Source organism: Kribbella hippodromi, from assembly GCF_039531045.1.
GTDB lineage: Bacteria > Actinomycetota > Actinomycetes > Propionibacteriales > Kribbellaceae > Kribbella > Kribbella hippodromi.
Genome location: NZ_BAAAPH010000013.1, coordinates 135,225 through 190,038, shown reverse-complemented (window position 1 = coordinate 190,038; position 54,814 = coordinate 135,225). Strand labels below are relative to the sequence as shown.

At 68.1% G+C, this 54,814-nt stretch carries 61 protein-coding genes and 2 tRNA genes (2 of these 63 only partly in view); 35 read left to right on the top strand and 28 right to left on the bottom strand.

The window, feature by feature from the left end; genetic code table 11:
* Positions 1–2,751, top strand: partial view of a methionine synthase gene (metH, locus tag ABD260_RS21320; protein WP_344235510.1) — the 3' portion only. It extends 867 nt beyond the left edge of the window; only the last 2,751 of its 3,618 coding nucleotides appear in the window; the start codon falls outside the window, past its left edge; its stop codon occupies positions 2,749–2,751.
* A gap of 4 nt (positions 2,752–2,755) precedes the next feature.
* On the opposite strand, the gene ABD260_RS21315 is transcribed toward metH, so the two are convergent.
* A complete protein-coding gene (locus ABD260_RS21315; RefSeq protein ID WP_344235508.1) occupies positions 2,756–3,649 on the bottom strand; it encodes a hypothetical protein in 894 nt (297 codons plus the stop codon).
* An 82-nt stretch (positions 3,650–3,731) separates the two neighbouring features.
* Here ABD260_RS21315 and ABD260_RS21310 point away from each other — a divergent pair, with 82 nt between their 5' ends.
* Positions 3,732–4,244: a GNAT family N-acetyltransferase gene (locus tag ABD260_RS21310; RefSeq protein ID WP_344235506.1), complete on the top strand. Its 513-nt coding sequence runs from the start codon at positions 3,732–3,734 to the stop codon at positions 4,242–4,244.
* Positions 4,245–4,292: 48 nt separating this feature from the next.
* On the opposite strand, the gene ABD260_RS21305 is transcribed toward ABD260_RS21310, so the two are convergent.
* Positions 4,293–4,967 (bottom strand): TetR/AcrR family transcriptional regulator, encoded by a 675-nt coding sequence (locus ABD260_RS21305; protein ID WP_344235504.1) that lies wholly within the window; start codon positions 4,965–4,967, stop codon positions 4,293–4,295.
* Positions 4,968–5,065: 98 nt separating this feature from the next.
* Here ABD260_RS21305 and ABD260_RS21300 point away from each other — a divergent pair, with 98 nt between their 5' ends.
* The 3 genes from ABD260_RS21300 (at position 5,066) to ABD260_RS21290 (ending at position 7,118) form a co-directional block, all read left to right on the top strand.
* Positions 5,066–5,992 carry an SDR family oxidoreductase gene (locus tag ABD260_RS21300; protein ID WP_344235502.1) on the top strand — a complete coding sequence of 309 codons (927 nt, stop codon included), beginning with the start codon at positions 5,066–5,068 and terminating at the stop codon, positions 5,990–5,992.
* Positions 5,989–6,750 (top strand): class I SAM-dependent methyltransferase, encoded by a 762-nt coding sequence (locus tag ABD260_RS21295; protein WP_344235500.1) that lies wholly within the window; start codon positions 5,989–5,991, stop codon positions 6,748–6,750. Before ABD260_RS21300 ends, ABD260_RS21295 begins: the two co-directional genes overlap by 4 nt.
* A 74-nt stretch (positions 6,751–6,824) precedes the next feature.
* A complete protein-coding gene (locus ABD260_RS21290; protein WP_344235498.1) occupies positions 6,825–7,118 on the top strand; it encodes a YciI family protein in 294 nt (97 codons plus the stop codon).
* On the opposite strand, the gene ABD260_RS21285 is transcribed toward ABD260_RS21290, so the two are convergent.
* On the bottom strand, positions 7,115–7,654 hold the full coding sequence (locus tag ABD260_RS21285) for a dihydrofolate reductase family protein (RefSeq protein ID WP_344235496.1): 540 nt from the start codon (positions 7,652–7,654) through the stop codon (positions 7,115–7,117). The two genes, ABD260_RS21290 and ABD260_RS21285, sit on opposite strands and share 4 nt — an antisense overlap.
* A 147-nt stretch (positions 7,655–7,801) precedes the next feature.
* Between ABD260_RS21285 and ABD260_RS21280 the strand changes: the two genes are divergently transcribed.
* Both ABD260_RS21280 and ABD260_RS21275 read left to right on the top strand, forming a co-directional pair.
* Positions 7,802–8,608 carry an SAM-dependent methyltransferase gene (locus tag ABD260_RS21280; protein WP_344235494.1) on the top strand — a complete coding sequence of 269 codons (807 nt, stop codon included), beginning with the start codon at positions 7,802–7,804 and terminating at the stop codon, positions 8,606–8,608.
* 163 nt (positions 8,609–8,771) lie between these two features.
* Positions 8,772–9,674 carry a DUF3800 domain-containing protein gene (locus ABD260_RS21275; protein WP_344235492.1) on the top strand — a complete coding sequence of 301 codons (903 nt, stop codon included), beginning with the start codon at positions 8,772–8,774 and terminating at the stop codon, positions 9,672–9,674.
* Here the strand turns inward: ABD260_RS21275 and ABD260_RS21270 are convergent.
* Entirely contained in the window at positions 9,638–10,393 is a 756-nt protein-coding gene (locus ABD260_RS21270) for an SDR family oxidoreductase (RefSeq protein ID WP_344235490.1), read from the bottom strand. The two genes, ABD260_RS21275 and ABD260_RS21270, sit on opposite strands and share 37 nt — an antisense overlap.
* Positions 10,394–10,560: 167 nt before the next feature.
* On the opposite strand from ABD260_RS21270, the gene ABD260_RS21265 reads away from it, so the two are divergent.
* From ABD260_RS21265 to lplAB, 3 genes are all read left to right on the top strand, one after another.
* Positions 10,561–10,938: a YciI family protein gene (locus ABD260_RS21265; protein WP_344235488.1), complete on the top strand. Its 378-nt coding sequence runs from the start codon at positions 10,561–10,563 to the stop codon at positions 10,936–10,938.
* 139 nt (positions 10,939–11,077) lie between these two features.
* Complete coding sequence (locus ABD260_RS21260) at positions 11,078–11,659, top strand: adenylate kinase (RefSeq protein WP_344235487.1); 582 nt, start codon at positions 11,078–11,080, stop codon at positions 11,657–11,659.
* Positions 11,660–11,704: 45 nt separating this feature from the next.
* A complete protein-coding gene (gene lplAB / locus ABD260_RS21255; protein WP_344235485.1) occupies positions 11,705–12,754 on the top strand; it encodes a lipoate-protein ligase LplAB in 1,050 nt (349 codons plus the stop codon).
* Positions 12,755–12,772: 18 nt separating this feature from the next.
* Here lplAB and ABD260_RS21250 read toward each other — a convergent pair whose 3' ends face one another.
* Genes ABD260_RS21250 through ABD260_RS21240 form a run of 3 tightly spaced genes read right to left on the bottom strand, consistent with a single transcriptional unit; the run spans position 12,773 to position 14,601 of the window.
* A complete protein-coding gene (locus ABD260_RS21250) occupies positions 12,773–13,594 on the bottom strand; it encodes a PhzF family phenazine biosynthesis protein (RefSeq protein ID WP_344235483.1) in 822 nt (273 codons plus the stop codon).
* A 12-nt stretch (positions 13,595–13,606) separates the two neighbouring features.
* Entirely contained in the window at positions 13,607–14,020 is a 414-nt protein-coding gene (locus ABD260_RS21245) for a hypothetical protein (protein ID WP_344235481.1), read from the bottom strand.
* Entirely contained in the window at positions 14,017–14,601 is a 585-nt protein-coding gene (locus ABD260_RS21240) for a helix-turn-helix domain-containing protein (protein ID WP_344235479.1), read from the bottom strand. Before ABD260_RS21240 ends, ABD260_RS21245 begins: the two co-directional genes overlap by 4 nt.
* Before the next feature lie 63 nt (positions 14,602–14,664).
* Here ABD260_RS21240 and ABD260_RS21235 point away from each other — a divergent pair, with 63 nt between their 5' ends.
* A complete protein-coding gene (locus ABD260_RS21235; protein ID WP_344235477.1) occupies positions 14,665–15,048 on the top strand; it encodes a VOC family protein in 384 nt (127 codons plus the stop codon).
* 56 nt (positions 15,049–15,104) lie between these two features.
* Here ABD260_RS21235 and ABD260_RS21230 read toward each other — a convergent pair whose 3' ends face one another.
* The 11 genes from ABD260_RS21230 to ABD260_RS21180 form a co-directional block, all read right to left on the bottom strand.
* A complete protein-coding gene (locus tag ABD260_RS21230) occupies positions 15,105–15,809 on the bottom strand; it encodes a DUF1707 SHOCT-like domain-containing protein (RefSeq protein ID WP_344235475.1) in 705 nt (234 codons plus the stop codon).
* On the bottom strand, positions 15,806–16,495 hold the full coding sequence (locus ABD260_RS21225; protein WP_344235474.1) for a PadR family transcriptional regulator: 690 nt from the start codon (positions 16,493–16,495) through the stop codon (positions 15,806–15,808). Before ABD260_RS21225 ends, ABD260_RS21230 begins: the two co-directional genes overlap by 4 nt.
* A 75-nt stretch (positions 16,496–16,570) precedes the next feature.
* A complete protein-coding gene (locus tag ABD260_RS21220) occupies positions 16,571–17,290 on the bottom strand; it encodes an LmeA family phospholipid-binding protein (protein ID WP_344235472.1) in 720 nt (239 codons plus the stop codon).
* Complete coding sequence (locus tag ABD260_RS21215; protein ID WP_344235470.1) at positions 17,280–18,188, bottom strand: NAD-dependent epimerase/dehydratase family protein; 909 nt, start codon at positions 18,186–18,188, stop codon at positions 17,280–17,282. The genes ABD260_RS21220 and ABD260_RS21215 overlap by 11 nt, the downstream gene beginning before the upstream one ends.
* A 142-nt stretch (positions 18,189–18,330) precedes the next feature.
* Positions 18,331–19,014, bottom strand: coding sequence for an acetate uptake transporter (locus tag ABD260_RS21210; protein ID WP_344235468.1), 684 nt, complete (start codon positions 19,012–19,014; stop codon positions 18,331–18,333).
* 108 nt (positions 19,015–19,122) lie between these two features.
* Entirely contained in the window at positions 19,123–19,473 is a 351-nt protein-coding gene (locus tag ABD260_RS21205; protein WP_344235466.1) for a DUF3040 domain-containing protein, read from the bottom strand.
* 78 nt (positions 19,474–19,551) lie between these two features.
* Positions 19,552–19,624: transfer RNA gene (locus ABD260_RS21200), tRNA-Arg, on the bottom strand.
* A 29-nt stretch (positions 19,625–19,653) separates the two neighbouring features.
* Positions 19,654–20,943, bottom strand: coding sequence for a S1 family peptidase (locus tag ABD260_RS21195; RefSeq protein ID WP_344235464.1), 1,290 nt, complete (start codon positions 20,941–20,943; stop codon positions 19,654–19,656).
* A gap of 92 nt (positions 20,944–21,035) precedes the next feature.
* On the bottom strand, positions 21,036–21,641 hold the full coding sequence (locus ABD260_RS21190) for an META domain-containing protein (RefSeq protein ID WP_344235462.1): 606 nt from the start codon (positions 21,639–21,641) through the stop codon (positions 21,036–21,038).
* A complete protein-coding gene (locus ABD260_RS21185) occupies positions 21,638–22,132 on the bottom strand; it encodes a SigE family RNA polymerase sigma factor (RefSeq protein ID WP_344235460.1) in 495 nt (164 codons plus the stop codon). The genes ABD260_RS21190 and ABD260_RS21185 overlap by 4 nt, the downstream gene beginning before the upstream one ends.
* 240 nt (positions 22,133–22,372) lie before the next feature.
* On the bottom strand, positions 22,373–22,969 hold the full coding sequence (locus tag ABD260_RS21180) for a hypothetical protein (protein WP_344235458.1): 597 nt from the start codon (positions 22,967–22,969) through the stop codon (positions 22,373–22,375).
* Positions 22,970–23,176: 207 nt separating this feature from the next.
* Here ABD260_RS21180 and ABD260_RS21175 point away from each other — a divergent pair, with 207 nt between their 5' ends.
* The 3 genes from ABD260_RS21175 (at position 23,177) to ABD260_RS21165 (ending at position 24,705) form a co-directional block, all read left to right on the top strand.
* Entirely contained in the window at positions 23,177–23,881 is a 705-nt protein-coding gene (locus ABD260_RS21175; RefSeq protein ID WP_344235456.1) for a hypothetical protein, read from the top strand.
* The gene (locus ABD260_RS21170) at positions 23,878–24,021 is read left to right on the top strand and encodes a hypothetical protein (protein WP_344235454.1); all 144 of its coding nucleotides are present in this window, start codon (positions 23,878–23,880) and stop codon (positions 24,019–24,021) included. Before ABD260_RS21175 ends, ABD260_RS21170 begins: the two co-directional genes overlap by 4 nt.
* 177 nt (positions 24,022–24,198) lie before the next feature.
* Positions 24,199–24,705, top strand: coding sequence for a GNAT family N-acetyltransferase (locus ABD260_RS21165; protein WP_344235452.1), 507 nt, complete (start codon positions 24,199–24,201; stop codon positions 24,703–24,705).
* 142 nt (positions 24,706–24,847) lie between these two features.
* Here the strand turns inward: ABD260_RS21165 and mscL are convergent, their stop codons facing one another.
* The 4 genes from mscL to ABD260_RS21145 all read right to left on the bottom strand — a co-directional run bounded on the left by mscL (position 24,848) and on the right by ABD260_RS21145 (position 27,018).
* Positions 24,848–25,249 carry a large conductance mechanosensitive channel protein MscL gene (gene mscL, locus ABD260_RS21160; RefSeq protein WP_344235450.1) on the bottom strand — a complete coding sequence of 134 codons (402 nt, stop codon included), beginning with the start codon at positions 25,247–25,249 and terminating at the stop codon, positions 24,848–24,850.
* Between the two features lie 148 nt (positions 25,250–25,397).
* Positions 25,398–26,036 (bottom strand): CpaB family protein, encoded by a 639-nt coding sequence (locus tag ABD260_RS21155; RefSeq protein ID WP_344235448.1) that lies wholly within the window; start codon positions 26,034–26,036, stop codon positions 25,398–25,400.
* Positions 26,037–26,113: 77 nt separating this feature from the next.
* Positions 26,114–26,476, bottom strand: a complete 363-nt coding sequence (locus ABD260_RS21150) for an FmdB family zinc ribbon protein (protein WP_344235446.1) — start codon at positions 26,474–26,476, stop codon at positions 26,114–26,116.
* A 77-nt stretch (positions 26,477–26,553) separates the two neighbouring features.
* Positions 26,554–27,018: a DUF1203 domain-containing protein gene (locus ABD260_RS21145; protein WP_344235444.1), complete on the bottom strand. Its 465-nt coding sequence runs from the start codon at positions 27,016–27,018 to the stop codon at positions 26,554–26,556.
* A gap of 79 nt (positions 27,019–27,097) precedes the next feature.
* Here ABD260_RS21145 and ABD260_RS21140 point away from each other — a divergent pair, with 79 nt between their 5' ends.
* Complete coding sequence (locus ABD260_RS21140; protein ID WP_344235442.1) at positions 27,098–29,638, top strand: penicillin acylase family protein; 2,541 nt, start codon at positions 27,098–27,100, stop codon at positions 29,636–29,638.
* A 31-nt stretch (positions 29,639–29,669) separates the two neighbouring features.
* Here the strand turns inward: ABD260_RS21140 and ABD260_RS21135 are convergent, their stop codons facing one another.
* Positions 29,670–30,233, bottom strand: a complete 564-nt coding sequence (locus ABD260_RS21135; protein WP_344235440.1) for a 5-formyltetrahydrofolate cyclo-ligase — start codon at positions 30,231–30,233, stop codon at positions 29,670–29,672.
* A gap of 65 nt (positions 30,234–30,298) precedes the next feature.
* Between ABD260_RS21135 and ABD260_RS21130 the strand changes: the two genes are divergently transcribed.
* From ABD260_RS21130 to ABD260_RS21095, 8 genes are all read left to right on the top strand, one after another.
* Positions 30,299–31,684 (top strand): UTP--glucose-1-phosphate uridylyltransferase, encoded by a 1,386-nt coding sequence (locus ABD260_RS21130; protein ID WP_344235438.1) that lies wholly within the window; start codon positions 30,299–30,301, stop codon positions 31,682–31,684.
* Positions 31,685–31,725: 41 nt separating this feature from the next.
* Positions 31,726–32,169, top strand: a complete 444-nt coding sequence (locus ABD260_RS21125) for a GNAT family N-acetyltransferase (protein ID WP_344235436.1) — start codon at positions 31,726–31,728, stop codon at positions 32,167–32,169.
* Between the two features lie 94 nt (positions 32,170–32,263).
* On the top strand, positions 32,264–33,490 hold the full coding sequence (gene glp / locus ABD260_RS21120; protein WP_344235434.1) for a molybdotransferase-like divisome protein Glp: 1,227 nt from the start codon (positions 32,264–32,266) through the stop codon (positions 33,488–33,490).
* On the top strand, positions 33,487–33,969 hold the full coding sequence (gene moaC, locus ABD260_RS21115) for a cyclic pyranopterin monophosphate synthase MoaC (RefSeq protein WP_344235431.1): 483 nt from the start codon (positions 33,487–33,489) through the stop codon (positions 33,967–33,969). The genes glp and moaC overlap by 4 nt, the downstream gene beginning before the upstream one ends.
* Positions 33,966–34,454 carry a MogA/MoaB family molybdenum cofactor biosynthesis protein gene (locus tag ABD260_RS21110; RefSeq protein WP_344235429.1) on the top strand — a complete coding sequence of 163 codons (489 nt, stop codon included), beginning with the start codon at positions 33,966–33,968 and terminating at the stop codon, positions 34,452–34,454. The genes moaC and ABD260_RS21110 overlap by 4 nt, the downstream gene beginning before the upstream one ends.
* Complete coding sequence (locus ABD260_RS21105; protein ID WP_344235427.1) at positions 34,454–35,071, top strand: GNAT family N-acetyltransferase; 618 nt, start codon at positions 34,454–34,456, stop codon at positions 35,069–35,071. Before ABD260_RS21110 ends, ABD260_RS21105 begins: the two co-directional genes overlap by 1 nt.
* Before the next feature lie 97 nt (positions 35,072–35,168).
* Positions 35,169–35,951 (top strand): divisome protein SepX/GlpR, encoded by a 783-nt coding sequence (sepX, locus tag ABD260_RS21100; RefSeq protein ID WP_344235426.1) that lies wholly within the window; start codon positions 35,169–35,171, stop codon positions 35,949–35,951.
* 73 nt (positions 35,952–36,024) lie between these two features.
* Positions 36,025–36,097, top strand: a tRNA-Ala gene (locus ABD260_RS21095).
* Between the two features lie 294 nt (positions 36,098–36,391).
* On the opposite strand, the gene ABD260_RS21090 is transcribed toward ABD260_RS21095, so the two are convergent.
* Complete coding sequence (locus ABD260_RS21090) at positions 36,392–36,970, bottom strand: TetR/AcrR family transcriptional regulator (protein WP_344235425.1); 579 nt, start codon at positions 36,968–36,970, stop codon at positions 36,392–36,394.
* A gap of 111 nt (positions 36,971–37,081) precedes the next feature.
* On the opposite strand from ABD260_RS21090, the gene ABD260_RS21085 reads away from it, so the two are divergent.
* The 5 genes from ABD260_RS21085 to ABD260_RS21065 all read left to right on the top strand — a co-directional run bounded on the left by ABD260_RS21085 (position 37,082) and on the right by ABD260_RS21065 (position 43,410).
* The gene (locus tag ABD260_RS21085) at positions 37,082–37,759 is read left to right on the top strand and encodes a hypothetical protein (protein ID WP_344235423.1); all 678 of its coding nucleotides are present in this window, start codon (positions 37,082–37,084) and stop codon (positions 37,757–37,759) included.
* Between the two features lie 73 nt (positions 37,760–37,832).
* Positions 37,833–38,258 carry a Fur family transcriptional regulator gene (locus tag ABD260_RS21080; RefSeq protein ID WP_344235421.1) on the top strand — a complete coding sequence of 142 codons (426 nt, stop codon included), beginning with the start codon at positions 37,833–37,835 and terminating at the stop codon, positions 38,256–38,258.
* A gap of 51 nt (positions 38,259–38,309) precedes the next feature.
* Positions 38,310–40,520 carry a catalase/peroxidase HPI gene (gene katG, locus ABD260_RS21075; protein ID WP_344235419.1) on the top strand — a complete coding sequence of 737 codons (2,211 nt, stop codon included), beginning with the start codon at positions 38,310–38,312 and terminating at the stop codon, positions 40,518–40,520.
* Between the two features lie 162 nt (positions 40,521–40,682).
* A complete protein-coding gene (locus ABD260_RS21070; protein ID WP_344235417.1) occupies positions 40,683–42,119 on the top strand; it encodes a GuaB1 family IMP dehydrogenase-related protein in 1,437 nt (478 codons plus the stop codon).
* A gap of 289 nt (positions 42,120–42,408) precedes the next feature.
* The gene (locus ABD260_RS21065) at positions 42,409–43,410 is read left to right on the top strand and encodes a helix-turn-helix transcriptional regulator (RefSeq protein ID WP_344235415.1); all 1,002 of its coding nucleotides are present in this window, start codon (positions 42,409–42,411) and stop codon (positions 43,408–43,410) included.
* 1 nt (position 43,411) lies between these two features.
* Here the strand turns inward: ABD260_RS21065 and proS are convergent, their stop codons facing one another.
* On the bottom strand, positions 43,412–44,824 hold the full coding sequence (proS, locus tag ABD260_RS21060) for a proline--tRNA ligase (protein ID WP_344235413.1): 1,413 nt from the start codon (positions 44,822–44,824) through the stop codon (positions 43,412–43,414).
* A gap of 274 nt (positions 44,825–45,098) precedes the next feature.
* On the opposite strand from proS, the gene ABD260_RS21055 reads away from it, so the two are divergent.
* Positions 45,099–45,848: a hypothetical protein gene (locus ABD260_RS21055; RefSeq protein WP_344235411.1), complete on the top strand. Its 750-nt coding sequence runs from the start codon at positions 45,099–45,101 to the stop codon at positions 45,846–45,848.
* A 58-nt stretch (positions 45,849–45,906) separates the two neighbouring features.
* Here ABD260_RS21055 and ABD260_RS21050 read toward each other — a convergent pair whose 3' ends face one another.
* From ABD260_RS21050 to ABD260_RS21040, 3 genes are all read right to left on the bottom strand, one after another.
* On the bottom strand, positions 45,907–48,123 hold the full coding sequence (locus ABD260_RS21050) for an NADP-dependent isocitrate dehydrogenase (protein ID WP_344235409.1): 2,217 nt from the start codon (positions 48,121–48,123) through the stop codon (positions 45,907–45,909).
* Between the two features lie 65 nt (positions 48,124–48,188).
* Positions 48,189–48,857: a pentapeptide repeat-containing protein gene (locus ABD260_RS21045; protein ID WP_344235407.1), complete on the bottom strand. Its 669-nt coding sequence runs from the start codon at positions 48,855–48,857 to the stop codon at positions 48,189–48,191.
* Between the two features lie 35 nt (positions 48,858–48,892).
* On the bottom strand, positions 48,893–49,729 hold the full coding sequence (locus ABD260_RS21040) for an ROK family protein (RefSeq protein WP_344235405.1): 837 nt from the start codon (positions 49,727–49,729) through the stop codon (positions 48,893–48,895).
* Positions 49,730–49,817: 88 nt separating this feature from the next.
* Here ABD260_RS21040 and ABD260_RS21035 point away from each other — a divergent pair, with 88 nt between their 5' ends.
* The 6 genes from ABD260_RS21035 to ABD260_RS21010 form a co-directional block, all read left to right on the top strand.
* On the top strand, positions 49,818–50,351 hold the full coding sequence (locus ABD260_RS21035; protein ID WP_344235403.1) for a hypothetical protein: 534 nt from the start codon (positions 49,818–49,820) through the stop codon (positions 50,349–50,351).
* 48 nt (positions 50,352–50,399) lie between these two features.
* Positions 50,400–51,143, top strand: coding sequence for a YcnI family copper-binding membrane protein (locus tag ABD260_RS21030; RefSeq protein WP_344235401.1), 744 nt, complete (start codon positions 50,400–50,402; stop codon positions 51,141–51,143).
* Between the two features lie 2 nt (positions 51,144–51,145).
* Positions 51,146–51,670: a copper resistance CopC family protein gene (locus ABD260_RS21025; protein WP_344235399.1), complete on the top strand. Its 525-nt coding sequence runs from the start codon at positions 51,146–51,148 to the stop codon at positions 51,668–51,670.
* Positions 51,671–51,861: 191 nt separating this feature from the next.
* Entirely contained in the window at positions 51,862–52,683 is an 822-nt protein-coding gene (locus tag ABD260_RS21020; protein ID WP_344235397.1) for a copper resistance D family protein, read from the top strand.
* A 43-nt stretch (positions 52,684–52,726) separates the two neighbouring features.
* Positions 52,727–53,227, top strand: a complete 501-nt coding sequence (locus tag ABD260_RS21015) for a MarR family winged helix-turn-helix transcriptional regulator (RefSeq protein ID WP_344235395.1) — start codon at positions 52,727–52,729, stop codon at positions 53,225–53,227.
* A 141-nt stretch (positions 53,228–53,368) separates the two neighbouring features.
* On the top strand, positions 53,369–54,814 hold the 5' portion of the coding sequence (locus ABD260_RS21010) for an ABC transporter substrate-binding protein (RefSeq protein ID WP_344235394.1). 87 nt of this gene lie beyond the right edge of the window; 1,446 of the gene's 1,533 nt are visible here — the first part of the coding sequence; the start codon lies at positions 53,369–53,371; the stop codon falls past the right edge of the window.

The window sequence follows — 54,814 nt, the reverse complement described above, 5'->3', positions numbered from 1 at the left end:
TTCGCGCAGTCCGGGCTGGTGAACATCGTCGGCGGCTGCTGCGGTACGACCCCGGCACACATCGCGCGGATCGCCGAGTCGGTGAAGGGCGTCGCGCCGCGTACGGTGGTGGCGACCGACCACACCACGCGCTTCTCCGGGCTGGAGCCGTTCAAGATCGGTGCGGACACCGGGTTCGTGATGATCGGTGAGCGCACCAACGTGACCGGATCGGCGAAGTTCCGCCGGCTGATCGAGGGCGACAACCACCAGGCCGCGGTGGACGTGGCGCTGGAGCAGGTCCGCGGCGGCGCGAACCTGCTGGACGTGAACATGGACGCCGACCTGCTGGACAGCGAGCAGGCGATGACCACGTTCCTGAACCTGATCGCGACCGAGCCCGAGGTGGCCCGGATCCCGATCATGATCGACAGCTCGAAGTGGTCGGTGCTGGAGACCGGGCTGAAATGCGTGCAGGGCAAGGGCGTGGTCAACTCGATCAGCCTGAAGGAGGGCGAGGAGCAGTTCCTCGACCACGCCCGGCGGATTCGCGACTACGGCGCCGGCGCGGTGGTGATGGCCTTCGACGAGCAGGGCCAGGCCGACACGGTCGAGCGCAAGGTGGAGATCTGCGGCCGGGCGTACGACCTGCTGACGCAGAAGATCGGCTTTCCGGCCGAGGACATCATCTTCGACCCGAACGTCCTTGCCGTCGCCACCGGGATGGCCGAGCACAACGGGTACGCGAAGAACTTCATCGACGCGTTGCCGCTGATCAAGGAGCGCTGCCCGGGCGTACACATCAGTGGTGGCATTTCGAACCTGTCGTTCTCGTTCCGCGGCAACGACATCGTCCGGGAGGCGATGCACTCGGCGTTCCTGTTCCACGCCGGCAAGGTCGGCCTGGACATGGGGATCGTGAACGCCGGCCAGCTCGCGGTGTACGAGGACATCCCGAAGGACCTGCTGGAGCTGGTCGAGGACGTCATCTTCAACCGCCGCGACGACGCCACCGACCGGCTGGTCGCGTTCGCGGAGAACGTGAAGGGCAAGGGCAAACAGCGCGAGGTCGATCTTTCCTGGCGGGAAGGAACGGTCGAAGAGCGGTTGTCGCACGCGCTCGTCCACGGCATCGTCGACTACATCGAGGCCGACACCGAGGAGGCCCGGCAGCAGTTGCCGCGGCCGCTCGAGGTGATCGAAGGTCCGTTGATGGCCGGGATGAAGATCGTCGGCGACCTGTTCGGGGCCGGGAAGATGTTCCTGCCGCAGGTGGTGAAGAGCGCGCGGGTGATGAAGCGCTCGGTCGCGTACCTCGAGCCCTTCATGGAAGAGGAGAAGGAACAGGCCCGGCGGGAAGGGCGTGCCGAACTGGTCCGCGGGCAGGGCAAGGTGGTGCTCGCGACCGTCAAGGGCGATGTGCACGACATCGGCAAGAACATCGTCGGCGTGGTGCTCGGCTGCAACAACTACGAGGTGGTCGACCTCGGCGTGATGGTGCCGGCGGCAAGGATTCTGGACACCGCGGTGGCCGAGGGCGCGGACGCGGTCGGGCTGTCCGGGCTGATCACGCCGTCGCTGGACGAGATGGTTTCGGTCGCGGCCGAGATGGAGCGGCGCGGGCTGAAACTGCCGTTGCTGATCGGTGGTGCGACCACGTCGAAGCAGCACACCGCGGTCCGGATCGCCCCGGCGTACGATCACACGACCGTGCACGTACTGGATGCGTCTCGTGTGGTCGGTGTCGTCTCTGATCTGCTCGACGCGGATCGCGCCGAAGCGCTTGCCAAGAGCAACAGTGTGGAGCAGGAGCGGCTGCGCGAACAGCACGCGAACAAGCAGCGCAGTCCGTTGCTCACGGTTGAGCAGGCGCGGGCGAACCGGGAGCCGGTCGAGTACGGCGAGTTGCCGGTTCCTGCTTTCACGGGGTTGAAGCGGGTGTCGCCGTCGATCGAGACGTTGCGCGAGATGATCGACTGGCAGTTCTTGTTCCTGGCTTGGGAATTGAAGGGGAAGTACCCGGCGATTCTCGACCAGCCGGTCGCGCGGGAGCTGTTCGACGACGCGAACACGTTGCTGGACGAGATCATCGCGGCCGGGTCGTTCACCGCCGAGGGTGTGTACGGGTTCTGGCCGGCGCACAGCTCGGGCGACGACATCGTGCTGGACGGTCTGGACCGGTCGTTCCCGATGCTGCGGCAGCAGACCGAGAAGCCGGCCGGGCGGCACAACCGGTGTCTGGCGGACTATGTCGCGCCGGCCGGGGATCACCTGGGTGGGTTCGGGGTCGCGATTCACGGCGCCGAGACGCTGGCGAAGTCGTACGAGGAACGCAACGACGACTACAAGGCGATCATGGTGAAGGCGCTGGCCGACCGGCTGGCGGAAGCCTTCGCGGAGTGGATTCACCTGGAGGCGCGGAAGGCGTGGTTCGAGCCGGACGTGCAGCCGGTGCTGGCGGATCTGCATGCGGAGCGGTTCCGCGGGATCCGGCCGGCGCTCGGGTACCCGGCGAGCCCGGATCACACCGAGAAGAAGGACCTGTTCGAGCTGCTCGAGGCGGACCAGATCGGGCTGGGGCTGACGGAGTCGTACGCGATGACGCCGGCCGCGGCGGTCAGCGGACTGATCTTCGCGCACCCGGCGGCGAAGTACTTCAGCGTCGGCCGCCTGGGCCGGGACCAAATCACCGACTACGCCACCCGCCGAGGTCTGTCCGTCACCGAAGTCGAACGCTGGCTACGCCCCAACCTCGCCTACGACCCGGAGTAGAGCTTCAGCCCAGGCCGCGGTGGTCGCGGTTGGGGTTGATGGTGCCTCGGACGTAGCCGGCCGGGACGCCTGCCGTGTTGGCGGCGCCTTGGGCCGGGGCGAGGGCTGGGTCTTGGGTGAGTCTGCGGAGGAGAGGATCGGCCTTCTCCGCGGCGGTTCGGACTGCTTCGGTGGCGTGCTCGGGCTGATCCTTCTCAACGGCCTGGGTGAAACCGTATTCGAGGGTGCGTTCTGCCCGCAGACGATCGCGCCCTGACAGCTCATCGGTGCCCGGCAGCAGTTCGATCGCCTTCTCCCAGCACCGATCGGGCTCCGCCGCGAGCATCCAGTTCGACAGCGCGGCAAAGTCCTCCGGGCCGGCCGGCGTCCCGCCCTGTTGCCGAACGATCTCCGTCATCAACGCCCGGGTAGCAGCAGCCGCCTCCGGGTTCCGCGCCGCGTACCCGAAGTCCGCCACCTGCTCAGCGGGAAGCAGCTTCCCCGAATCGGTCTTCGACCAGAGCTCACCCAGTCGTTCCTGAGTGAACACATCACCCAGACCGGTGTTCAGGTACGCCTCCGCCTTGTTGATCCCACCGATGTTGTCGTACTCCGGCGTACTCAACGCGGCGGCCTGCGACATCACGTACCCGGTCGCCTGCACCAGCTTCGCCTGATCGGGAACTTCACCCTCGTACGCGTCCCGGACCGCATCGGCCAGGTCCTCCGTCAAGAACAACGGACTGTCCATCATCCGCAGATCTTCGAACGGTTCCCGCGGCGTCCACCCCGTCGGCTGCACGACCACATCGATCTCACGCCACCGTACGAGCCGATTCGTCGCCGCACTGACCGCTTCGGCCACCGAGTCGGCCCATGGAAAGCACGGATCGCCGGTACGGATCAGACCCCTGGCCATAACTCCTCCAAAGCGTTCGGCGCAGCCAGGGTAGAGCCGCCGCGGGTTCACCTGCCGGGCGCTTTCAACCTAGGCTGGCGAGATGACTGTGACTGTTCGAGCAGCGACCGCCGACGACGCGGAAGCGGTGGCCGCGATCTGGTATCTGGGCTGGCAGGACGGACACCTCGGCCACGTACCGGACGAGCTGACCGCACTCCGGACCGAGGAATCGTTCGGCACCCGCGCCGCCGCGAGGGTCGCGGACACCACGGTGGCTGTGGTCGACGGCGAGATCGCCGGGTTCGTGATGGTCGTGGATGACGAGGTCGAGCAGGTGTACGTCGCGCGCGACCACCGTGGTTCCGGTGTAGCCGGCGCTGTGCTGAGCGAGGCCGAGCGACAGGTGCGGGCCAACGGGCACGCCGAGGCCTGGCTGGCGGCCGTGACCGGGAACGCGCGGGCGCGACGGTTCTACGAACGCAGCGGCTGGACGGACGCGGGCGCCTTCGACTACCCGGCCTCGATCGACGGCGGCACCTTCCCGGTCCCGTCCCACCGCTACGTGAAGCGCGTACAGGACGCGCCGGCAGCCGGAGCCACCGAGCCGCGATAAGGCCCCGCGGTAAGGCCCCCGGATCAAGCCCCGGATCAGGCGCCGGGGTCAGGCGCCGGCTGGGCGTGGCAACGCGCCGTACAGCAGGGTGCGGAGGCCGTCGGTCAACGCCGGCTCGAACTCCAGCCGGAGCGCCTGCACGGAGGGATCAGCTTCGTACGCGGCCAGGACGACTGGCGCCGGATGGGAGTGGCACCAGATCGCCCCCGCGAGCAGACTCGCGGCCGTGCAGAACCGGCCCGCTCCCTCCGCCCCGAGCTCCGGCAGGATGCCGGCGACCACCGCGGTCAGCTCCTCGAACGCGGCAATGGCCGCGCGCTTGAACGTCAGCGCGGTCTCAGTGCTGATGTTGCGCTCCAGTACAGCGGCCTGAGCACTGACCAGGTCGCAGAAGATCGGCCGCTCGGACAGTGTGCCGACGATGGCGGTGATCAGCTGCTCAGAGCGATCGGCACGCGTCAGCTCTGGCAGGACGTCGCCGACTGTCAGCTTCACGTCCGCGACCCAGCCCGTCAGTTCGCTGCTGAACAGTTCGAGCAGGACCGCCTCACGGGAGTCGAAGTAGTTCAGCACGTTCGACTTCGCCAGGCTGACGCGGCGACTGAGCTCGTTCAGGGTGAAGTCCGCAACCGGCATCTCGGCGAGCATCGTGGCCGCGGTGGTCAGGATCGCCCGCCGCCGCTCGGCCCGCTGCTCCGCGCTCCGGGCGCGCTGAAACGTCATCTTGACATCCTACGGACCAACGGTCTGTTGTTATCAAACCAGCGGTCTGATAATCTCCGAGTCATAACAGACCACCAGTCTTTTATGGAGAGTGGATCATGTACGACGTTCCCGATCAGACCGGCAAGCTCGTTGTCGTCACCGGCGCCAACAGCGGCACCGGCCAGGAAGCAGCTAAGCGGCTCGCGGCCGCGGGCGCCCGGGTGATCCTGGCTGTCCGGACGCCGGCAAAGGGCGAGGCGGCGAAGGCGGAGATCCTCGCCGCGCAGCCCCGGGCCCAGGTGGAGGTGCGGCGGATCGATCTCGCCGACCTGGCGTCGGTCCAGGAGTTCGCCGAGCTGCTCGGCGCCGACGAGCCGCACCTGGATGTGCTGGTCAACAACGCCGGCGTCATGAATCCACCGAGCCGGATGACCACCAAGGACGGTTTCGAGCTGCAGTTCGGGTCGAACTTTCTCGGTCCGTTCGCGCTCACCGTCCGGCTGCTGCCGCTGCTCCTGGCCGCGCCGGCGCCCCGGGTCGCGACGATGTCGAGCATCGCCGCGGCGCAGGGGTCGATCCACTTCGACGATCTTCAGTGGCAGCGGCGCTACCGGTCGATGGCCGCCTACAGCCAGTCGAAGCTCGCCGATCTGATGCTCAGCAATCACCTCGCCAAGCTGTCGGCCGAGCGGGCCTGGGGTCTCGTCAGCGTCGCCGCCCATCCAGGTGTCACCCGCACGAACCTGCAGTCCGCCGGCGCCGCACTGGGCCGTGAACGGCCCAACCTGCTGAACCGCATCGGTTATCGTCTTGCCCCGTTGCAGGGCGTGGCCGTCGGCGCCGAGCCGATCCTCTTCGCCGCCGCCGACCCGTCGGCCGAATCCGGTGCCTACTACGGTCCGAACGGTCTGTTCGGCCTGGCCGGTACCACTACCCGCGTCCGCGCGCCGAAGGCCGCGCTCGACACCGAGGCCAACGCGCGCCTGTGGCAGGTCGCCCAGGATCTGACCGGTGTCGCGCTGCCGACTATCCTGCGCAAGTGAGTGAGTGGTCCAGTGGTGGCATCTACGAGTCCTACGTCGGCCGGTGGAGCCGGTTGGTTGCGGCAGAGTTTCTTGGCTGGCTTGAGCAGCCGGCGGGGCTTAGCTGGCTGGATGTCGGATGCGGGACCGGTGCGCTGACCAGCACGATCCTTCAGACTGCGGCGCCCGCGGCAGTGCTAGGCGTTGACCCGTCAGCGGGGTTCGTCGAGTACGCGCGGGAATCGGTGGATGATCCGCGCGCCACGTTCGAGGTCCGGTCAGCCGCTGAGCTGCCGGACGGGCCGTACGACGTGGTGGTCGCGGGGCTGGTCCTGAACTTCATCCCAGAACGTGTCGAAGCGCTGCGCCGGATGCGCGCGATCGGCGGAACAGTCGCCGCGTACGTGTGGGACTACGCCGACGGCATGCAGTTGATGCGCCACTTCTTCGACGCGATGCAGGACATCCGCCCACAGGACCGCGATCACGACGAGGGCGTACGGTTCCCGTTCTGCACCGCCGAGGGCCTGGAGGGGCTGTTCCGCGAAGCCGGTTTCGAGTCCGTGCGTACGCGCGAGATCGTCGTACCTACTGTCTTCCAGTCCTTCGATGACTATTGGCAGCCGTTCCTGGGCGGCCAGGGCGTAGCGCCCGCGTACCTCCGCAGCTTGGCCCCCGCTGACCAGGACACGCTCCGCGAGACCATCCGCACCCGCCTGCCAACCCAAGCGGACGGCTCGATCCACCTCACCACACGGGCGTGGGCCGTCACCGGCTGATCCCAGCAGTTCGTCGGAGGAGCATGTCAAGACCGCGTGCTCGGCTCCGTCGTATCTGTGAGAGGAGAGTGCGGATGAAGTTCTTGCTGATACTGCAGGGTGACGGTGAGGGGCGGTTGCAGCGGCGGGAGTTTGAGCGGGTTGCTCACGACGCTGGTGAGCTGGTGGGTGGCGAGCAGTTGGCGGATGCGCAACTGGCGGTCCGGCTGCCCGACACCGAACCGACGCGGATCGACGGCTTCTACCTGATCGACGTGGAGAGCCGAGACCGAGCGGTCGAACTCGCGCGTCTACTGCCTGACGCGCGAGTCGCCGGTCGTTCGGTGGAAATCCGTGCGGTCATGCACCCGACCGCAGCGGACTTCTAGACCACGTTGAACCACATGCTGGTCGCCAGCGCGGTCTCTGTGACGCTCTTCCGCTCCAGCCGGACAGTACGGCCGCCAGCCTGGTCGAACAGCCGTGTGCCGTCGCCCAGCATCACTGGTGCAAAGAGCAGTAGCACCTCGTCCAGCTCGCCCACCTCAATGCACTGCTTCGCAACGTTGGCGCCGATCACGTTGACGTACCTGTCTCCAGCAGACTCCTTCGCCGCGGCAAGCGCCTTCGCGAAGTCGTCCACGTACGTGACACCCGCTTCCGGTGCATCCGGTACGCGGTGCGTGACCACGTACATCGGGCCGCTCCACCCGCCGCCGAACGCCTCACCCTCGCCGGCCTCGCCCTTGTACGGGTCGTCGCCGTCGTGCGAGCGGCGCCCGACCAGCAGCGAACCGATCCGCGGCACCAGCGCGTCCACCTCCGGATTGGGGCCGAGGTACGGGCGCATCCACTGCATGTCACCGCCCGGACCGGTGATGAATCCGTCCACCGACATTGTCACCGAGTAAAGAACCTTCGCCATTCGTATCTCCTTTTCGATTGCCGGTTGTTCAGACGAGCGAGCTGAGGAAAACTCATCGAAACCGCCCGGTTCGCCAGCCGGAGAGTTCGTGGATACGCTTTCCGCGAAGTGGGGTTCTGGATCTGGAAACGAGGTGCAGTGCGGCAGATGACAGAGCCGATCGACCTTGCGCGAGCCTCTCCGGCGCGGTTGTACGACGCGCTGCTGGGCGGCAAGAACCACTTCGAGGTCGACCGAAAGCTGTGTCACCAGTTGCTCGAGCTCGCCCCCGACCTGCGGACGCTGTGTACGGAGAACCGCCGCTGGCTGGCCGAGGCGACCAGCCGGATGGCGACCGAGGGGCGGATCGACCAGTTCCTCGACCTCGGTGCCGGTCTGCCGACTGCCCGGAACACGCATGATGTCGTACTCCCGCTGAACCTGGCCGCGAAGGTCGTGTACGTCGACAACGATCTGACCGCCATCTCGCACGGGCAGGCGCTGCTCGCGGACGAGAAGAGCAGCTTCTTCGCCGACGCGGACCTGGCCGACCCGGCCGCCGTGCTCGCGCACCCGGCCGTCAAGGCGGGTCTGGACCTCAGTCGCCCGGTTGGCATCCTGTTCGGCCTGTCCCTGCATTCGGTCACCGACCTCGACCAGGCGGTCGGGGCGGTCAGCGACTACCTGGCGGCCGTACCCTCCGGTTCGTATCTGGCGCTCACCCACCCGCTGAACCCGCGCGACCGCAGCCGGCTGGCGGAGTTCGCGACTGGCATCGAGGTAAAGCTGCAGAGCGCTTTCCCGTCCGGAGGGCGGTTCCGGACCAGGGACGAGATCGGCCGGTTCGTCACCGGTCTCGACCTGGTCAAGCCCGGCCTGGTCGACCTGACCGCCTGGTGGCCGAAGGACGAGCAGAACCTCTGCACGACCGGCGCCGGCCAGCTGCTGATGGTCGCGCTCGGCCGCAAACCGTAGGAATTCACTGGTGTCCGGCCGCCGGCCGGACCATCATGGACCGCATGTCTGCCAAGACCGCTGCCGCTTACTGAGCACCGCCGCGCCCACCCGGCGCGCGCTGTTCAAGCCCGTCTTCACAGGCGGGCGTTCAAGCGTGCAGTTTCTTTCTTGGAGCCTTCCCATGACTGTTGAGTCATCCTGGGTCGAGATCGCGTGTGACGAGTCGGGGTTCTCCGGAACCAACCTGCTCGACCCGGCCTCGCCCGTCATCACCCATGCCAGTGTCGACCTCGCCATTGCCGAAGCAGCTGAGGTGATCGGCGTACTACGTACCCGTCTGCGCCGCCGGTCGGAGTACAAGGCCAACCAGATACTACGACCGGAGCAGCGCCCTGCACTGGAGTGGCTACTGACCACCCTGCAGGGACATGCGCACGTACACGTCATCGACAAGACCGCGTACGTTGCCGCGCGCGTCTTCGAGCTCTTCACGGAGGAGCCGTCGTACGGCGCGGGTACTGCGCTCGGCAAGGACCACTCGGCTGCAGTAGCGGCCGTACGCAACCGCACTGGTTTCCTGGCCGCTTTTGTGGACCTGACGCGGACCAAGCGGGTCAAGCTGCTTGATCACGCGGCCATCGACCGGTTCTTCGCAACGATGCCGGCTGACATACCGGCCTTGCGGTTGGTGACCCGGGCCCGGGTCGAAGCGGTGATGCGGCGGCTGATCGACGACGATCCGGAGATACCGCCGCCGCTGGAGCCACTGGTGCCGGCACTGGCCGAGACGCTGCTGTACTGGAGTGCCGGCCGGCGAGCGGTGGCGGTGGTGCATGACGAGCAGAGTGCGCTGACCAAGGGCCGGGTGGACCGGCTTGGTGCGTACCTGGGGGAGCGGGCTCCGTTGCGCTCGTTCGTACAGGTCGACTCGCGCGAGGACCCGCGGGTGCAGGTGGCCGACTTCCTGGCCGGGATAGCTCGGCGCGGTACACCGGACCTGGCGGACCTGCTGGCGCCGTACATGCAGCCGTACGTGCAGCCGTGCGATCAGTCGTGGGCGGCGACGAAGTCCTCCCAGGTGTGAGTACCCAGGTCCGCGCCGGTCAGGGTCAGGTTGCCGCCGGCGCGGTACACCTTGCCCACCTTGCCAGGCACATACACCGGCACGGACAGCCGGCGCTTACCGGTAGCCCGCAGGTAGTCATGGGCCAGCTCATCCACGCTGTACACCTTCGGACCGACCAGATCAGCCACCAGGCCTTGCGGTTCGCCAAGCGCCAGCTCAGCCAGCCGCTTGCCCACGTCCCGGGCGTCAACCGGCTGGAGCCGCGCACCACCGAGCTTGGGCAGGACAGGCAGTTTGGCCATCCCCTGCACGACCGTCCAGGCGAATTCGTGCAGCTGCGCGACCCGTACCACCGATGACGGCACTGACGACGCCAGTACAGCCTGCTCCGCCCCCAGCTTGGACTTGAAGTACGCCATCGGCAGCTGGTCGACCGCGGTCACCGAGATGTGTACGAGGTGCCCGACGCCGGCCCGCTCCGCTGCCCGTACCAGGTTGCCGGTGCTGACTTCGTCACCCTTCGGGCCACCAGCCAGGTGCACGATGACGTCCGCGCCGGCCACTGCCTCGTCCAGGCCTTCACCGGTCAGCAGGTCAACGGCCAGGTACTCGACACCGTCGCCACGGTCGTGAGCGTGCCGGGTCAGCACCCGCACCTTGCAGCCCGCCTCCTGCAACAGCGGAACCACCTGCCGGCCGATCGTTCCGGTCCCACCGGTCACCAGAATCGTGCTCATGTTCTTCTCCTCTCGGCTTCTGACCTGCTGACGGATCTCGGCCCAGCGTTTGTGACGTGATGTGAGCTGGAATACGTCCGGCAAAAATGTCGAGGCATGATCGAGGCCTCCGACCTACGGGTGCCGGGCGCAGCAGGCGTACGGCCGACAACACTGGAGGCTCTGTCATGAAGTACGTGGTGCTGATCCACTCCAACCCGCAGCCGTGGGGCCACCCGACGATCGACTACACCCAGGTCGGGCGGGCGATCCCGGACCAGGAGCGGGCGGCGATGGCGAAGGAATTCGAGGAGCTGCTGGGGCAGCTGTCCGCGTCGGGTGAACTGGTCAGTGGGCTGGCCTTGGACGCTCCGTCGACCGCGCTGACGTACCGGTTCGAGGGCAAACGCCCGGTCAGTACCGACGGGCCGTACGCCGAGTCCAAAGAGCAGTTGGCCGGGTTCTTCGTACTCGACTGCGCGACCCGCGAACGCGCCGAGGAACTGGCCGCCAAGTTCGCCGGTCCCGGTGACGTGATCGAGCTCCGGCCGGAGATGGAATTCTGATGACTGCGTGAGATCGGGCGGTTCCGGACAGTAATGCGCGTGGTGTGACGAAACCCCGGATCGGGAGTGACGTACGCCGTACCGCGGCCGCGATTGCTCCCTTACGCTGATGGACTCACCGAGTGTCAGGAGGGGTGCCGTGACCACGGTCTTGCTGATGGGGCCGCCCGGAGCGGGCAAGGGAACACACGCGGGCCTGCTCGCGGAGCACCTCGGCGTACCGGTGATCGCCACCGGTGACCTGTTCCGGAGCAACATCGCGGACGGCACCGAGCTCGGCAAGGCCGCGCGGGGCTACCTCGACGCCGGCGAGTACGTCCCGGACGAGGTCACCAACGGGATGGTCCGGGACCGGCTGGCCGAACCCGACGCCGGTCCGGGCTTCGTCCTCGACGGGTACCCGCGGACACTCGACCAGGCCGGTGTGCTGGACGACATCCTCGGCCGGCAAGGGCGCTCGCTGGACGCGGCGCTGGTGCTGCAGGTGCAGCCCGACGCGCTCGTCCACCGGCTGCTCCGGCGGGCCGAGCTGGAGCACCGCTCCGACGACACCGAGGACGTCATCCGGCGCCGGTTCGAGATCTACCACGACCAGACCGCGCCGCTGTTCGACCTGTACGCGGATCGCGGCATTCACCATGAGGTCGACGCGTCGGCGGACATCGACACGGTCCGTACGCGGGTCTGGCAGGTTGCGGTTCAGCTCAAGCCTGCTGCTTGAACTGCGTTTGGGAACATCTGTTGAGCGGAGCAAGTTGTTCTGAGCATGCATGGTGAGTACAAGGTGCCGGGCGGGAAGCTTGTCGTCGCCGATCTGGACGTGGTCGACAACCACGTCCGGGCCGCGCAGATCTCCGGGGACTTCTTCCTCGAACCGGACGACGCGCTGGAACGGATCAACGGCGCCCTCGCCGGCCTGCCGGTAGGCACCGCGGCAGCGCAGATCGCGGCCCGGGTCCGCGGGGTGCTCGGCGACGGTGTCGAGATGCTCGGCTTCTCGCCCGAAGCGGTGGCGGTCGCGGTCCGGCGCGCGCTGACCGGAGCAACTGGTTGGCGCGACCATCAATGGGAGTTCGTCCACGACGTACCGCGGGAGCCGGCGCTGCAGATGGCGCTCGACGAGGTGCTGGCCGAACAGGTCGGCAGCGGCGAACGTCCGCCGACGCTGCGGGTCTGGGAGTGGGCGTCCAATGCGGTCATCATCGGCAGTTTCCAGTCGGTACGGAACGAAGTCGATCTGGACGGGGCGGCGCGGAACGACGTGACTGTCGTACGCCGGATCAGTGGTGGCGGCGCGATGTTCGTCGAACCGGGCAACACGATCACGTACTCGCTGTATGTCCCGGAGTCGCTCGTTTCGGGGCTGTCCTTCGTGGAGTCGTACGCGTATCTGGACGACTGGGTGATTGGTGCACTCAACGATCTCGGGATCGCGGCGACGTACCAGCCGATCAACGACATCACGTCGCCGGCCGGGAAGATCGCCGGGGCCGCGCAGAAGCGGTTCGCCGGTGGGGCGGTGCTGCATCACGTCACGATGGCGTACGACATGGATGCGGCGAAGATGCTCGAGGTGCTGCGGATCGGTCGCGAGAAGCTGTCCGACAAGGGGACGACGAGCGCGAACAAGCGCGTCGATCCGTTGCGCAGCCAGACCGGGCTGGACCGCGCGGACGTGATCGACCGGATGGTCGGCACCTTCAAAGCCCGCTACGGCCTGGAGCCCGGCGCAATCGACGAGGCCACAGTTGAACTTGCGAGGGACCGGGTCAGCAGCAAGTTCGGCACCGAGGAGTGGCTCACCCGCGTGCCGTGACCCGCACCGGGGTGATGCCTACTCGGGGATTGGGACGGCGGTGCCGCTGACTCGGATGCGGTTGTCGTCTGGGCTCAGTTCGACCGTGATCAGGCTCGGGCGGCCGAGGTCGTGGCCTTGGTGGAGCGTGATCTTCGGCTGACCAAGGCCCAGCTCACGCAAGTACGCGCCGAACGCCGCGGCCGCCGCGCCGGTGGCCGGGTCCTCGACGACACCGCCGACCGGAAACGGGTCGCGTACGTGAAAAACGGTCGGCGACTCGCGCCAGACGAGCTGCAGCGTGGTGAGATCGCGCTCCAGCATGTACGCGAGCAGCCGATCGAAGTCGTAGTCGAGCTCAGCCAGCCGCTCCCGGGTGGCTGCGGCGAGCACAAGATGACGCGCCCCCGCGTACGCGACCCGCGGCGGCAGCGCCGGGTCCAGATCCGCCGGCGACCACCGCAGGATGTCCAGCACATCACCAAGCTCAGCCGCCTCGACCGACGGCTCAACACTGGTCAGCGTCGCCCGCAACCCGGCATCCACACTCACCGGCACAATCCCGGCCGGCGTCGAAAACACCAGCTCCCCAGGCCCAACCCGCTCCGCCAGCGCAACCGCGGTCGCCACCGTCGCATGCCCACAAAACGGCACCTCCGCCTTGGGCGAAAAGTACCGAACCTCGCGCACCCCGTCCGCGCCCACCGCACCCGTCAAGAACGCAGTCTCCGAATACCCAACCTCAGCCGCAATCCCCTGCATGGCTTCAACATCCAGCCCCGAAGCATCCAGCACCACCCCCGCCGGATTCCCCCCACCCGGATCCCCAGTAAACGCGGCATAACGCAACACAGTCGTCATCCCCCCATCCAATCAGCCGTCGGCCAGATCCGCGATCTGCTGGACGTAGTCGACAAGGTAGGGGTCGTGCTCCTCGAAGGGATAAGCCAGGTGATAGGCGTCCACAGCTGCCTGTGCGTTCTCGAATCCACACCGCGGCCACAGCACGATCATGTCGTCGTGGTCCGGCGCGCGGCTTGCCAGCAGCTTCATCAGGAAGATCTGCTGAGCCGGCGGGCAGAGAACCGTTAGGTTGCTGTGCTCGTACACCACTTCGCAGTTGTCGAGGTCGAGACCGGCAGGGGGAGAACATCGCGGCGGACCAACGACCACCAGCCGGCAGGAGAGGCCTCGGCCGGCTAGTGCGCCGGCGAGCTCGGTGAGGTGGTTGAGGATTTCGGCCTTGTTCAGGACAACGGGAATATGGCCGGAGGTTCCGTGGCTCATGCCGCGTTACGCCAGAGGTCCTGGGTGGGGAGCCAGATGTTGCGGGCTGCTAGTTGGGTGGGGGTTTGTGCGCGCGCCCGGCGGACCCGGGCAGGCGTGCCGGGGGTCTCCCAGGGTGTGGGTGAGGCGGGAACCGATCGGGTCCAGCGCGGGCGGGAGAGGCCGGCGTCGTCGGCCAGCTTCTCCGCGATGCCGGCCAGGAGCGCGTCGAACGCGGTGTCTCCGGTTCGGTCCGGCGGGGATGCGATCGCCGCCGCGATGAGTTCGGGATGCTCGGCGAGCGCGTCCAGGAATCCCCGCAAGCGCGTCCAGTTGATCTTGCGGACCCGCGCATCAGGCGCGTACGCCCCGGCCAGACTCCCGATCGTCAGTTCCGGCGCAAGTGTGGGTGTCCGCACGGCGATGGACAGTTCCTGACCCGCGGCCGCGACGAGGCGGGAGAGCATGGTCAGCGTCGGGTCGCTCGAGCCTGCCTCTATCCGCGAGACGGTTGAGGTAGGAACCCCTGCTTTCGCGGCCAGGGCGCTGCGGGACAGGCCGGCATCCTCCCGTGCCTGTCTCAGTAATTCACCCGCGCCCATATGGGTAGCATATATGCAACGGTCGGCAGTTCTCAACGTCGATCGGCCGCGTAGCGTGCGGGTATGGGTATTGGGTATGTGATTTTGTATGTGGGGGAGCTTGGGGTTTCGGTGGGGTTTTATCGGGACGTGGTGGGGCTGGCGTACAAGTTCACGGATGCGGGGTACGCGGAGTTTGATGCGGGTGGGGTGCGGTTCGGGTTGTACGAGCGGCGGCGGGCGGAGTGGTTGACGGGGGAGGTGGTGTCGCCGGGGGCGGGTGGCGAGGTGGTGGTGATGGTGGAGGACGTGGATGAGTGTGCCGCGCGGATGCGGGCGGCCGGCGTGCCGGTGCTGAGCGGGCCGATGGACCGTCCGTGGGGACACCGGACGGTCCATGTGGCTGACCCGGATGGGTTTGTCGTGGAGTTCGCGGAGGAGATTCCGCGTACTCGCCAGCGGCGGTAGTTCCGCGTACGGACCAGCTGCTCCCGCGTACGAGGTCGGCGGCTGCTCCGCGTAGGTCAGCGGCGGTTTTGTTGCCAGCGTTGACGGGACATGCCGCTGATCAGGACTACCCAGAACACGCCCCACAGCAGCCACGGTGCGGTCAGCGCGATTGAGCTGATCACCAGACCGACCATCAGGAACGGTGCGATCATCAGGAACGCCGGCGGGGGAGCGCCGCGCCGCGGGCCGCGGGCGGGCCAACTCGGTTGGGCCACCTGCACCTCCGCCGAGCCCGGCAGGTCGTCGAACAGCGGCTCGATGTCGTCCACGTACCGGGCGCGCGTCGCCTGCTCGCTCCGCTCCTCGAACTCCACCTGAGTCAACCGCCCAGCAACAAAGTGCTCCCCAAGCGCCGCGACAGCCCGATCCCGCTCCGAATCCCCGATCCGCAGCCGCTTACCAGCCCGGTCGGCCCGGCGGCTCGTCTGCTCACCGTCGTCCTCGCGCCGGTTGGTGCTGTCCTGCACGTCGTTGAGCATCGGCCACATGGTGCCTCGGCGCCACTCGCCGCCCCAACCCTGCGCTCGCCAGTCTTCGCCGCCGCGCCGGGCGCCGTGCCGATCGGAGCCGTCACCAGCCCCACCGTTCCCGCCCGGCCCGCCCGGCCCGTTCCAGCCCGGCGCGTTCCATCCCTGCCATTGGCGTTGCCACTCGCGGTGCCACTCGCGCCGAGCGGCGCGGGCGGCCGCGCGTCGTTCGCGGTCGGAGGATGCGCTCATGACCGGTCCCGCTCGCCGTCCGCGTCACCGTCTTCGGCGAGGATCCCGTACAGCTTCCGCCGCAGTTCACTGACCGCGTCGCGGGCCTTCGCCTGCTGTTCCGGCGTACCGGTCGCCATGATCTGCCACATCGCGGTCGCGACCTGGCCGAGCACCGGCCGGAAGCCGTTCTCGTCGTCGCCACCGGGCGCGCTCATCGCCTCCCAGGGCGCGGACACCTCGTCCTGGTGCTCCCCGACATACGTGCGGCCCTCGTCGGTGAGCCGGAACGTCCGCCGCCCGGCCTCCGCGTCCGCCGTCACCAGGCCCTCGTCTTCGAGCTGCTGCAGCGTCGGGTAGATCGAGCCGGGACTCGGCTTCCACACCCCGCCGCTGCGCTCGGCGATCTCCTGGATGATCTGGTACCCGTTCATCGGCTGCTCGGCAAGAACGGCCAGGATTGCCGCCCGTACGTCGCCGCGCCGCGCTTTCGGCCCGCGCCAGCGCGGCGGCGGGCCCCACGGCGGGCCGAACATCTGCCCGCCACCGAACATCCCCCACTGCGGGCCGTACTTCTGCTGCTGCCCCTGGTGGGTGCGCCGGCCGGTCATCGCCGCGCGCAACTCGTCAATGATCTCGTCGAAGGTCGAACAGTGCCGCGTGAACTGCGCCCAAGGCCAGCCCGCGGCGTACGCCGATCCGGTCATCTGGACCACCCGTCCCTTGCCAAAAGTGACTGCGATAGTTCGACGATATATCGCGACCCATCGCAACCCAAGGAATCACCGGGTGAACTTCAGATCCTTCACCGTTGCCGACAGCACGACCGCGTTGTCCTGCACGTTCACCGAGGTCAGCTGCGCGCCGAACGGCAACTCCGGCAGGCTGATGCCCCGGGCGAGCAGGTTCTTCAGCGCGTTCTGCAGCGCCGACGGGACACCGGTCGCCGACTCGTCGACGGCGAGCGCGATCTGGCCCTTCTGGATCTGCGGTACGACCGGCACGTCGATGTTGACGCCCTGGATCGCCGCCTTCGCGTGCAGCTTGCCGCCGACCACCTCCGTCGTCAGCCCGGCCAGCCCCGGCGTGCTGTGGACCGCCAGCCGGCCGATCTCCCGCGGCGAGATCTTGACCTGCATGTCGGTCGTGCCGACGGTGACCGTGCCGGACTGCTGGAACAGCAGCGAGCGCGGTACGTGAACGTTGCTCATGTCGACCGTCAGGTTCTCGCCCGGGACCTTGGAGAAGGCCGGCTTCCCCATCGTCAGCGTGACCTTGGAGAAGTCCTGCTTGATCAGCTGCGGGATGAAGAACCCGTTGATCTTCACGGACGTGTCGGCGGAGCGTACGTCGTACTTGGCCGCCTCCTTCTGTGCCATCGAGGCGAGCTGGTTCTGCGCGACGACCGCGGCGACCTTGTCGACGACGAACGCGAGGATCGCGACCAGCACCACCGTCACGACGAGCCGGCGAAGCCACCGGCCCTGCCTGCTAGGACTCATTGCTGCCCTTCCCGATCATTTCCCTGAGCGCGTCGTCGGTGGACGTGGGTTTGAGGCCGAAAGCAACAGTCGCGGCGGTGGAGTCGACGACGAACGGACGCTGCCACTGGTACTGCATCTCCACCATCTCGCGCGCGGCCGGATCGACCAACCCGGCTAGCCGTAGTAGTGCGCCCGGAAGTGGCGCGACCCGCGCCGGCGGTGCTCCGGCCAGCTCAGCGGCCCGCGTGGCGAGCTGGCGTACGGAGAGCGGTGCCGGCGTCGGTACGTGCCAGGCACGGCCCCAGGAACTCTCGTCATCGGCAACCGCGATCAGCGTACGAGCGACATCGCCTACGTACGTCCAACTGTGCGGCGCATCCAATGCACCGGGCATCGCCCCGCGCTTGCCGGCGATCACCTTGGGCAGCACAGCCACACTGAACGGGGACACGGCACCCGTACCCAAGTAGTCCGACCCGCGTACTTCAGCAGTCCGGATCCGCCCGGCTTCATGCGCCGCAAGTGCATCGGTCCACACTCGCGCGCGTACTTGCCCTTTCACGGTGTTGGGCAGCATCGGCAGGTCTTCCCGCATCGGCCCGTCCACCGCGCCGTACCCGTACAGGTTCCCGGTGGTCACCAGCACCGCACCGGATGCTTCAGCCGCCGCAACCAGCGCCGCACCAAGAGGCGGCCACTCGGAAGTCCACTTGTTGTACGCGGGTCCCGCGCACGAGTAGATCGCCCGCGCGCCGTTGACGTACTCCGTCAACCCGGCCTTGGCATCCGCGGCGACCCGCTCGACTCCGTCCGGCCCACCACCAGACCGGGTGATGACCCGAACTTGTTCGCCCCGAGCAACCAGCAACCGAGCCAGTACGGACCCGACGGCCCCGGCCCCGACAACAACGTGCACGCCCGCTTCCCTTCCGGTACCGGCATCCCTGGTGGGCCGAAGCCCGCTCAGACGTTAGCCGACCGGCAGGTCGGACCGGTCGGGGCTGTGCCTGGAAGGGGCTTTGGCGCGAGTGACCTCGCGCCAAAGCTCTTTCGTGTACTCAGCGGTGGCGCGCCGGTGTCAGCGGGAACACCGGCAGGACCGTCCGCTTCCAGGTGAAGTTGGTGACTCCGGCGAACGACGCGTACCAGGCCACGGCCGCAGTCACCAGACCGAGCCAGCCGCCGACCTTCGTCATGGTCGGAGCGGTACCGAGCGCCCCGATCGTCAGGAACAGGAACGTCAGCGTCAGGAAGACGAAGACGCCCAGCACCGCACCACTGACCCGGGCCGCGGCCACCGTCATGTACGCGGTGAAGATCGTCCACGCCAGCAGGAACAACCCGGTCGCGGTCGCCGCGTTGGCACCGAGTCCGGGCAGGACGAACTTGACGTACGCGGCGAACGACAGCCAGAACGCCCCGAACGAACTGAAGGCCAGTGCCCCGAAGGTGTTGCCCTTCCGGAATTCCCACATGCCGGCCATGAACTGACCCAGCCCGCCGTAGAAGGCGGCGAGCGGCAGCACCACGGCTTCGAGCGTCGTGTTGCTGATCAGGTTCGCGTTGAACACGCTCAGGACGAAGGTCGTCATCGCGAATCCGGCCAGCCCCAACGGCGCCGGATCGGCGATGGTCACCCCCGTGTCGACCTGCTGCCGGAGCGGCGACTCGACCGCCGTCCCCGTGGTTTCGACGGGCGTACTCGTCGCTTCGAAAGCCGTACCCTTCTGTGTTTCTGACATCACAACTCCTTCTCGCGGACAACCGGCGACACGCCGACGCCATCCCTGTGTGACGTACTTCTCAGCGTAGTCCGATAATGCGAAAAGCCACCCGGCGATCGGGATCGATCAGACCGGAGTGGGGCGCGCGCAGCGCGGGCACATCTGAGCCGGGGCCGGCCACTTGCCGGCGCAGTACCGGCAGTAGTAGCGCCGCGCCCACCAGATGACGGCCAGCGCCGGCACCGTCGCGGTGAGTATCAGGCCGGCCGCCAGCACCGCCGGAACGGCGAACAGATCGCCGAGCGCAGCCAGCACGACGCCCAGCGCGACCAGCACCGACAGCACCAGCACCGCGTTGAGTGACGTCGGACCACCGGGCCGCATCCGCGCCAGCCGGTGATCGAGTTTCGGGTCTTCCGCCCGCAGAGCACGCTCGAGCGCGCCCAGTTTCTGTTGTTCGTCGTCGCTCAGCTTCACTGCGGTCTCCTAGTTGCTGCCCACCCACACCAGCGCCTGCCCCTGCGAGCAGAACGCGACTGATCTGGATGCTGTTCGTGCCCCCGGCAGGATTCGAACCTGCGACGCACGGTTTAGGAAACCGACGCTCTATCCCCTGAGCTACGGGGGCGCACGCGGGGACAGCTTAGCGGAGGTGGGTCAGCCGGTGAGGGCGGTGACTCCCAGGTGGCCGGTGATCGATTTGTAGCGCTCGGCGTACAGCGTGGTGCAGCGAGACGATGCGCAGCCGGCGCCGGCGAAGGTGATGCCGCGGATGGTGGCGGACGAAGAGCCGCGGCGGGAGTAGAGCGGGCCGCCCGAGTCGCCGCCGATGATGGCTACCTGGCCGCCGCGGGTGGCGCGGATGACGTACGTCGTGCAGCCCTCGTTGTCGCAGTACTTGGCCGACGTGGACCGAACGGTGAGGCCGCAAAGGGACGTACTGAAGCTGCCGGACTGGCAGACCACTGTGCCGACGCCGGGGTCGCCGCCGCCGGTGACCGTGCGGGTGTCAGCAGAGTCGCCGGGGCCGTCGGTCCAGATCTTCGGGCCGTACGCGCTGCCCGTGATCAGGGACTGGTCGTAGTCCGGGTAGTTCGTCCGGACCGTGGTGGTGCCGTAGTAGTTGGTCCCTGACTTCCAGACCGTGCCGGCCGGGCCGCAGTGCCCCGCGGTGACCGAACCACGTTGACCGTTCGAGCGGCGTACGACGGAGAAGCCGGCCGTACAGTTCTTCAGCGCGGAGGTGATCCGGGCACCGCCCCAGTGGCCGCCCTTCGGGGTGTCGCTGAGCCGGGACGTGCGTGCCAGCGACCCGGCGGTGAGCTGTACGCCGGACAGTCCGCGGAGCCCGGCCAGCGATGCGGGCGAGGTCGTGGCCTGGTCGTACTCGACGACGACGTTCTCGGTCAGCGGATCGAGGTCCGCGGCGAAGGTCGTCCGGTCGGCATCGGCTGACCACGAGCGGGCGCCGACCGCGTTCCAGGCGTCGGCGATCGACTGGGCCGAGCGGCAGCTGCGCTCGACCCGGACCATTTGCTTGCCGGCCGAGGGCAGATTGCGTGCCATCGCCGACTGGTACTTCTCGCTGTCCAGCTTCGCCGAGTCGACGACGACCTTGTATCCGCTGGTCGCGGAGCCGACCACGCCGATGATGCCCTGGCTCAGCCCGTAAGGGAGTCCGGATTTCGGCCGGCCGGCGGCGTCCAGCGGTTCCAGCGAGTCGACCGCGGCCGAGATGCCGTCGCCGATCGACTCACCGAGTGGCCGGGCGTCGGACTTCGAGGTCGGCTGCGACAGCCGCTGCGCGTCGGCCGAGCTGGCGCTCGGCTGCGCGTGCGAACAGGCCGCGGCAGCGGTCACCGCACCCGACGAGGGTGCGGTGAGGGCAACCGCGAAGAGTGATGCTGAGCCGAGCGTGATCAGCGGGACGGTAACAGAGAGTCGCACGTGGCTCCCCACATCGGTGGACCTGGCCCTTAGATCGTCCGGTCAGGACTCCGCTCCGTCAAGTCTTGATCACCGTCCGCAAGCAATTTCGACTACCGTGCGCGAGCGTAACTCGCAAGTCGGCGCCCGTCGGCGGCGAAGAACTGCAGCGTGTCGCCGGACACCGCGATCCGCTTCGCGGCCTCCAGTACGCCCGTGTGCGGGACGTTGTCGCAGCCGATCATGTGCTGCGGTCCGGACGTCGCACTGAACACACCGCGCTGGCCGATTGTGTACGTACCCTGCAGGCCGTTGCAGCCGTCCGAACCACCCCACGTCCCGTCCGGGCGGAGGATCAGCACCGGATCTTCCGGCCGGGGCACCTTCAGCGCCTTCACGCCGGCCATCTGCAGCGGGCGCCACGTGCCGGAGACGGTTTGAGCCGTCGGTGGCTCCGGCGTCGGCGTCGCCGCGGTGGAGGCCGGTGCGGCCAGGACCGGTGGTTGCGCGGGCTTGCCGTGCGAACCGGCCAGGCCGAAGCCGGCCACGACCACTGCCGCCACGGCCACCGCGGCCGCTCCGGAGATCAGCCAGGTCCGGCGCTGGGCACGCCGCGCGCCGGTGGTGGCGCGCTCGGTCAGCGTGGTGGCCGGCGGTACCGAGGCCGCGGCGCGTTCGAACGTACCGCGCAAGTCATCCTCGAGATCGGTGTTGCTCACGACAACCTCTCATCGACGCGATGGGACTCTCTGGTTTTCCGCAGTGCCGCGAGCGCACGGCTCGCGGTCGCCCGTACGGAGGAGGGCTTGATGCCGAGCACGTCGGCGATCGTCTGGTCGTCCAGGTCCTGGTAATAGCGCAGCACCAGGACGACCCGTTCCCGGGCGGTCAGCGTGGCCAGCGCCCGCCAGAGGTGGTCGGAGTTCGCGATGCCGGTGGCGTGGTCGGGCACCGTGCGCTGTGGGTCGACCTCGGCCGTCGGAGCCTCGGTGTACGAGCGTCTGCGCGTCATCGACAGGAACTCGTTCACCAGGATCCGCCGGACGTAGTGATGCGGATCGTCCGCGCTGCGCACCTTCCGCCAGGACCGGAAGGCCTGCATCAACGCGATCTGGGCCAGGTCCTCCGCCCGCTGGTAGTCGCCGGAGACGGTGAACCCGAGCCGCACCAGTTCCTGTCCACGGGCGGATACGTATTCCTCGAACTCCACTCGCCACTCCCTGGCCGGCCGTACAACTCCTCACATCTATTAAGACGCATCGAGTCGCGCGGCTGATGCAGCCGTTCGTACACAGTTGGATCTCGCGACCGGAATCCCGGGGCGCCCTGGGGCGAGCCGGTGCGTCAGGCCGCAGCCTGCCCTGCGGAGGGGCCTCGGAAAGGGTCCGCAGGGCAGGCGCGGGTCACCCCGCTCCGGACGGCTTCGGGGTGCACGTCCGGGCGCGGGGGGTCAGCGGAGGCCGAGCGACTTGGTCAGCTCGGCCGTCACCTGACGTGGTGCCGGCAACGTGCCAGGCTTGCCCTGGCCCTCCAGGGAGGTCGCCACCAGGCGGTGGCAACCGAAGGATTCGGCGGTGAAGGACAGCACGCCGCGGTCGTTGTCGGTGAACCGCAGGACGTACGTGGGGCCGAGCTCCTTGGTGCAGATGCTCGGCTTCTTCGCGACCGGCTTGGCCGCGTTGACCAGGGCGAACAGGTCGGTCGCCGGCTTGCCGTTGCGCTTGCTGGTGACGGTCGCGTAGTCCTGCCCGGTCGCCTGCGCGTCGAACTGGCAGATCGTCACGCTGACCGGGTGGAACGCGGACGTGGCGACGCCCTGCCCCCAGATCACTTTGTCGGTGGCGGTGCGGACGGCCGTGATGGTCTCGGGGCAGTCCATGCTCGGCGTACCGCTGGGGGTGGGCGACAGGCTGGGGGTGGTCGGGGTGTCCGTGGGCTGGGCGGCGGGCGGGGACGAGGCGTTCTCGGTGCCGCAGGCGGCGGCGAATCCGAGTACGGCCACGACGAGCGTCGCACCGATCAGGCCCCGGGTCCGTAATGCACTCACGACTCGGTCCTTCCGGGTTGGCAAGGTCCACCATGATGCTCGAACGGGGTCACGCCGCGCGTGCCAGAACATCACGGCAGCGCGTCTATCCGGTCACGCCGCCCGATCGAGCGGCAACCGAGGCACACCTGTAACCCGCACGCACTGGCCGCCCGAGGACGCTCTTGGGGCTGCCGTTGTCCCCGTGGCGCTTTACGATGCTGTGTCGTGGGCCGGAAGAAAGACGCTGCCGCCGCCGCGCAGCGCGAACGTGAGGAATGGCAGCTCGGCGTCGACTGGGCGCGCTGGCTGCTGGCCGGCAACGCACCCGCCGAGCTCACCATGTACGGGCTGGTGCTCGATCCGGGCGAGACCGCCTACATCCAGACCAACGCCCAGTACGCCCGGTTGTACGGCGGAAACGGGCGCTACACGCAGAGCGGCGGGTTCTTCTTCGGCAAACCGGCGATGGTGGTCGGGATGATGGCCGCTACCGCCGCGGTGAACGCGAGCCGGAAGTCGGCCGCCAAGCGGGACATGCAGCAGTCGTGGCGCGACGTACAGGAACTCCCGGTGGTGGCGACGAACTTCCGGCTGCTCTGCCATGTCCCGGCGAAGGGCTGGATGAGCTTCTACTACAGCGCCGTCCAGGAGTTCTACCCCGATCCGGCGAACTGGACGATCACCTTGGGCTTCCAGAACGCGGTCCCGCTCCGGCTGTCCGGTCTGGCCACGCCGACGCTGTCCGTACTGACCTCCTGGTGTGTGCTCGGAAACAATCGCTGGTACGGCGAGCCCGGGATCGCGCCGCTGGTCCGGGAGGCCGCCGGATCACAGCTGCAGGGCGGGTCCGGAGCCCCGATCGAGGGTGAGATCGTGCAAGGCGAGATCGGTCCGGGTACGCCGCGGCGACTCGGTAACCTGGAACCATGACGAGCCCGTACGAAGACGACGAGCCGCTGCTGCCGGAACAGACCCGCGACGACGACCCACGGACCTGGGGCGACAACGACTTCGGCAGCGACGACGACGACCGCATCCTGAACGAGGTGCCCCCACACCACGGCGGCTGACGGACACACTGTTTCTTTTTCCTCGATGACCAACCGGCGAACGGTCGCCGGCCGGTGTGAGTCGTTGGGGCCTCCAATGGATGGACACGGGTTCGGGTAGCGGTTTCGCCTGTACCGGCGGAGAATGCGTCGCATCAGCGGTAGACGATCGTGAGGTTCGTCGACTGAGGGGGAGACGTGGAACTTCGGGGATTTTCCGAAGGGTACGGCGGCCGGGTGGCGAGCTGGGCCGTGGACGCCAAGGAAGTGGCGTTGCTGTCGGGGCGAGTGGAGTACCCGTTCCCGGCGGAGCTGCGGACCACCTGGCGGACGGCTGACGCGGACATCCACTCCTATCTGCTGTTCGACGGGGAACGGCCGGTCGGGTACGGCGAGGTGTGGCTGGACGACGTGGAGGACGAGGTCGAACTGGCCCGGATCATCGTGGACCCGGAGGTGCGCGGTCGTGGGATCGGCGCCGAACTGGTCCGGGCACTGCTCGGACCGGCCCTGGACGCCGGGTACGCGGAGGTGTTCCTGCGGGTCGTACCGGAGAACGCGGCGGCGATCCGTGCCTACCACCAGAACGGCTTCGTCGACGTTCCCGCCGGGCTGATGGAGGAGTGGAACGACGGCCAACCGGTGCCGTACTGCTGGATGCGGTACGACGGCGAGCAGGTGGATGCCGGCGAGCTCAGGGGCTGAGTGAACGGCTGAGGAAAGTACACCCACCTACTGCAACGACGAACTGCGGTTGCCTCGAACTACTGCTGTGACGAGCTGGTGGTGCGACGAGCCAGTGGTGTGACGAGCTGATGGTGTGACGAGCTGGTGGTGTGACGAGCTGTCAGGGGCGGGGGTCGGTGTTCGCGGCGCGCAGGAGGTCGCGGATTTCGGTGAGCAGCTCCTGATCGGCGGTCAGCGGGGCCGGCTCCGGCTCCTGGCCGCGCTTGCGCCGCTCGGCCAGCTTGTTCAGCGGCATCACGATGAAGAAGTAGACGGCCGCCGCGACGAACAGGAAGTTCAGCGCCGCCTGCAGGATCAAGCCGAGGTGGAACTCCGCACCGTTGAGCTTGAAGTGCCCGACGCCACTGATGTCCGCCTTGCCGAAGATCGCCGCGATCAACGGGTTGATCAGGTTCTCCACCAGCGCGGTCACGATCGCGCCGAACGCCGCGCCGATGACGACAGCGACCGCGAGATCGATGACGTTGCCGCGCATCACGAATTCCTTGAAGCCCTTGAGCATGTGGTGCCTCCACGAAGCGGGTGGGATGTACCCGGACAAGGTAGGACCACAGGCCTGCCGGAGCGAGGGACCGCGCCGCGCGCCGGCGCATCGTCGCGCACTATTTCCAGGGATCGGGCCGAGCCGGCGGAGCTGATGACGTCCGGGCCTAGCTCGTGTCGGGGGTCAGCGCCACGGTGATGCGAGAGTTCGCACTGGCCTGGGCCAGTTTGGTCGCGATCTCCGAGGTCGTCGCGACCACGATCAGCGCGCCGGTGGTGACCGATCGCGGCGCCGGCAGGGCGATCACGGGCACGGACCGCGCGATCAGTCCTGCAGTGTCTCTCGTGGTGCTGGTCGCCGCGTACAAGTTCAGGTGGTCGCCGACGCGAAGCAGAGCACTGATCTCGGCATCATCGACCCGAAACGGGTACGCGAGTGAGCCGGGCGGGATCGCGGGTGGACCCAAGAATCGTGCGTCGGTCAGTGGTTCGCCGGCCCGGACCGGCCCGCTCAGCACACGGGCGCTGAGGTCTGTGCCGGGTCTGAGGGCGCCGGCCGGCACGGCAGCCGACGGTAGGCCGAGGGTCCGCAGGTCGCCAACGGCAGGCACTACGCCGCCGGCGAGGTCGCGCGCGGCGGCCAGCACCGGGATCGTCGGTGGAGGCGCGGGGGAGAGGGTGAGAAGGCCGAAGTACACAGCGGCCGCGGCGGCGACGCCGGCCAGCAGCCGACGGTGCCACCGAGCGGCCCGGATCAGGTCACGGATCAGGTCACGGCGCGGGTCACGAAGCAGGGAAGGGATCATGCCGGAGAAGATACGATTTTCGCCGGCATCGGCAGTTCAGTTATCCACAGGGGCAGGCGGTCCCCGATCTCAGCGCGTCAGGCCGCGCTGGTCCCTGAGGACGAGGAACTGCCGGAAGACGAGCTGCCCGACGAGCTCTTCGCGGCCGTCGACGAAGACGAAGAAGACGACGAGGAGTCCGAGGACGAGGAGCCGGACGACGACGAGCCCGACGAACCGGAGCTGGACGATTCGGACTTCGCCGGGACCGAACTCTTACCGGACGAGCGGCTGTCGGTCCGGTAGAACCCGGAGCCCTTGAACACCACGCCGACGGCGTTGAACACCTTGCGCAGGCTGCCCTCGCAGTTCGGGCACACGGTCAGCGCGTCGTCCGTGAAGCTCTGGCGCACCTCGAGCGCTTCGCCACAGTCGGTGCACTGGTATTGGTACGTCGGCACGGTCGGTTCCCTTCAAGCCGCTGGCACTCCTACTACCCGACTGCTAATAATGCGCCAGCGGCCCGAAGTATTCCAACTCAGCCCTGCCGGCGGACCGTAAAGTTCCAGCAACCGGCCACCACGTTCCGCACCTGAACGGTGTCCACCGCCGGGTCCTCGAACAGTCGTTTGAGTTCCACCTCGCCGGTCCCGGGATCCGCGACCACGCCGTCCAGCATCTGGCCATCGGCGTCGTACGGCCGCAGCGCCGCGCGCCGGTCCCGGAAGTCGATCGGGAAGCTGCCGGCGTCCGGTGCGGCGCAGTCCGCCGTGTGGATGAACACCGGCCCCACCTCGGCGTACGGTCCGCCGGCCGTCATCGGGCGGTACGCGACCAAGGCGATGTTCTCGCCGGCGCCCGCGATCGTCAGGCAGCAGCGCAGCGGCTCGCCGCCTCCGGACCGGCGCGGAACGACAGCGTTTCCGGAGTCGTCATGCCGGTTACAGCGAATCCGGTCCAGTGTGGAACTCTGAACTCCCTCATACCTCAACTCAGCGTTCATGTCGATGGAACGCAGAGCAACGCAAAGTTGTGAGGCACCCCATTTGGGGCACGGGGCGGGATTCTCTACGGTTGGGTCCGTGCGTCGCCTGCTTCGAGCCCTCATCATCAGCGGAATCGTCCTCACCACGGTCCTCCTGGTGATCGCCGGGACCGTCGTCTTCGTCGTCCGCCACTCGTTCCCGACCTACGACGGGACGATCGACCTGGAAGGACTGGACGGTGACGTAAGCGTCGTCCGGGACGCCAACGGCATCCCGCAGATCTACGCCGACACCCCGGCCGACCTGTTCGCCGCGCAGGGCTACGTGCACGCGCAGGACCGGTTCTTCGAGATGGACTTCCGCCGGCACGTCACGTCCGGCCGGTTGAGCGAGCTGTTCGGCAAGAGCGCGCTCGAGACCGACAAGTTCGTCCGTACGCTCGGCTGGCGCCGGGTCGCGGAGCAGGAGCTGCCGCTGCTCAGCCCGACCACCCGGCAGTACCTGGACGACTACGCCCGCGGCGTGAACGCGTACCTGTCGAAGCACAACGGCTCCGGGCTGAGTCTCGAGTACGCCGTCCTGTCGGTGCAGCCCGGTGGCCCGAAGAACTACACGCCGGAGCCGTGGACAGCGGCCGACTCGCTGGCCTGGCTGAAGGCGATGGCCTGGGACCTCGGCGGCAACCTGGACGAGGAGATCACCCGGACCAAGCTGCTGGCGGCGTTCCCGAAGCGCAACATCGAGAGCTTGTACCCGCAGTACCCGTACGAGCGGAACCAGCCGATCATGCCGACCGGTTCGGTCGGCAAGGACGGCAAGTTCACCGCGGCGCCGGCCAGCGCCGAGGTACGCCGCGGCATGCTCACCCAGGACCTGCTGAAGTCGCTGGACTCGGTGCAGAAGGTCGCCAAGGGCCTGCCCGAGCTGCTCGGCCAGGGCGACGGCGTCGGCTCGAACTCGTGGGTCGTCTCCGGTGACCACACCACCACCGGCAAGCCGCTGCTGGCCAACGACCCGCACCTGGGCGCCACCATGCCCGGGATCTGGACGCAGGTCGGCCTGCACTGCAAGAGCGTCAGCAAGAGCTGTCCGTTCGACGTCTCCGGCTTCAGCTTCTCCGGTCTGCCCGGTGTGGTGATCGGCCACAACAACGCGATCTCGTGGGGCTTCACGAACCTCGACCCCGACGTCCAGGACCTGTACCTGGAGCGGATCGAGGGCAACAACGCGCTCTACAACAACAAGTGGCGCCCGATGGTCACCCGCGAGGAGACGTTCAAGGTGGCCGGCCAGAGCGACCCGGTGAAGATCACCGTCCGGGAGACACGGCACGGTCCGCTGATCTCGGATGTCGGCGACGACGAGCGGAAAGTCGGCGAACAGGCCGCGTCCGACGCCAAGTACCCGAAGGCGTACGGCGTGGCGCTGCAGTGGACCGCGCTGAACCCAGGGAAGACCGCTGACGCGCTGTTCGCGATCAACATCGCGCAGAACTGGACCCAGTTCCGCGCCGCCGCGAAGCAGTTCCAGGTCCCCTCGCAGAACCTCGTCTACGCCGACACCGACGGCCACATCGGGTACCAGGCTCCCGGTCTGATCCCGATCCGTTCGGTCGGCCGCGGCGACTGGCCCGTACCCGGCTGGGATCCGAAGTACTACTGGAAGGGCTACATACCCTTCGATGCGCTACCGACGGAGTTCGATCCACCGGACGGCATCATCGTCACCGCGAACCAGGCAGTGGTGCCGCGGACGTACACCTACTACCTGACGAACTCCTGGGACTACGGCTACCGCTCGCAGCAGATCCTCGACCGGATCAAGGCCGCCGGGAAGCTGGATGTGAACGCGATGGCGTCGATCCAGCTGGACACCAAGAACAAGGCCGCCGAGATGCTGGTGCCGTATCTGCTCCGGATCAGCATCGACGACGCGTTCGACCGCCAGGGCCAGGACATCCTGCGGAACTGGGACTTCACCCAGCCGCCGGACTCCGCGCCCGCGGCGTACTTCAACGTGGTCTGGCGGAACCTGCTCGCGCTGACGTTCCACGACCAGCTCCCGGAGGGCACCTGGCCGGACGGTGGTTCCCGCTGGTTCGAGGTGATCCACACGCTGCTCGCCCAGCCGAACAGTGGCTGGTGGGACGACATCCGTACGCCGCAGCGGGAGAGCCGGGACGACATCCTGCGCGAGGCACTGATCAACGCGCGGACCGAGATCACCCAGAAGATGGCCCGCGAGCCGTCCAACTGGCAGTGGGGCCGGCTGCACAAGCTCACACTCACCAACCAGACCCTGGGCAAGTCCGGGGTCGGTGTGGTCGAGAAGATGTTCAACCGCGGCCCGTACGAGCTCGGCGGCGGTACTTCGATCGTCGACGCCACCGCCTGGGACGCGTCCGAGGGGTACGGCGTGACCGCGACACCTTCGATGCGGATGGTCGTCGACCTGTCGGACTTCGACCAGTCCCGCTGGGTGAACCTGACCGGTGTGTCCGGCCATGCCTACTCGTCCAACTACACAGACCAGACGGACCTGTGGGTCAAGGGCGAGACACTCCCATGGGCGTACACGAAGGGCGCAGTCGAAGCCACCCGCAAGCACACCCTGACCTTCACCAAACCCGGCAGCTGAGCCGAGTACATACCTCTACGGGACCGCGGGCTCAGTCATGCCCCGATCTTTGCAGCGGGATCAACCGGTTTGGCGTCAGCGCCGCGTCGACTGGCTGGTCGTGCATGTCGAAGGGGAGCGTCTCTACCACCTCCGTGTCGTACACAGCGGCCCAGATCGGCGTACCAGGTCGCGTCCGGGCCAGCGCGCGGTCGTACGAGCCACCACCGCGCCCCAGCCGGACGCCGCCTTCGCGGGCGACAGCCAGGGCGGGGCAGATGACCAAATCGGCAGTAGCGATCGCGTCGGAGCCCAGATCGGTCGGTGGCTCCGACAGCCCGAGCCGCCCGGGTACCAGGTCGGCCGCACCCGGTGCGACGCCCCAACCGAGGTCGTTGTCGGCGTAGAGGATCGGGAGCAGTACCTCGTGGTGTGTGGCGAGCAGCCAGTCGATCAGCGCACCGGTCTGCGGCTCCGGTCCCATGGACACGTAGAGCGCGACCCGGTACACGTCCGGCAGCACCTGTTGGGCGCTCGCCAGCAGTCCCTCGGAGCGGGCCCGCCGGGCTCGCGCATCGAGAAACTGCTGCCGCGCCGCGGCCTTCGTCAAGTACACAGACCGATCGTATGAGCGTGACGCGGGCAACAACGGGATTACCGTCTGTCCCCTAGGGTTGGTGCATGGGTGAGGTGGGTCTCAGACAAGCGCAGGAGAAGATGCGAGCGGCCGGTGCCGCCGACGTAGCGATACGCGTCTTCACGCACTACTACCGGTTGCTCGAGTCAGGACAGCAGGGCAAGATCCGCGAGGCGGACATCGAGCCTGTCGGCGACCTGCCGCATCTGGAGCACCTGGACACCGATCCGGACGCGCTCCAAGCCGCGCTGGCCGAGACCGCGGTGATCAAGCTCAACGGCGGCCTCGGCACGTCGATGGGCGTCACCGGCCCGAAGTCGGCCCTGCCGGTCAAGGACGGCCTGAGTTTCCTGGACATCATCGCCCGCCAGATCCTGAGCACCCGGCGCGCGTACGACGTACGCCTGCCCTTGGTGCTGATGAACTCGTTCCGGACCAAGACCGAGTCGCTGCAGATCCTGAGCGAGTACGAGGGGCTGGCGATCGACGGCCTGCCACTCAGCTTCCAGCAGAACATGGAGCCGAAGCTGCTCGCCGACGACCTGACGCCGGCCGAGTGGGAGCCGGACCCGGAGCTCGCCTGGTGCCCGCCCGGCCACGGCGACCTGTTCACCGCGCTGGTCGCCTCCGGCACGCTGGACGCGCTCCGCGAGCACGGCTTCCGGCACGCGTTCATCTCGAACGCCGACAACCTCGGCGCGACTCCCGATCCGCGGATCGCGGCGTGGATGGCGGAACATTCCGTACCGTTCGGGATGGAGGTCTGCCGGCGCACCCGCTCCGACCGGAAGGGCGGCCATGTCGCGGTCCGGAAGTCCGACGGCCGGCTGATCCTGCGGGACAGCGCGCAGGTCGCGGACGACGAGACCGCGTATTTCCAGGACATCACCCGGCACAAGATGTTCAACACCAACAACCTGTGGATCGACCTGGACCGGCTGGCCGAGCTGATGGCCGGGCACGACGGCATCCTCGGCCTGCCGATCATCGTGAACCGCAAGACGGTCGACCCGGCCGACCCGGCCTCGCCGAAGGTGATCCAGCTGGAGACCGGGATGGGGACCGCGATCGAGACCTTCGAGGGATCGCAGGCGGTGATCGTCGACCGCAGCCGGTTCAAGCCGGTGAAGACGACGAACGACCTGCTGGTGCTGCGGTCGGACGTGTACGAGCTGGACGAGGCCGGTGACCTGACCACGACGCACCAGGGTGACGAGCCGTACGTCGACCTGGACCCGGAGTACTTCAAGATTCTGGCCGACTTCGACGCCCGGTTCGCGGCCGGGCCGCCGTCGCTGGTCCGGGCCGACCGGCTCGAGGTCCGCGGCGACGTTGCCTTCGGCAAGGACGTGGTGGTGGTCGGGGACGTCGAAGTGGCCGCGCCGGACGGCGAGCGCCGGGTGATCCCGGACGGGACCGAGCTCAGCTGAACACACACCGCAGCACCGAGGACGAGCTGCTGATCCGGCCGTTGGAGCCGGCTGACACCGGGGAGGCCGCCGCGGTCTGGTGGCGCTCCCGGCACGCCGACGGCTCCCAGCTGCCGCCGGCGATCCACACCGCCGAGCAGGTCGCCACCTGGTTCGCCGACGTGCTGCTGCCGGACGGACAGACCTGGGTCGCGCTCGACGACGACCGGATCGTCGCGGTCCTCACCCTGGACGGTGACGACCTCGACCAGCTGTACGTCGCCCCGGAGGCGGCCGGCCGCGGCATCGGCTCGACGCTGGTCGACCTCGCCAAGGACCTCCGCCCCGGCGGTCTCGCCCTCTGGACCTTCCAGACCAACCTCCGCGCCCAGGCCTTCTACCGCTCCCACGGCTTCCACGAGGTGGACCGCACCGACGGAACCAGCAACGAGGAGCACGCTCCGGACGTCCGGATGGTGTGGGGAAGCCCTAACGACAGGAGGTAGTACTCCGAGGCGGCACCGGCGGGCAATGCGTGAGCGTGCGGTCGGCCCGACGTGGCAACTACCTCCTGTCGTTAGGACGGATTAGGGTCGGGTCGTGAGACGGAGTGTGGATGAACATCTGGAGGTTGTGCTCGGGAGAGTGACGGCGTTGCCGGCGTTCGACCAGCCCTTGATGGACGCGGTCGGGCTGATGCTCTGTGAGGACATCGTCTCCGGCGTGAGCCTGCCGGGTTTCGACAACTCGGCGATGGACGGGTACGCGGTCCAGGCCCGTGACCTGGCCGATGCCTCGGACGAGAACCCGATCCCGCTGCCGGTGGTCGGGGAGTTCCGGGCCGGGCGCAGCGAGCCGATCGTGGTCACCCCGGGGACCTGCGTACGGATCATGACCGGTGCGCCGATGCCCCGTGGCGCGGACAGTGTGGTTCCGGTCGAGTGGACCGACGGCGGGACAGTGACCGTACGGATCACCAAGCAGCCGCCGGTCGGTGGCTCGGTCCGGCGCGCCGGCGAGGACGTGACGTCCGGTACGCAAGTACTGGACCGGGACACCGTGCTGGGCCCGAGGCAGATCGCCGTACTGGCCGCAGTCGGCCGGGCGCGAGTGAAGGCCAGGCCGCGGCCGCGGGTGGTGGTGATCTCGACCGGTGCGGAGCTGCGCGAGCCGGGCAGCCGCCTGGGCGACGGGCAGATCTATGACTCGAACAGCTACACCCTGGCCGCGTGCGCCCGGGACGCCGGTGCGGTGGCGTACCGCGTCGGCATCGTCGACGACGACCCCAAACGGATCATGGACACCCTGTCCGACCAGTTGGTGCGGGCGGACCTGGTGATCACCACCGGCGGCGTCAGCATGGGCGCGTACGACATCGTCAAGGAGGAGCTGTCCAAGCTCGGCACCGTGGACTTCCCACAGGTCGCGATGCAGCCGGGTAAGCCGCAGGGGTTCGGGGTGATCGGTGAGGACGAGGTACCGATCTTCACACTGCCCGGCAACCCAGTGTCGGCGTACGTGTCCTTCGAGGTGTTCGTCCGGCCCGCACTGCGCAAGCTGATGGGTCAGATGCCGTACCGGCGCGCCCTGGTACCGGGGGTGACGCTGGACGGGTTCAGTTCGCCCGCTGGACGGCGGCAGTACGTCCGCGCCACGGCCACGGCAGGCGATGAGGGCTGGATGGCCAGTACAGTCGGCGGGCACGGCTCACACCTGCTCGGCGGGCTGAGCCGGTCGAACGCACTGATCGTGGTGCCCGAGGACGTGACAGCGGTCCGGGCCGGCGATCAGGTCGAGCTGATGCTGCTGGACGAGGAGACCGGATGACTGAAGGCCCTGCGCGGTTGACCCACGTCGACGAGACCGGGGCAGCTCGGATGGTCGACGTGTCCGCCAAGGACGTGGGCGTACGACGTGCTGTTGCCACCGGCAAGGTTCTGGTATCGGCCGAGGTGGTGACAGCGCTCCGCGGCGACGGCGTACCCAAAGGCGATGCACTGGGGGTCGCCCGGATCGCCGGGATCATGGGAGCGAAGCGGACGCCCGACCTGGTGCCGCTGTGCCATCCGATCGCCATCACCGGTGCCAAGGTCGACCTGGAGGTGGCGGATGACGCAGTACTCATCCAGGCCCAGGTGAAGACGACTGACCGGACCGGTGTCGAGATGGAGGCGCTGACCGCCGTTGCGGTGGCCGGCCTGGCTGTCATCGACATGGTGAAAGCACTGGACCCGGCTGCCGTGCTGACCGACGTACGCGTCGAACTCAAAGAAGGCGGTAAGACCGGGCACTGGGAGCGGCCGTGAGAGCTCTCGTCGTCAGCGTGTCGAACCGCGCAGCCGCTGGCGTGTACACCGACACCACCGGTCCACTGATCGCCTCGCGGTTGGCGGAGTGGGGCTTTGAGGTATCAGGACCTCAGGTAGTACCGGACGGCGAGCCAGTAGGGGATGCGCTGCGAGAGGCGATCGAAGCGGCGTACGACGTGGTGCTGACCACAGGTGGTACCGGGATCTCTCCAACTGACGAAACGCCAGAGCAGACAGCAGATGTACTCACGAAAGAGCTGCCTGGTGTCGCGGAGGCGATCCGGGCGTACGGCGTGGCCAACGGCGTACCCACTGCCTCACTGTCCCGCGGGCTGGCCGGAGTGGCACGTACGACTGTCATCGTCAACCTCCCTGGTTCACGCGGCGGCGTCAAGGACGGTCTGGCCGTACTGGAGCCGCTGCTGCGACATGCGGTCGAGCAAGTACACGGGGGCGATCACGTACGGACGGACACCGACTGATGGCGATGGTGCACTGGCCGGTGGAGCTGCAGCACGGCCAGGTGGGGCTGCGCCCGCTACGAGCCGGTGACGGCAGCGAATGGGCCGCGGCGCGCCAGCGGAACGTCAGCTGGCTACGGCCCTGGGACGCCACCCAGCCACCCGGTGCGGACGACGGTGCGCGCACCTTCCGCGCCATGGCACGCGACTGGAACCGGCAAGCACGCTATGGACGGATGCTGCCGTTCGTCATCACCTACGGCGGTGCGGCCGGCGCGGGCGTACGCTCCAAGTGGCCACTGGTCGGACAGCTCACGGTCTCCGGCATCACGTACGGCTCCGCGCGCTGGGCCAACCTCGGCTACTGGGTCGACGAGCAGTACGCCGGCCGCGGGATCGTGCCGACAGCCGTCGCGATGGCCGCCGACCACTGCTGGTTCACCCTCGGCCTGCACCGGATCGAAGTCGCGATCCGCCCCGAAAACAAGGCAAGTCTGCGCGTCGTCGAGAAGCTCGGCTTCCGGTACGAAGGCGAACGGCCGAGGTTCCTGCACATCGACGGCGACTGGCGCGACCACCGCATCTTCGCGCTCAACCTCGAAGAGGTCGGACCCGGTCTCGTATCCCGACTGACCTGACTACGCTGCGTACTGGTCACATCAGTCACACGAGTCTTCTTGCGACACACCGTCTCACGTACCCCATCTGGCCCCCGCCGCGCCTTAGCGTCGTCGCATGGGGACGACAGGCTTGATCTACGTGGCGATCGTCGCCGCCTGGGCCGCCTATCTCGTCCCGATGTGGCTGAAGCGCGGCGACGAGGCGCGGCGGCAGCCGGTGTCGTCCGCCGCCGACGCGCGCGTCCTGTCCCGCGACCCGTCCCGGCCCCGGTACGTCGTCCGCCCGGCCGGAGCCACCACCGCCGACGAGGACTCGCCGCCACCCAAGCGGTACATCCCGAACCGGGCCCGCCGGGTGGCCGCGATGCGCCGCCGGCGGGTGCTGTCGATCCTGACCCTTTCCCTGCTGTCCGTCGTCGCCCTCGCCGGACTCGCGATCCTGCCCTGGTTGTCCGTTGCGGTACCGGCGACGCTGATCGCCGGGTTCGTCGTACTCACCCGGGTGCAGCTGCGCCGGCAGGCCCGTACCCGGATCGAAGCCGCGGCCGAACGGCGTACCCGTGAACAGGCCCGGCACGACCGCGGCCCGGCCGGCAAGCCCGCGCCGTCGCCCGACGAGGAAATGACCATCGAGGTCAAACTCCCCGCCGAACCCGCGCCCGTCGTCGAAAAGAAGCCGGTCGAGACGCCGTCCGAAGGACTCTGGGACCCGGTACCGGTGACGCTGCCGACGTACGTCATGAAAGAAAAAGCACCGGACCGAACCGTCCGCACCATCTCCCTCACCGACGACGAAGTCTTCTCCAGCGCCCGCACCAGCGACCCCGCACAGAAGCCCGTCGTCGCCGAACCAGCCAAGCCCGAAGAACCGGAAGTGAAGCGCGCCGTTGGAGACTGATATCCGGTTTTAGACTCAGGCACTCAACGTGTTAGAGTCTCCCGGTCGCCAGGGAAACCGAAGCGACCAGCCTGGGGCTGTGGCGCAGTTGGTAGCGCGCTTCGTTCGCAACGAAGAGGCCAGGGGTTCGAATCCCCTCAGCTCCACGAAGGCGATGGGCGAGGTGTGTCACGCAGTTACCTGCGTTGACCGCCTCGCCTTCGTCATTTGTGCGGCTGCGCTCCGCTTGCCGCAAGTGGGGGCTCCGCCACCCACACCCCCTTGCGCCTTCGCTGCGCTCGGCTCCTGTGGCTGGGTTGCGCGGTTGGCTCACCGGCGGTGGCTAGGTTCTGCGGTTGGGTTGGGCCTTCGCTTCGCTCGGCTGTTGGGGCTGGGCTTGGCGGTTAGGTCACCGGCGGGGTCGGGTTCGCGGCTCGGTGGGTGATTGCTTTGGGCAACTGTTAGGGGCGGATGGCGGTTAGGACCAGGTTTAGGGTGGTGTTTACCTGGGTGGTGGTTACGGGGGCGGTGTGGAGGAGTAGGCGGTAGTAGACGGGGCCGTAGAGGAGTTCTACTACGGTGGGGAGGTCTACTTCGGGGCGGATTTCGCCTGCGTGCTGGGCCTTGGTGAGGCGGTCTATGCAGAGTTGGACTCGGGGGCGGATCAAGGCCTTGAGCAGGGCTTCGGAGATGGTGGGGTCGCTTTGGGCGGCGGCTATCAGGCCCTTGGTGTAGGCGGCGAAGAGGGGATCTGTGACGGTGCGGACCAGGGCGTGCAGTTGGGTGTGCAGGTCGGCTGCCAGGTCGCCGGTGTCGGGGAATTCCAGGGTGTTGGCGGCGCGCTCCTCGATTGCTTCGAGGAGGATCGCGGCCTTGGACGGCCACCAGCGGTAGAGGGTTTGTTTGCCGACGCCGGCGCTCTTGGCGATGCCCTCCATGGTGAGGCCCGCGTAGGTGTCGGTGCGGCAGAGTTCCAGGGCCGCGTCGAGGATGGCGCGGCGGGCGCGTTCGCTGCGGCGGTCGGGGTTCGGGGTCACCATTAGACCAGTGTACGAGACGAGACGTTGTGTCTTGACAGTGACCCTAGGCGAGACTTAGCGTCTCGCGATGAGACGAGACGTCTCGTCATAGCCCACTAGAGGGGAACCCCAATGTCCGAAGCCTCGGTACGCCGGTACGCCGGCCTCTTCGGGATGATCGCCAGCGCCTTCATCGTCGTGCAGGTGCCGCTGTACTTCCTCTATCCCGGCGCCCCGCCGGATTGGGACATCCTGACCCGCAGCCTGATCGGGATCGTCGGCTGCGTGTTCTACATCCTGTTCTTCACCGGACTGCGCCAGCTGATCCATCAGGTCGACCTCGCCTCGGACTGGATCGCGGGCGTGATCCAGGCGGCCGGCCTGCTCTGGGTGGCGATGGTGTTCGTCCCGCAGTCGATGGAGGCCGGGGCCGCGATCTCGGTCGACCACGACATCGACACCACCAAGGAAGGCCCGTTCGCGGCGGCGCAGTACCTGATGCAGGGCCTGATCTCGCGCCTGCTGATGGCGCTGTTCCTGATCGCGCTCGGCATCGTCGTCACCCGGCTCCGGCTGCTGCCGAAGTGGGTCGGCTGGTCCGCGTTCGTGCTGGCCGCGATCAACCTCGCGTTCGTCCCGGCGATCTACTCCAACGACGACCCGTCGAACTTCTACGCGGTCCAGGGCTGGGGCACGACCGCCAGCATGGGCGCGCTGTGGAGCCTCTGGCTGCTGGCCGTCAGCATCAGCACCTTCCGCAGCGCCCGGCGGGTGGTCACGCCAACCAGCCGGGCCACCGTGAACGCCTAGTACACACCTCCAGCACTAAGACACGCGTCAGCTAATCTTGACTCATTCCAGAAAACGCGGAAGACTTCGGGACGTGCCGACGGTCGATGAGCTCCAGGGGTTGTTGCGTGCGGCGGCGTTGCGGGTGACCCGGCCGCGGCTGGCAGTGCTGGCCGCGGTGTACGGGTTCCCGCACGCGGACACCGACTCGATTATCGGTGCCGTACGCAACGACCTGCCGGAGGTGTCGCACCAGGCCGTGTACGACTCGCTGCACACCTTGACGGCGGCGGGCCTGGTGCGGCGGATCCAGCCGCTGGGGTCGGTGGCGCGGTACGAGTCGCGGGTGGGTGACAACCATCACCACGCCGTCTGCCGGACCTGTGGCGCGATCGCCGATGTCGACTGTGCGGTCGGGCACGCGCCCTGCCTGACCGCGTCCGAGGATCACGGTTTCGTCATCGACGAGGCCGAGGTCATCTACTGGGGACAGTGCGCCGACTGCTCACGCCGTACCTGAACTCGCAGCAGCATCTCGAAGTAGCAAACGTCCAGTGCTGGAAGGAATTCGATGTCCGAGAACCATGAGCCACTGCCCGGCGAGGCCTCCGCGGAAAGCCGCGGTACCGAGTCCGGTGGCTGCCCGGTGAACCACGGTCAGGGCGTACACCCGACCAGCGGAAACGCCAACCGTGAATGGTGGCCGAACCAGCTCAACCTGAAGATCCTGGCCAAGAACCCGGCCGTCTCGAACCCGCTCGGCGCGGACTTCGACTACGCCGCCGAGTTCAAGACGCTGGACCTGGCCGCGGTCAAGGCCGACATCGCCGAGGTGCTGACCACGTCCCAGGACTGGTGGCCGGCCGACTTCGGCAACTACGGCCCGCTGATGATCCGGATGGCCTGGCACAGCGCCGGCACGTACCGGATCAACGACGGCCGCGGCGGCGCCGGGGCCGGGCAGCAGCGGTTCGCGCCGCTGAACAGCTGGCCGGACAACGGCAACCTGGACAAGGCCCGCCGGCTGCTCTGGCCGGTGAAGAAGAAGTACGGCCAGAAGATCTCCTGGGCCGACCTGCTGATCCTCACCGGCAACGTCGCGCTGGAGACGATGGGCTTCAAGACCTTCGGGTTCGCCGGCGGCCGGGAGGACGTCTGGGAGCCGGAGACCGACGTGTACTGGGGACCGGAAACCACCTGGCTGGACGACCAGCGCTATTCCGGCGACCGCGACCTGCAGCGTCCGCTCGGTGCGGTCCAGATGGGCCTGATCTACGTGAACCCGGAAGGCCCGAACGGCAACCCGGACCCGGTCGCCGCGGCCCGCGACATCCGCGAGACGTTCGGCCGGATGGCGATGAACGACGAGGAGACCGTCGCGCTGATCGCCGGTGGCCACACCTTCGGCAAGACCCACGGTGCCGGCCCGGCGGAGAACGTCGGCGCGGAGCCCGAGGGGGCGCCGATCGAGCAGCAGGGCCTGGGCTGGAAGAGCACGTACGGCACCGGCAAGGGCAAGGACGCGATCACCAGCGGCCTCGAGGTCACCTGGACCACCAGGCCGACCCAGTGGACGAACGAGTTCTGGGAGATCCTGTTCGGCTACGAGTGGGAGCTGAGCAAGAGCCCGGCCGGCGCCAACCAGTGGGTGGCGAAGAACGCCGAGGCGATCATCCCGGACGCGCACGGTGGCGCGAACAAGCTGCCGACGATGCTGACCACCGACCTGGCGCTGCGGTTCGACCCGATCTACGAGCCGATCTCGCGCCGGTTCAAGGACAACCCGGACGAGTTCGCGGACGCGTTCGCCCGGGCCTGGTTCAAGCTGACGCACCGTGACATGGGTCCGGTCGCCCGGTACCTCGGTCCGGAGGTTCCGAGCGAGGTGCTGATCTGGCAGGACCCGCTGCCGGCCGTCGACCACGAGCTGATCGGCGACGCGGACGTGACCGCGCTGAAGGCGGCGATCGCGGCCTCCGGCCTGTCGGTGGCGCAGCTGGTCTCGACCGCGTGGGCGTCGGCCTCGACGTTCCGCGGTAGCGACAAGCGTGGTGGCGCCAACGGTGCGCGGATTCGCCTGCAGCCGCAGGCCGGCTGGGAGGTCAACAACCCGGACGAGCTGGCGCAGGTGCTGCGGACGCTCGAGGGCATCCAGCAGTCGTTCGGGAAGCCGGTGTCGCTGGCCGACCTGATCGTCCTCGCCGGTGGTGTCGGGGTGGAGATCGCCGCGAAGAACGCCGGCCACGACATCGTCGTACCGTTCACGCCGGGCCGGACGGACGCGACCGCGGAGCAGACGGACGCCGACTCGTTCGCCGCGCTCGAGCCGGCGGCGGACGGGTTCCGCAACTACTCCGGCAAGGGCAACCAGCTCCCGGCCGAGTACCTGCTGCTGGACCGCGCCAACCTGCTCACCCTGAGCGCGCCGGAGCTGACCGTCCTGATCGGCGGCCTGCGCGTCCTGGGTGCGAACTGGGACGGTTCGAAGCACGGCGTACTGACCGACAACCCGGGCACGCTGACGAACGACTTCTTCGTCAACCTGCTCGACCTCGGCACCGAGTGGCACGCGGCCGACGACAGCCAGGAGACCTTCGAGGCGACCGTCGACGGCAAGGTCAAGTGGACCGGTACCCGCGCCGACCTGGTCTTCGGCTCGAACTCCGAGCTCCGGGCCGTGGCCGAGGTGTACGCGACCGACGACGCCGCGCCGAAGTTCGTGACCGACTTCGTCGCTGCCTGGCACAAGGTGATGGAGCTCGACCGCTTCGACCTCCGCTGATCCACCCACTGAACTGGCTCCCGCGCGGTTTCGCGGGAGCCAGTTCGGCATTTCGGCAGGAGGTGTCCGCCGGCAACCAGTGCGCCTGAGCCTGTTGGTGATGGCGCGTACGGTGTCTCAGGGGTGCACTACCTGTCGAGCTGCAAAGGAATGGGGTCTGTGATGCGGTTTCATCATGATCGGGAGCCGGCTGGTGATCTGACATTCAGTGACGTCTTCCTGGTACCGAACCGGTCCGGTGTGGCGTCCCGGCTGGATGTGGACCTGTCTACGTCGGACGGGACCGGTGCGTCGATCCCGATCGTCGCGGCGAACATGACCGCGGTGTCCGGGCGGCGGATGGCGGAGACGATCGCCCGGTGTGGCGGGCTCGCGGTGCTGCCGCAGGACATTCCGGTGGATGTCGTGTCGGAGGTGGTCGGCTGGGTCAAGCAGCGGGACCCCGTACACGACACCGCTCTGGTGCTGCCGCCGACCGGGACCGTGGGCGAGGCGCTCGCGCTGCTGCCGAAGCGGAACCACGGTGCGGTGATCGTGGTCGATGACGGCCGGCCGGTCGGCGTGGTGACCGAGGTCGACTGCTCCGGCGTCGACCGGTTCACCCAGCTGGACGCGATCATGTCCCGCGAACTGCTGACGCTGCCCGCCGGCATCGACCCGGAGGCGGCGTTCGGCCTGCTGCACGACGGGCGGCACCGGTTGGCGCCCGTGGTGGACGCGGCTGGAAAGATCGTCGGCATCCTGACCCGTGAGCGCGCGCTCCGGGCGACGCTCTACGACCCGGCCCTCGACCCGAACGGCAAGCTGCGGGTCGCCGCCGCGATCGGGATGAACGGTGACGCGGAGCAGAAGGCGAAGGCGCTGCTCGACGTCGGCGTCGACGTACTCGTCCTGGACACCGCGCACGGTCACCAGGAGCGGATGCTCGAAGTGGTCGAGCGGGTCCGGGCGCTCGGCCCGAAGGTACCGATCGTGGCCGGGAACGTGGTCACCGCCGAGGGCGTCACCGACCTGGTCAACGCCGGCGCCGACATCATCAAGGTCGGGGTCGGGCCGGGCGCGATGTGTACGACCCGGATGCAGACCGCCGTCGGCCGCCCGCAGTTCTCGGCCGTACTGGAGTGCGCGACGAAGGCCCGTGAACTCGGCAAGCACGTCTGGGCCGACGGCGGCGTACGCCACCCGCGGGACGTCGCGCTGGCGCTGGCCGCGGGCGCTTCGAGCGTGATGATCGGGTCCTGGTTCGCCGGCACGTACGAGTCGCCCGGCGATCCGCACCGGGACAACCAGGGCCGGATCTACAAGGAGAGCTTCGGGATGGCGTCCGCGCGGGCGGTGCGATCCCGGACCGTCGAGGACAGCCCGTTCCAGCGGGCCCGGAAGAGCATCTTCGAGGAGGGCATCTCGTCCGCCCGGATGTACCTGGAACCGGACCGCCCGAGTGTCGAGGATCTGCTCGACTCGATCGTTTCCGGAATCCGCAGTTCGTGTACGTACGTCGGCGCCGCGAATCTGGCCGAATTCCACGACCGCGCAGTGGTCGGACTGCAGACCGCGGCCGGGTATGCCGAGGGCAAGCCGCTCGACACCAGTTGGTAGCACCCTCATTCCTGGGGTGAGGTTGAGGGCGCAACAAGGTCATGCGCCGGGCGATGGCGAGGGTCGCGGATCGGTGACACCGTGGAGGCAACAGGGGGGAGCGAGGGCACCGGAGGCTTGCAGGCCGGGAGGTGTCCTGCTTCGTGGTCGCGGGTACTGACGCGGGGTTCGGCCGAGGCTTGGGAGGGCGACTCGGGAACCCAGGCTCAGCGCCCGCGACCGCATGTACCGATTCAGTTGGCGTGTCGCGGGGTACAGCGGCAGAGTTCAGGGAATCGATGCTGCAGCGGTGTTTGGGGCCGGTGTCGTGGATGCGCACAAGGTTGCCCCGTTGCGGGTTGACGCCGAAACGGCGATCATCCTGCGCGAGGCGTACCACAAGATCGAGGCGCTGTTCCGGACCGACCATTACGGACTGTACGACTACGTCCGGGTGGTGGCCGGGAAGATCGCGCGCGTCGACGCGTTCTTCATCGGCTTCCTGCACGGCACCAGCCGGGTGCGGTACCCGTACGGCTACGACGCCGGCGCGTACGTCAGTCCGGACACGCACACGTTCGGCCCGAACGGGCAGACGGCCTGGCTGATCAAGCACCGGCAGACGTACCGCTTCGGGTACGACAACGGGGCCGCGCTGCACGCCGGCGTACCGGTGGGGGAGCAGGCCCGGCGGTCCGCGGACGTGGTGACGGTGCCGATCTTCCGGCCGGTCAAAGGTGGGCCGGACCAACTGTTCGGGATGCTGTCGATGCAGAGCTACCTCCCGGACTCGTACGACGACAACGCGGTCCGTGCTTTCGAGTGGCTGGGCGGCCTGGTGGAGCGCGTGCTGACCCGCGAAGGTGAGGACAAAGACGCCCTCCGCCGCTTGCCGGCCGGGGACACCGGGCCGAACCTGCTGACGTCCGATCACGTGGTGGAGTACCTGACGCACCGGGTCGCGTCGATCCGCGACATCGCGGCCGAGGCGCTGACCGAACCGGACGTGAGCACCGGCGTACACACCCACCTGGCCCGGATCATCGACGCCACCGAGCACATCCAGACCGAGCTGATCGAGATGCTGCTGGAGACCGACGAAGGCCCGGAACGCCGGTTCGCGAGTCTGACCAAGGCCCAGCAGGGCATCGCTGTGCTGCTCGCCGACGGTTTCGACAACGATCAGCTGGCGGCCGAGCTCGGGGTCAGCTTGAACACGGTCAAGACCCACCTGAGCGCGATCCTGCGCAAGTACGGTTTGCGCAGTCGCGCCCAGGTGGCCGATGACGTCCGGCGGTACCTGGCCCGCTGAGTCAGTACGAGCGCGCCACGTACGCGATCAGGTCCGGCTCGGTGTCCTCGATCGGAAGCGAGCCGTCCGGGCGCTGCAGGCAGCGGACCGTGATACCCGACTCGCCGAGGCGGTCCTCGCCTTCCTCACCGAGCGTGGCGTACGGCAGGCTGGCCCAGCCGGACGCTGCCGCTTCCACCGCGTCGTCGACGGTGGTGACCGGGGTGATCCGCTCCGCCTGCCGCGCGGACGCCTCCGCCAGCAGGTGCACCTGGTCGTCATCGATGGCGGTCGTGACAGTACTGATGAGGTCCGCCAGCCCGACCGTGGATTTGCCGTTCCCCCGCAGGCGGCGTACGACGGTGGCGACGTTGGCGGCCAGGTCACGGGGGCCGAGTTCGATCCGGATCGGTACGCCCTTGAGCTCCCAGTTGACCGCGCGGCGGCCGAACGGCTGGTCGACGCGATCGTCGAGCGTGACGCGGAGGCCGGCCGCTTCGAGGCCGGTGGCGATTGTCCGTGCCGCGTCGATCGTTTCGTCCTTCACAGCCAGTACGACGACCTGGATCGGTGCGACCGCGGGCGGGACGCGTACGCCGGCGTCGTCGCCGTGGACCATGATCATCCCGCCGACCAGGCGCGTCGTACTGCCCCAGGAGGTCGTCCAGGCGAGCTCGCGCTTGCCTTCGCGGGACAGGTAGCCGATGTCGAACGCACGCGCGAAGTTCTGGCCGAGCTCGTGCGCCGTACCCAGCTGAAGTGCTTTGCCATCACCGGTCATGGCTTCCAGCGTCATCGTGTTGATCGCGCCGGCGAACCGCTCGCGCCTGGTCTTTCGCCCAGCCAGGACAGGGATCGCTAGCAGGTTGACCATCACGTCGCGGTACACCTCGGACAGGATTCGCGTCGCGTACGCGCGGGCGTCCTCCTCGGTGGCATGGGCCGTATGGCCTTCCTGCCAAAGGAATTCCGTGGTCCGGAGGAACAGTCGCGGGCGGAGCTCCCAGCGGACCGCGTTGGCCCACTGGTTCAGCAGCAGCGGCAGGTCGCGATAGCTCTGCACCCACTTCGCCATGTACTCGCCGATCATCGTCTCCGAGGTCGGCCGCACCACCGCGGGCTCCTCGAGTTCCTTGCCGCCGGCATGCGTCACCACCGCCAGCTCCGGGCTGAACCCGGCCACGTGCTCGGCCTCGCGGCGCAGGTAGCTCTCCGGAATCAGCAGCGGGAAGTACGCGTTCGCGGCGCCGGTCGCCTTGATCCGCCGATTCATTGCCTCCTGCAACAGTTCCCAGATCCCGTACCCATACGGTCGCACGACCATGGTCCCCCGGACCGGCCCGTTGTCGGCGAGCTCGGCCTTGGTGATCACGTCCTGGAACCAGCGGGGGAAGTCCGTCGCCCGCGAAGCGAGCACGGCTCGGGAATCGGTCATGCCCGCCAGTGTAGGAACCCGGTCCCGGCCACGGCCACGCATTTCTGAGCGGCGGCTCAGGAGCTGAAGTTCATCCACCGGTGCGGCAGCGTTCACCAGCAGCCCGAAAAGTTGGCCCGTATCCCCTCGGACTTGGAGGAAGCAGTGAGAGTACGTCGCGCCCCAGTACTGGCCGCCTGCCTGGCCCTGGTCGGACAAGCCGGTCAAGCTGGTTGCTCATCTGGGTGACATCAAGGACGGTTCGTCGGTCTGCAGTGACGAGTACTTCGCTCAGGTGAAGACACAGTTCGACCGGTTCGCGGACCCGCTCGTGTACACGGTTGGGGACAACGAGTGGACCGACTGCCATCGGGCCAACAACGGCGCGTACAACCCGTTGGAGCGGCTGGCGAAGATCCGGCAGCTGTTCTTCCCGCAGCCCGGAAGGACGCTCGGTCAGCACCCGGCGAAGGTGCAGAGCCAGGTCGCGCAGGGCATCCCGGAGGACGTCCGGTTCAGCCGTGGCGAGGTCGCGTTCGCCGCGCTGCACATCGTTGGCAGCAACAACAGTATGGCGCCCTGGACCGGCAAGTCTGCTCCGACGCCGGAGCAGACCGCCGAGGTACTGAACCGTACGTCGGCCGTCATGCAGAGCATCCGCGACACCTTCGCGCAGGCGCGGAGCGATCGCGACAAGGCGGTCGTACTGCTCACCCAGGCGGACATGTTCGACCCGACCGTGACGAACCCGTCGTTCGCCGACTATTACGCGTTCCAGCCGATCGTGCAGGAGATCGCCCGCGAGGCGGCGAACTTCCGTGGCCCGGTGTACCTGTTCAACGGCGACAGCCACGTCTACAACAGCGACAAGCCGCTCGCGGCCGGATCACTGTGGACCAAGTTCTACGGCGTCACCACTCCCGCCGGAAACCTGTCCCGCATCACCGTAGACGGCTCCACCGGCGACAACGACTACCTCCGCGTCACCATCAACCCGCGTACCCCGGCTGTCCTCAGCTGGACCCGCGTTCCGTTCACGTCCTGACCTCTGGAGATGCGAAAGGGCCGCGGACAAGTTGTCCGCGGCCCTTTTCGTGGGGTGATCAGAGGGCGGCGAGCGCTTCGTTCCAGGTCTTGGAGGGGCGCATGATCGCGGCCGCCTTGGCCGGATCCGGCTGGTAGTACCCGCCGAGATCGGCGGGGTTGCCCTGGACGGCGATCAGCTCGTCGACGATGGTCTGCTCGTTCGCGGCGAGCGTCTCCGCGAGCGGTGCGAACGCCTTGGCCAGGTCGGTGTCGTCGGTCTGCTTGGCCAGCTCCTGCGCCCAGTACAGGGACAGGTAGAAGTGGCTGCCGCGGTTGTCGATTCCGCCGACGCGGCGGGTCGGGGACTTGTCCTCGTTCAGGAACGTGGCGGTGGCCCGGTCCAGGGTGTCGGCGAGGATCTGCGCCCGCGCGTTGCCGGTCGACTGGGCCAGGTGCTCGAAGCTCGCGGCCAGCGCGAAGAACTCACCCAGGCTGTCCCAGCGCAGGTAGTTCTCCTTGACCAGCTGCTGGACGTGCTTCGGCGCCGAACCGCCCGCGCCCGTCTCGAACAGCCCGCCACCGGCCATCAGCGGCACGATCGACAGCATCTTCGCGCTGGTACCGAGCTCGAGGATCGGGAACAGGTCGGTCAGGTAGTCACGCAGGACGTTGCCGGTCACCGAGATGGTGTTCTCGCCGCGGCGGATGCGCTCCAGCGAGAGCTTGATCGCGTCCACCGGCGCCAGGATCCGGAGATCCAGGCCCTCGGTGTCGTGCTCGAACAGGTACGTCTGCACCTTCGCGATGATCTGCGCGTCGTGCGCGCGGGTCTCGTCCAGCCAGAACACCGCCGGGTCGCCGGTGGCGCGGGCCCGGTTCACGGCCAGCTTCACCCAGTCCTGGATCGGGGCGTCCTTGGTCTGGCAGGCGCGGAAGATGTCGCCGGCCGAGACGGTCTGCTCGAGTACGGCCTCGCCGGCCGCGTTCACCAGCCGGACCGTACCGGTGGTCTGGATCTCGAAGGTCTTGTCGTGCGAGCCGTACTCCTCGGCCTTCTGCGCCATCAGGCCGACGTTCGGCACCGAGCCCATCGTGGCCGGGTCGAACGCGCCGTTCGCGCGGCAGTCGTCGAGTACGGCCTGGTAGATGCCCGAGTAGCTGTGATCCGGCAGTACGGCCAGCGTGTCGTGCTCTTCGCCGTCCGGGCCCCACATGTGGCCGGAGGTACGGATCATGGCCGGCATCGACGCGTCCACGATCACGTCCGACGGGACGTGCAGGTTGGTGATGCCCTTGTCCGAGTCGACCATCGCGAGCTTCGGGCCGTCGGCCAGCTCGGCGTCGAACGAGGCCTTGATCTCGGCGCCCTCGGGCAGCGTGGCGATCCCGTGCAGGATGCCGCCGAGGCCGTCGTTCGGGGTCAGACCGGCCTTGGCGAGGACATCGCCGTACTGGGCGAACGTCTTCGGGAAGAAGGCCCGCACCACGTGACCGAAGATGATCGGGTCGGACACCTTCATCATGGTGGCCTTGAGGTGGACGGAGAACAGCACGTCGTCGGCCTTCGCCTGGGCGACCTGCGCGGTCAGGAACTCGCGCAACGCGGCCACATGCAGTACGGACGCGTCCACGACCTCACCGGCGAGCACCGGGATCGACTCGCGCAGCACGGTCGTGGTGCCGTCGTCGCCGGCCAGCTCGATCCGCAGCGTGTCGTCGGCCGCGATCACCACCGACTTCTCCGTGCCGCGGAAATCGTCGGTGTCCATCGTCGCGACGTTGGTCTTCGAGTCGGCGCTCCAGGCACCCATCCGGTGCGGGTGGGTCTTGGCGTAGTTCTTCACCGAGGCGGGCGCACGGCGGTCCGAGTTGCCTTCGCGCAGCACCGGGTTCACCGCGGAGCCCTTGACCTTGTCGTACCGGGCCTGGACCTCGCGCTCGGCGTCGGTCTTCGGCTCGTCCGGGTACTCCGGCAGCGCGTACCCCTGGGCCTGCAGCTCGGCGATCGCCGCCTTCAGCTGCGGCACCGAGGCGGACACGTTCGGCAGCTTGATGATGTTCGCTTCGGGCGTCTTGGCCAGCTCGCCGAGCTCGGTCAGCGCGTCCGCGATCCGCTGGTTCTCCTGGAGGTACTCCGGGAAGACCGCGAGGATGCGGCCGGCCAGTGAGATGTCCCGGGTCTGCACGCCGACACCGGCCTGGCCGGCGTACGCCTGGACGACAGGGAGGAACGAGTACGTGGCGAGTGCCGGAGCCTCGTCGGTGTGGGTGTAGATGATCGTCGAGTCAGTCACAGGCCCCACCCTAGTGGGCGATCCGGCCCGGTCAGCCGTCGCGTGGGGAGGCTCACGCTGAGTCGTCAGGGCTGGTCGAGCTCGTCCGGGTGGGCGAGCTGGATACCGGCCGCGACCGTGACCGCGCTGGTGAACGCCAGGGTGTCGATCGGTGACGACGCCGCGACGGTCGCGCCGGCGAGCGAGGCGAGGCCCTTCGCGCCCTCCCAGGTGCAGTCCACGAAGACCGCCTTGGCCGCCTTGACCTGGGAGAACTCCACGCCGGAGAGGTCGCAGCGGCGGAACACCGCGCCGGTCAGGTCGGCGGAGACGAGGTCAGCGTTCTGCAGGCGGCAGTCCGTCAGCTCGACTTTGTGAAACTTCGCGAACCGGAACGAGGCGAAGTCGAGCACGGTGTCCCGGACCGTCACGTGCTGGAAGCTCGCCCCGGGGCCGGCGAAGCCGATCATCCGGGACGCCGTGATCGCGACCCGGGTGAGGGCCGCGTCCGACCAGCGGGCGTTGGCGATGTCGCACTGGGTGAGCTCGGTGTCCACCACGATCAGCTTGTCCAGGTCGGAACCGGCCAGTTTCCAGCGGGTCAGCCGGCAGCCGCCGATCTCGAGATGCTCGGCCTCCAGATCGCTGAGGTCGATGTCCTCGAGGCCGAGATCGAGCAGCCGCTCCTCGTCGTCGATCTCCTCCGGAAGAGCGGAGTCGAGCTGGGCACGGAGACGAGGCGCGGCGATCTTCACGGCACCGACCGTAGCTGTCGGCGCCGACAGCTTTGCTAGGCGGTGCGGAGGTAGTGGGCGGCGACGCCGCGGAGGGCGGAGCGTTCGGTGTCTGCGGTCGCGGTGGCGGGGAAGGTGAGGGCCTCGGTGACCAGGTCGAAGGCGCCGGAGATCGAGCCGCCGAGGACCGTTTGCGTCACGCCGAAGCGGTCGATCCACGGTTGCAGCGCGGCGGAAAGGTCGGTGAAGGCGGCCAGCAGCACCTCCCGGGCGGCGGTGTCACCCGCGCGCGTCTGGTCGGCGATCTCCTTCACGCCGGGCGCTTCGGCACCAGTGCGTTCGGCGTACCGGCGCAGGATCGCCCGGGCGGAGATGGAGTCCTCCAGCGGCTTCCCGGCGTACGCCGTCTTGTACAACTCACCGCCCGGCGGGACCGTGCTGCCCTCGCGAACCACCCGCCCGGTCGCGAGGAACGCCGTACCGATACCGGTCCCGATCGTGACGCCGACACACCGTTCGATGCCCCGGACCTGCCCCGCCGTCCATTCACCGACCGCGAACGCCTCGGCGTCGTTCATGAACAGCACCCGCTCGATCCCCAGCTCGGTACGCAGCGCCGCGCCGAGATTGAACCCGTACAACTGGTCGAACTTCCCCTGCCCCCGGTACCAGGCGACCCCGGTAGCGAAGTCGAACGGCCCCGGCAACGCGATCGCCAGCCCGTTTGCCAGCGGCAACTTCCGCGCCGCGTCGGCGAGCTGCTCGACCACTTGCCCGGCCGCCGCCTGGGATTCGAGCTCGGCTCGATCCACCTCGGTCACCTGCCACGTACCGGGCGTGACCACCGCCGCGGTGGCATGACTTCCCCCGACTTCCAGCACCGCTACGTCCATCCGCTCATCATCGCAGCCGTCCCGATCACGGACTGGGGGAACCCGTGGTGGCTCCTGTCCGTAGAGTGACTGGAGCGAGAGGATGGGAATGCCGACCGACAGCAGGACGACGTCCGTGGTCGCGGCGCTGAGCGTCGTGACGGCGGTGGTCGGTCACGTCTGGGCCGGTGGCGATGGTTTGCCGTTCAACGTCTTGGCGCCGATGGCAGCGCTGACCGGGGTGTGCTGGTTACTCGGTGAGTACTTGGCCGGCGAACGGTTGCTGACCGTGCTCGTGCTGGCCGGCGTCCAGCTGTTCGTGCACGTCGCGCTGGGCGCCGCGAGCACGCACGCCGGGATGGCGATGTCGCCGGGGATCGGCAGCAGTCTGATGATGACGTGCGCCCACCTCGGCGTACTGCTGGCCGGCGTCCTCGCGGTCACCCGCGCGCACCGCTGGGTGGGCCGCGTACTGCGCGTGTTCGCCCGGTTGTTGCCGCAACTCCCGGTCCTCCGTCCGGTCCGGCTGCACGGCAGCGCCGTACCGGGCATCTTCGCGTCCTGGGTACCGATCGGTGCCCGGCTCGGGTCGAGCGTTTCCGGGCGCGGACCTCCGGGCGTACGAGTGCAATCCGCCCTTTGACACCGGCCACCCGCGCCGGATCACTCGTATGCCTTGAAAGGTTCTCCCATGCCCAAGAGATTCGCCCTGCGCGCTGTCGCGATCGTGGCGGCGTCCGCCCTGGTGGTGATCGGTGCCGCGAGCTCGGCGTCGGCGCACGTGTCGGTGTCCTCGCCGGACGCCAAGCCCGGCGGGTACGGAAAGCTGGTCTTCCGGGTCCCGACCGAGTCCGACAACACCAGCACCACCAAGCTCGTCGTCGCACTGCCCAAGGACCACCCGTTCGCGCATGTCGGTGCGCAGGTGAAGGACGGCTGGAAGGTCGAGAAGAAGGAAGAGAAGCTGCCGGCGCCGGTGAAGGTCGGCGATGTCACGCTGACCAAGGCGATCACCACGGTCACCTGGACCGCTACCGGTACCGGGATTCCGGCGAACGACTTCGACGAGTTCGCGCTGTCGGTCGGCAAGCTGCCGGAGGGGGTCGACGCGTTGAGCTTCCCGACCGAGCAGACGTACAGCGACGGGGAGGTGGTGAAGTGGGCCGACGTCGCGAAGGACGGTGCTGCCGAGCCCGAGCACCCGGCGCCGACGTTGAAGCTGACGGCTGCGGTCACTCCGGTGGCGGCGACTAGTGCCGACAGCACGAGCTCTACTGACAAGCTGGCGCGGTGGCTCGGCGGGGGTGGGTTGCTGATCGGGCTGCTCGGGCTCGCCTTCGGCCTGCGGCCGCGGAAGCCCGCGGTGGCGGCCGGCACGCCGGCGGGGTCCGGTCCGGGGGAGTCCGGGCCCGGGATCGCGGAGTCCGGGAAGTAATCGTGCGCCGATTGATTGCGGTTCTGGTTGCGTCGCTGTTCACGCTGGTGCTTTCCACCAGCGTGGCGGCGGCGCACGCCAAACTCGAATCGATGACGCCGGCCGATGGTTCGTCGATGGCGGCGCCGCCGACGAAGGTGATCCTGACCTTCAGCGAACCGGTCGGGTCCGACGGTACGCAGGTGCAGGTGAAGGCACCGAGCGGGAAGAACGTCGCGAACGGTGACCTGACGGTGGTCGACAACACGGTCACACAGCCGGTCGGCGCGATGGTCGAGGCCGGGAAGTACCAGGTCGAGGCGCGGGTCGTCTCGGCCGACGGGCACCCGATCACGGTCACCGGGTCGTTCACGGTCACGCATGCCGGTCACGCACCTACCGCTCCTGGCACCGACCCGACCGGCACCACGCCGGCAAGCCAGTCCAACAGCAGCTCCAGCACAGTAACCATCGTCGCCATGTGTCTGGTCATGCTGGTCGTAGTAGCCCTGGCCATAGTAATCGTCCGCCGCCGCCCAGCCTCATGACCACCCGCGAAACCCCAAGCACTGTAGGGAATTCTGGGGTATTTGTACTTGTGATGGTTGCTGTTGGCATCGTTGTGATGGTGATTGCGCTGGTGGCTGCTGGGGGTGCGCCGCAGCGGGCTGAGGATGGGTTGCTGGGGGCGGGGCTCGGGGCTTCCTGGGCGGTTCCGGTGCTCCGGATAATCGCCGACGTGGCAGCGGTGGCGACCGGCGGCGCTGTGCTGGCGGTCGCCCTCTTCCTGCCGACCAAGGACGGAAAGCTAGGCACCACGGCGATCCGAGCCTGCCAGGACGCCGCCCTGGCAGCCGGTGTCTGGGCAGTGGCCAGCATCGCCGGCCTGATCGCCACCGCGACCGTCATCCTCGGCATCCCGCTCTCACACCTCGCCGAACACGCCGCCCCAGCCGGCCAACTACCTCAGGTCCGCGCACTAGCGGCAGCGGTCGTCCTCACCGCAGTCCTGGCGGTAGTCCTCAGCGGTACCAAAACCAAACGCGGCGCCCAACTAGCCGCCGTACTGACCCTGGCCGCCCTGATCGGCCCCCTCCTGACCGGCCACGGCGCCGTCAACCGAAGCAGCGTCTGGTCCATCCTCGCCACCACATCACTCGTCATCCACGTAGCCGCAGCCACCATCTGGGTCGGCGGTCTGGGAGCCGTCCTCCGCTACGCCCGCCGGCGCCCCGCAGTCGAACTCTTCAGCACCCTCGCCCTGGGCTGCGCGATCACCATGGGCATCTCCGGACTGCTCACCGCCGAGATCCACCTGGACGGCAGACAAGGCGGTTGGGGCCTGATCACCCAGTGGGTCACGACCGGGTACGGCGCTTTGGTCTTCGCCAAGACCATCGCCTTCGCGATCCTGGTCACAGTCGGATGGTGGCATCGCCGGCGTACGCTGCCGACGCTCGCGACCGGCGATCAAGCGGCCTTCCGGCGACTCGCGGCAGTGGAACTCCTGATCATGGCGGCCACCATCGGCCTCGCCGTAGCCCTGTCGAGAACACCGTGAAGCGACTCGGTGACACGTCAATAGCCTTCCGTACACTGGACAGATGACAGAACCGCGGTGGCTCGACCAGCGTGAGGCGCGACTTTGGCTGTCGTACCGCGACACGCACCGCGAGCTGATGCGCGCGCTCGAAGCGCGAATGATCAGTAATTCGGGCCTTTCCGGCGCCGACTACGCCCTGCTGCACCCGCTCTCCGAAGCCGAGAACGGCCTGCTCCGGACCCGGGATCTCGGCCGTTCGGTCGGCTGGGAACGCAGCCGCCTGTCGCATCAGGTCAGCCGGATGGAGAAGCGCGGCCTGGTCTGCCGCGAGGAGTGCAGCGACGACGCCCGCGGCTCGATGGTCCGGCTCACCGAGCTCGGCCGGAAGGCGATCGACGCGGCCGCACCCGATCACGTCGAGGCGGTCCGCGCGTACTTCTTCGACCGGCTGAGCATCGCGGAACAAGAGCAACTGACCACCTTGCTGGACCGGATCGCCGCCGATCTCCCGGTCACCTGCGGCCCGGCGGACTGCGACACCCCGGCGGACTGCGAGGAGTAACCACCAGTAACAACCGCCGCGAACCCGATGACACGCCGTCACGGAGGGCGATCGCGGACGGCGGCGGAAAGAATGAGGACGTCTCGTCCGGATGCGCGCTGGATTTGACAATCGTTTTCACTAAAGGTGAGGATGGTGCGCATGTCCGAGGCTCTGAGCAGGCGTGGGTTTCTGGGGTTGGGCAGCGCAGTCGGGCTGGCCGCCGTGGTGGGATGCGGAGCGGACGGGGAGGCGGCCGCGCAGCCGACATCAGGCGGCCGGCTGCGCGCGGTGTACGCGGGCGGCGGCGCGAAGGAAGTGCTCGATCCCCACGTTCAAAGCCTGTTCGTCGACATCGCGCGGCACAAGGCGATGTACGAGAAGCTGGTCGAGCTCGGCCCGGATCTGAAGCCGGTGCCGCGGCTGGCCTCGAAGTGGGAACACGACGGGACCGCGACGACCTGGCGGTTCAGCCTCCGGGACGCGACCTTCCACGACGGCGCGAAGCTGGTCGCCGAGGACGTCCTGTTCAGCCTGGCCCGGATCGCCGATCCGGCGGTGCCGGAGCGGGTCGCGCAGTCGTCGCTGGCGACGCTGGATCTCAAGCGCAGCAAGGCGATCGGGCCCGCGACGGTCGAGCTCGTACTGACCGCGCCGAACGCCGAGTTCCCCGCCTTGCTGGCCGGGATCGGCACCCAGATCGTGCGCAACGGATTCAAGGATCCGACCAAACCAATCGGTACGGGCGCGTTCAGGTACACGTCGTTCGAGGCCGGCCGTTCACTGATCGCGACTCGGTACGACGGCTACTGGGACGAACCGGCCCGGATCGAAGAACTGCAGATCTTGTCGGCCGATGCGGAAGCGCGGGCCAATGCCGTCCAGGGCGGTCAGGCCGAGTACGCGAACGACATGACCGCGACCTTCGCACGGACGGCCGAGGCCGGTCGCACCGTGAAGATCGTGGCGGCGAAGGCCAGCATGATGCAGGCGTTCGTGATGAAGGTCGACCAGCCGCCGTTCGACAACCCGGACGTACGACTCGCGTTCAAGCTGCTCGCGGATCGGCAACGGCTGGTCGACGTCGTACTCGCCGGGCGCGGTGAGGTCGGGAACGACCTTTTCGGCAAGGGATACCAGTACTACCCGGCCGAGCTGCCCGCCCGGGAGCGCGACGTCGACAAGGCGAAGGCGCTGCTGACGAAGGCCGGGCTGGTCGGCAAGCAGGTCGAGATCTTCACCGCGGACGCGTCGGCCGGGTTCGTCGAGGCGGCGACGTTGTTCGCGGAGCAGGTCGCGGAAGCCGGCGTACGGTTGAAGGTCACGACCGGCAGCCCGCAGACGTACGCGAAGGACCTGTTGACGAAGGGTGCTATCGGCAACCATCGGTCCGGCGCGATGCCGATCCCGCAGTACTTCACCGATCGGCTGCTGACGCATTCGCCGTTCAACGTGACGCACTGGCGGCGACCGGCGTTCGATGCCGCGTTCGCCGCGGCGCGGGCGACGACCGACGAGGCGCAGCGGGCGGCGAAGTACGGCGTACTGCAGAAGACGTTGCGGGACGAGGGCGGGATCTTGGCGTGGGGCCTGCCGGACTATCTGGTC

What these genes read in the sequence shown, in the direction of transcription:
- ABD260_RS21275 (WP_344235492.1), top strand. Translation starts at nt 8,772, where the DNA reads ATGACTGTTGAGTCATCCTGGGTCGAGATCGCGTGTGACGAGTCGGGG.
- proS (WP_344235413.1), bottom strand. Translation starts at nt 44,824, where the DNA reads ATGACCGATTCCCGAGCCGTGCTCGCTTCGCGGGCGACGGACTTCCCC.
- ABD260_RS21240 (WP_344235479.1), bottom strand. Translation starts at nt 14,601, where the DNA reads ATGGGCGCGGGTGAATTACTGAGACAGGCACGGGAGGATGCCGGCCTG.
- ABD260_RS21070 (WP_344235417.1), top strand. Translation starts at nt 40,683, where the DNA reads ATGCGGTTTCATCATGATCGGGAGCCGGCTGGTGATCTGACATTCAGT.
- ABD260_RS21280 (WP_344235494.1), top strand. Translation starts at nt 7,802, where the DNA reads ATGACAGAGCCGATCGACCTTGCGCGAGCCTCTCCGGCGCGGTTGTAC.
- ABD260_RS21130 (WP_344235438.1), top strand. Translation starts at nt 30,299, where the DNA reads ATGGGTGAGGTGGGTCTCAGACAAGCGCAGGAGAAGATGCGAGCGGCC.
- ABD260_RS21210 (WP_344235468.1), bottom strand. Translation starts at nt 19,014, where the DNA reads ATGTCAGAAACACAGAAGGGTACGGCTTTCGAAGCGACGAGTACGCCC.
- ABD260_RS21105 (WP_344235427.1), top strand. Translation starts at nt 34,454, where the DNA reads ATGGCGATGGTGCACTGGCCGGTGGAGCTGCAGCACGGCCAGGTGGGG.
- ABD260_RS21145 (WP_344235444.1), bottom strand. Translation starts at nt 27,018, where the DNA reads ATGAACGCTGAGTTGAGGTATGAGGGAGTTCAGAGTTCCACACTGGAC.
- ABD260_RS21250 (WP_344235483.1), bottom strand. Translation starts at nt 13,594, where the DNA reads ATGACGACTGTGTTGCGTTATGCCGCGTTTACTGGGGATCCGGGTGGG.
- ABD260_RS21230 (WP_344235475.1), bottom strand. Translation starts at nt 15,809, where the DNA reads ATGAGCGCATCCTCCGACCGCGAACGACGCGCGGCCGCCCGCGCCGCT.
- ABD260_RS21285 (WP_344235496.1), bottom strand. Translation starts at nt 7,654, where the DNA reads ATGGCGAAGGTTCTTTACTCGGTGACAATGTCGGTGGACGGATTCATC.
- ABD260_RS21040 (WP_344235405.1), bottom strand. Translation starts at nt 49,729, where the DNA reads ATGGACGTAGCGGTGCTGGAAGTCGGGGGAAGTCATGCCACCGCGGCG.
- ABD260_RS21090 (WP_344235425.1), bottom strand. Translation starts at nt 36,970, where the DNA reads ATGGTGACCCCGAACCCCGACCGCCGCAGCGAACGCGCCCGCCGCGCC.
- ABD260_RS21170 (WP_344235454.1), top strand. Translation starts at nt 23,878, where the DNA reads ATGACGAGCCCGTACGAAGACGACGAGCCGCTGCTGCCGGAACAGACC.
- ABD260_RS21155 (WP_344235448.1), bottom strand. Translation starts at nt 26,036, where the DNA reads ATGATCCCTTCCCTGCTTCGTGACCCGCGCCGTGACCTGATCCGTGAC.
- ABD260_RS21035 (WP_344235403.1), top strand. Translation starts at nt 49,818, where the DNA reads ATGCCGACCGACAGCAGGACGACGTCCGTGGTCGCGGCGCTGAGCGTC.
- ABD260_RS21265 (WP_344235488.1), top strand. Translation starts at nt 10,561, where the DNA reads ATGAAGTACGTGGTGCTGATCCACTCCAACCCGCAGCCGTGGGGCCAC.
- ABD260_RS21225 (WP_344235474.1), bottom strand. Translation starts at nt 16,495, where the DNA reads ATGACCGGATCGGCGTACGCCGCGGGCTGGCCTTGGGCGCAGTTCACG.
- mscL (WP_344235450.1), bottom strand. Translation starts at nt 25,249, where the DNA reads ATGCTCAAGGGCTTCAAGGAATTCGTGATGCGCGGCAACGTCATCGAT.
- ABD260_RS21300 (WP_344235502.1), top strand. Translation starts at nt 5,066, where the DNA reads ATGTACGACGTTCCCGATCAGACCGGCAAGCTCGTTGTCGTCACCGGC.
- ABD260_RS21235 (WP_344235477.1), top strand. Translation starts at nt 14,665, where the DNA reads ATGGGTATTGGGTATGTGATTTTGTATGTGGGGGAGCTTGGGGTTTCG.
- ABD260_RS21315 (WP_344235508.1), bottom strand. Translation starts at nt 3,649, where the DNA reads ATGGCCAGGGGTCTGATCCGTACCGGCGATCCGTGCTTTCCATGGGCC.
- sepX (WP_344235426.1), top strand. Translation starts at nt 35,169, where the DNA reads ATGGGGACGACAGGCTTGATCTACGTGGCGATCGTCGCCGCCTGGGCC.
- ABD260_RS21220 (WP_344235472.1), bottom strand. Translation starts at nt 17,290, where the DNA reads ATGAGTCCTAGCAGGCAGGGCCGGTGGCTTCGCCGGCTCGTCGTGACG.
- ABD260_RS21290 (WP_344235498.1), top strand. Translation starts at nt 6,825, where the DNA reads ATGAAGTTCTTGCTGATACTGCAGGGTGACGGTGAGGGGCGGTTGCAG.
- katG (WP_344235419.1), top strand. Translation starts at nt 38,310, where the DNA reads ATGTCCGAGAACCATGAGCCACTGCCCGGCGAGGCCTCCGCGGAAAGC.
- ABD260_RS21085 (WP_344235423.1), top strand. Translation starts at nt 37,082, where the DNA reads ATGTCCGAAGCCTCGGTACGCCGGTACGCCGGCCTCTTCGGGATGATC.
- ABD260_RS21245 (WP_344235481.1), bottom strand. Translation starts at nt 14,020, where the DNA reads ATGAGCCACGGAACCTCCGGCCATATTCCCGTTGTCCTGAACAAGGCC.
- lplAB (WP_344235485.1), top strand. Translation starts at nt 11,705, where the DNA reads ATGCATGGTGAGTACAAGGTGCCGGGCGGGAAGCTTGTCGTCGCCGAT.
- ABD260_RS21270 (WP_344235490.1), bottom strand. Translation starts at nt 10,393, where the DNA reads ATGAGCACGATTCTGGTGACCGGTGGGACCGGAACGATCGGCCGGCAG.
- ABD260_RS21030 (WP_344235401.1), top strand. Translation starts at nt 50,400, where the DNA reads ATGCCCAAGAGATTCGCCCTGCGCGCTGTCGCGATCGTGGCGGCGTCC.
- ABD260_RS21305 (WP_344235504.1), bottom strand. Translation starts at nt 4,967, where the DNA reads ATGACGTTTCAGCGCGCCCGGAGCGCGGAGCAGCGGGCCGAGCGGCGG.
- moaC (WP_344235431.1), top strand. Translation starts at nt 33,487, where the DNA reads ATGACTGAAGGCCCTGCGCGGTTGACCCACGTCGACGAGACCGGGGCA.
- ABD260_RS21015 (WP_344235395.1), top strand. Translation starts at nt 52,727, where the DNA reads ATGACAGAACCGCGGTGGCTCGACCAGCGTGAGGCGCGACTTTGGCTG.
- ABD260_RS21310 (WP_344235506.1), top strand. Translation starts at nt 3,732, where the DNA reads ATGACTGTGACTGTTCGAGCAGCGACCGCCGACGACGCGGAAGCGGTG.